The sequence below is a fragment of the Ruegeria sp. AL2 genome (genome assembly GCF_056540845.1).
Map to the genome: position 1 here is coordinate 1 of NZ_JBQFXM010000011.1, position 55,756 is coordinate 55,756.

The 55,756-nt window shown below is 58.4% G+C and carries 57 protein-coding genes (1 of these 57 cut by a window edge); 22 read left to right on the forward strand and 35 right to left on the reverse strand.

Annotation, left to right across the window (positions count from 1 at the left end):
• Position 1: 1 nt before the first annotated feature.
• The 4 genes from pta to ACR0ID_RS13715 all read left to right on the forward strand — a co-directional run bounded on the left by pta (position 2) and on the right by ACR0ID_RS13715 (position 5,650).
• On the forward strand, positions 2–1,009 hold the full coding sequence (pta, locus tag ACR0ID_RS13700) for a phosphate acetyltransferase (protein WP_480606210.1): 1,008 nt from the start codon (positions 2–4) through the stop codon (positions 1,007–1,009).
• Between the two features lie 90 nt (positions 1,010–1,099).
• A complete protein-coding gene (locus tag ACR0ID_RS13705; RefSeq protein ID WP_480606213.1) occupies positions 1,100–3,919 on the forward strand; it encodes a molybdopterin oxidoreductase family protein in 2,820 nt (939 codons plus the stop codon).
• A 109-nt stretch (positions 3,920–4,028) separates the two neighbouring features.
• The gene (locus ACR0ID_RS13710) at positions 4,029–4,778 is read left to right on the forward strand and encodes a 4Fe-4S dicluster domain-containing protein (protein WP_480517792.1); all 750 of its coding nucleotides are present in this window, start codon (positions 4,029–4,031) and stop codon (positions 4,776–4,778) included.
• A complete protein-coding gene (locus tag ACR0ID_RS13715; protein ID WP_480517794.1) occupies positions 4,778–5,650 on the forward strand; it encodes a dimethyl sulfoxide reductase anchor subunit family protein in 873 nt (290 codons plus the stop codon). The genes ACR0ID_RS13710 and ACR0ID_RS13715 overlap by 1 nt, the downstream gene beginning before the upstream one ends.
• Before the next feature lie 133 nt (positions 5,651–5,783).
• Here ACR0ID_RS13715 and dapA read toward each other — a convergent pair whose 3' ends face one another.
• The gene (dapA, locus tag ACR0ID_RS13720; RefSeq protein WP_480474109.1) at positions 5,784–6,656 is read right to left on the reverse strand and encodes a 4-hydroxy-tetrahydrodipicolinate synthase; all 873 of its coding nucleotides are present in this window, start codon (positions 6,654–6,656) and stop codon (positions 5,784–5,786) included.
• Positions 6,657–6,789: 133 nt separating this feature from the next.
• Between dapA and ACR0ID_RS13725 the strand changes: the two genes are divergently transcribed.
• On the forward strand, positions 6,790–8,763 hold the full coding sequence (locus ACR0ID_RS13725) for a lytic transglycosylase domain-containing protein (RefSeq protein WP_480606216.1): 1,974 nt from the start codon (positions 6,790–6,792) through the stop codon (positions 8,761–8,763).
• Here the strand turns inward: ACR0ID_RS13725 and ACR0ID_RS13730 are convergent.
• Together ACR0ID_RS13730 and mnmC2 are read right to left on the reverse strand one after the other, a co-directional pair.
• A complete protein-coding gene (locus ACR0ID_RS13730) occupies positions 8,737–9,606 on the reverse strand; it encodes a DMT family transporter (protein WP_480474111.1) in 870 nt (289 codons plus the stop codon). The genes ACR0ID_RS13725 and ACR0ID_RS13730 overlap by 27 nt on opposite strands.
• Positions 9,603–10,268, reverse strand: a complete 666-nt coding sequence (gene mnmC2 / locus ACR0ID_RS13735; RefSeq protein ID WP_480606221.1) for a tRNA (5-methylaminomethyl-2-thiouridine)(34)-methyltransferase MnmC2 — start codon at positions 10,266–10,268, stop codon at positions 9,603–9,605. Before mnmC2 ends, ACR0ID_RS13730 begins: the two co-directional genes overlap by 4 nt.
• Positions 10,269–10,323: 55 nt before the next feature.
• Here mnmC2 and ACR0ID_RS13740 point away from each other — a divergent pair, with 55 nt between their 5' ends.
• On the forward strand, positions 10,324–11,358 hold the full coding sequence (locus ACR0ID_RS13740; protein WP_480606223.1) for an NAD(P)/FAD-dependent oxidoreductase: 1,035 nt from the start codon (positions 10,324–10,326) through the stop codon (positions 11,356–11,358).
• On the opposite strand, the gene ACR0ID_RS13745 is transcribed toward ACR0ID_RS13740, so the two are convergent.
• The 4 genes from ACR0ID_RS13745 to ACR0ID_RS13760 all read right to left on the reverse strand — a co-directional run bounded on the left by ACR0ID_RS13745 (position 11,350) and on the right by ACR0ID_RS13760 (position 14,311).
• Positions 11,350–12,141 (reverse strand): HTD2 family dehydratase, encoded by a 792-nt coding sequence (locus ACR0ID_RS13745; RefSeq protein WP_480606225.1) that lies wholly within the window; start codon positions 12,139–12,141, stop codon positions 11,350–11,352. The genes ACR0ID_RS13740 and ACR0ID_RS13745 overlap by 9 nt on opposite strands.
• A gap of 15 nt (positions 12,142–12,156) precedes the next feature.
• Positions 12,157–12,699 carry an NADPH-dependent FMN reductase gene (locus ACR0ID_RS13750; protein ID WP_480606228.1) on the reverse strand — a complete coding sequence of 181 codons (543 nt, stop codon included), beginning with the start codon at positions 12,697–12,699 and terminating at the stop codon, positions 12,157–12,159.
• 122 nt (positions 12,700–12,821) lie between these two features.
• Positions 12,822–13,493, reverse strand: coding sequence for a YiaD family glycine zipper/OmpA-like lipoprotein (locus tag ACR0ID_RS13755; RefSeq protein WP_209505259.1), 672 nt, complete (start codon positions 13,491–13,493; stop codon positions 12,822–12,824).
• 125 nt (positions 13,494–13,618) lie between these two features.
• Complete coding sequence (locus ACR0ID_RS13760) at positions 13,619–14,311, reverse strand: helix-turn-helix transcriptional regulator (RefSeq protein ID WP_480606231.1); 693 nt, start codon at positions 14,309–14,311, stop codon at positions 13,619–13,621.
• A gap of 104 nt (positions 14,312–14,415) precedes the next feature.
• Here ACR0ID_RS13760 and ACR0ID_RS13765 point away from each other — a divergent pair, with 104 nt between their 5' ends.
• A complete protein-coding gene (locus ACR0ID_RS13765) occupies positions 14,416–14,607 on the forward strand; it encodes a hypothetical protein (protein ID WP_480484088.1) in 192 nt (63 codons plus the stop codon).
• Between the two features lie 2 nt (positions 14,608–14,609).
• Here the strand turns inward: ACR0ID_RS13765 and ACR0ID_RS13770 are convergent, their stop codons facing one another.
• Positions 14,610–15,257: an RluA family pseudouridine synthase gene (locus ACR0ID_RS13770; protein ID WP_480606234.1), complete on the reverse strand. Its 648-nt coding sequence runs from the start codon at positions 15,255–15,257 to the stop codon at positions 14,610–14,612.
• A 92-nt stretch (positions 15,258–15,349) separates the two neighbouring features.
• Here ACR0ID_RS13770 and ACR0ID_RS13775 point away from each other — a divergent pair, with 92 nt between their 5' ends.
• Positions 15,350–15,760 carry a nuclear transport factor 2 family protein gene (locus tag ACR0ID_RS13775; protein ID WP_480474118.1) on the forward strand — a complete coding sequence of 137 codons (411 nt, stop codon included), beginning with the start codon at positions 15,350–15,352 and terminating at the stop codon, positions 15,758–15,760.
• 4 nt (positions 15,761–15,764) lie between these two features.
• The gene (locus ACR0ID_RS13780) at positions 15,765–16,478 is read left to right on the forward strand and encodes an SGNH/GDSL hydrolase family protein (protein WP_480606237.1); all 714 of its coding nucleotides are present in this window, start codon (positions 15,765–15,767) and stop codon (positions 16,476–16,478) included.
• On the opposite strand, the gene rarD is transcribed toward ACR0ID_RS13780, so the two are convergent.
• The 12 genes from rarD to ACR0ID_RS13840 form a co-directional block, all read right to left on the reverse strand.
• Positions 16,469–17,374, reverse strand: a complete 906-nt coding sequence (gene rarD, locus ACR0ID_RS13785) for an EamA family transporter RarD (protein WP_480606239.1) — start codon at positions 17,372–17,374, stop codon at positions 16,469–16,471. The two genes, ACR0ID_RS13780 and rarD, sit on opposite strands and share 10 nt — an antisense overlap.
• 259 nt (positions 17,375–17,633) lie before the next feature.
• A complete protein-coding gene (locus tag ACR0ID_RS13790; protein ID WP_480606241.1) occupies positions 17,634–20,087 on the reverse strand; it encodes a GcvT family protein in 2,454 nt (817 codons plus the stop codon).
• Between the two features lie 89 nt (positions 20,088–20,176).
• On the reverse strand, positions 20,177–21,151 hold the full coding sequence (locus ACR0ID_RS13795) for a GlxA family transcriptional regulator (protein ID WP_480606243.1): 975 nt from the start codon (positions 21,149–21,151) through the stop codon (positions 20,177–20,179).
• A gap of 10 nt (positions 21,152–21,161) precedes the next feature.
• Positions 21,162–22,055, reverse strand: coding sequence for a homocysteine S-methyltransferase family protein (locus ACR0ID_RS13800; protein ID WP_480606246.1), 894 nt, complete (start codon positions 22,053–22,055; stop codon positions 21,162–21,164).
• 11 nt (positions 22,056–22,066) lie between these two features.
• Entirely contained in the window at positions 22,067–23,101 is a 1,035-nt protein-coding gene (locus ACR0ID_RS13805; RefSeq protein ID WP_480606416.1) for an alcohol dehydrogenase catalytic domain-containing protein, read from the reverse strand.
• A 14-nt stretch (positions 23,102–23,115) separates the two neighbouring features.
• Positions 23,116–25,563, reverse strand: coding sequence for a GcvT family protein (locus ACR0ID_RS13810; RefSeq protein ID WP_480606248.1), 2,448 nt, complete (start codon positions 25,561–25,563; stop codon positions 23,116–23,118).
• Positions 25,564–25,578: 15 nt separating this feature from the next.
• The gene (locus tag ACR0ID_RS13815; protein WP_480474125.1) at positions 25,579–25,959 is read right to left on the reverse strand and encodes a GFA family protein; all 381 of its coding nucleotides are present in this window, start codon (positions 25,957–25,959) and stop codon (positions 25,579–25,581) included.
• A 4-nt stretch (positions 25,960–25,963) separates the two neighbouring features.
• The gene (locus ACR0ID_RS13820; RefSeq protein WP_480474126.1) at positions 25,964–26,587 is read right to left on the reverse strand and encodes a LysE family translocator; all 624 of its coding nucleotides are present in this window, start codon (positions 26,585–26,587) and stop codon (positions 25,964–25,966) included.
• On the reverse strand, positions 26,587–27,156 hold the full coding sequence (locus tag ACR0ID_RS13825; RefSeq protein WP_480474127.1) for a helix-turn-helix domain-containing protein: 570 nt from the start codon (positions 27,154–27,156) through the stop codon (positions 26,587–26,589). The genes ACR0ID_RS13820 and ACR0ID_RS13825 overlap by 1 nt, the downstream gene beginning before the upstream one ends.
• A 125-nt stretch (positions 27,157–27,281) precedes the next feature.
• On the reverse strand, positions 27,282–27,800 hold the full coding sequence (locus ACR0ID_RS13830; protein WP_480555044.1) for a GNAT family N-acetyltransferase: 519 nt from the start codon (positions 27,798–27,800) through the stop codon (positions 27,282–27,284).
• Between the two features lie 100 nt (positions 27,801–27,900).
• The gene (locus ACR0ID_RS13835) at positions 27,901–28,356 is read right to left on the reverse strand and encodes a GAF domain-containing protein (protein WP_480474129.1); all 456 of its coding nucleotides are present in this window, start codon (positions 28,354–28,356) and stop codon (positions 27,901–27,903) included.
• A 75-nt stretch (positions 28,357–28,431) separates the two neighbouring features.
• Positions 28,432–29,604 (reverse strand): thiolase family protein, encoded by a 1,173-nt coding sequence (locus tag ACR0ID_RS13840; RefSeq protein ID WP_480606252.1) that lies wholly within the window; start codon positions 29,602–29,604, stop codon positions 28,432–28,434.
• A gap of 102 nt (positions 29,605–29,706) precedes the next feature.
• Here ACR0ID_RS13840 and ACR0ID_RS13845 point away from each other — a divergent pair, with 102 nt between their 5' ends.
• From ACR0ID_RS13845 to ACR0ID_RS13855, 3 genes are all read left to right on the forward strand, one after another.
• Positions 29,707–30,045, forward strand: coding sequence for an STAS domain-containing protein (locus tag ACR0ID_RS13845; protein WP_480493872.1), 339 nt, complete (start codon positions 29,707–29,709; stop codon positions 30,043–30,045).
• Positions 30,046–30,066: 21 nt separating this feature from the next.
• Positions 30,067–30,516 carry an ATP-binding protein gene (locus tag ACR0ID_RS13850; protein ID WP_480474132.1) on the forward strand — a complete coding sequence of 150 codons (450 nt, stop codon included), beginning with the start codon at positions 30,067–30,069 and terminating at the stop codon, positions 30,514–30,516.
• Between the two features lie 217 nt (positions 30,517–30,733).
• Complete coding sequence (locus tag ACR0ID_RS13855) at positions 30,734–32,311, forward strand: gamma-glutamyltransferase family protein (protein WP_480606257.1); 1,578 nt, start codon at positions 30,734–30,736, stop codon at positions 32,309–32,311.
• A 35-nt stretch (positions 32,312–32,346) separates the two neighbouring features.
• Here ACR0ID_RS13855 and hspQ read toward each other — a convergent pair whose 3' ends face one another.
• Positions 32,347–32,673, reverse strand: a complete 327-nt coding sequence (gene hspQ / locus ACR0ID_RS13860) for a heat shock protein HspQ (RefSeq protein ID WP_209504966.1) — start codon at positions 32,671–32,673, stop codon at positions 32,347–32,349.
• A gap of 80 nt (positions 32,674–32,753) precedes the next feature.
• Here hspQ and ACR0ID_RS13865 point away from each other — a divergent pair, with 80 nt between their 5' ends.
• Together ACR0ID_RS13865 and ACR0ID_RS13870 are read left to right on the forward strand one after the other, a co-directional pair.
• Entirely contained in the window at positions 32,754–33,635 is an 882-nt protein-coding gene (locus ACR0ID_RS13865; protein WP_480493874.1) for an AEC family transporter, read from the forward strand.
• Positions 33,636–33,696: 61 nt separating this feature from the next.
• Positions 33,697–34,278 (forward strand): transglycosylase SLT domain-containing protein, encoded by a 582-nt coding sequence (locus tag ACR0ID_RS13870; protein WP_209504968.1) that lies wholly within the window; start codon positions 33,697–33,699, stop codon positions 34,276–34,278.
• Between the two features lie 15 nt (positions 34,279–34,293).
• On the opposite strand, the gene ACR0ID_RS13875 is transcribed toward ACR0ID_RS13870, so the two are convergent.
• The 4 genes from ACR0ID_RS13875 to ACR0ID_RS13890 all read right to left on the reverse strand — a co-directional run bounded on the left by ACR0ID_RS13875 (position 34,294) and on the right by ACR0ID_RS13890 (position 40,487).
• The gene (locus tag ACR0ID_RS13875; RefSeq protein ID WP_480474135.1) at positions 34,294–34,890 is read right to left on the reverse strand and encodes a LolA family protein; all 597 of its coding nucleotides are present in this window, start codon (positions 34,888–34,890) and stop codon (positions 34,294–34,296) included.
• A 39-nt stretch (positions 34,891–34,929) separates the two neighbouring features.
• On the reverse strand, positions 34,930–37,854 hold the full coding sequence (locus tag ACR0ID_RS13880; RefSeq protein ID WP_480606260.1) for a DNA translocase FtsK: 2,925 nt from the start codon (positions 37,852–37,854) through the stop codon (positions 34,930–34,932).
• A gap of 14 nt (positions 37,855–37,868) precedes the next feature.
• On the reverse strand, positions 37,869–39,050 hold the full coding sequence (locus tag ACR0ID_RS13885; RefSeq protein ID WP_480606263.1) for an aminotransferase class I/II-fold pyridoxal phosphate-dependent enzyme: 1,182 nt from the start codon (positions 39,048–39,050) through the stop codon (positions 37,869–37,871).
• 108 nt (positions 39,051–39,158) lie between these two features.
• Positions 39,159–40,487: an amidase gene (locus ACR0ID_RS13890; RefSeq protein ID WP_480606266.1), complete on the reverse strand. Its 1,329-nt coding sequence runs from the start codon at positions 40,485–40,487 to the stop codon at positions 39,159–39,161.
• A gap of 52 nt (positions 40,488–40,539) precedes the next feature.
• On the opposite strand from ACR0ID_RS13890, the gene ACR0ID_RS13895 reads away from it, so the two are divergent.
• Positions 40,540–41,802, forward strand: a complete 1,263-nt coding sequence (locus ACR0ID_RS13895) for an FAD-dependent monooxygenase (RefSeq protein WP_480606269.1) — start codon at positions 40,540–40,542, stop codon at positions 41,800–41,802.
• Here the strand turns inward: ACR0ID_RS13895 and ACR0ID_RS13900 are convergent.
• From ACR0ID_RS13900 to ACR0ID_RS13925, 6 genes are all read right to left on the reverse strand, one after another.
• The gene (locus ACR0ID_RS13900; protein ID WP_209504973.1) at positions 41,799–41,984 is read right to left on the reverse strand and encodes a Trm112 family protein; all 186 of its coding nucleotides are present in this window, start codon (positions 41,982–41,984) and stop codon (positions 41,799–41,801) included. The two genes, ACR0ID_RS13895 and ACR0ID_RS13900, sit on opposite strands and share 4 nt — an antisense overlap.
• Positions 41,981–42,622, reverse strand: a complete 642-nt coding sequence (locus ACR0ID_RS13905; RefSeq protein ID WP_480484107.1) for an LON peptidase substrate-binding domain-containing protein — start codon at positions 42,620–42,622, stop codon at positions 41,981–41,983. Before ACR0ID_RS13905 ends, ACR0ID_RS13900 begins: the two co-directional genes overlap by 4 nt.
• A gap of 26 nt (positions 42,623–42,648) precedes the next feature.
• Positions 42,649–43,563: a thioredoxin gene (gene trxA / locus ACR0ID_RS13910; RefSeq protein ID WP_480474140.1), complete on the reverse strand. Its 915-nt coding sequence runs from the start codon at positions 43,561–43,563 to the stop codon at positions 42,649–42,651.
• A gap of 75 nt (positions 43,564–43,638) precedes the next feature.
• A complete protein-coding gene (locus ACR0ID_RS13915; protein WP_480506418.1) occupies positions 43,639–44,427 on the reverse strand; it encodes an exodeoxyribonuclease III in 789 nt (262 codons plus the stop codon).
• Between the two features lie 71 nt (positions 44,428–44,498).
• Positions 44,499–44,891 (reverse strand): GFA family protein, encoded by a 393-nt coding sequence (locus ACR0ID_RS13920; protein WP_480517840.1) that lies wholly within the window; start codon positions 44,889–44,891, stop codon positions 44,499–44,501.
• Between the two features lie 238 nt (positions 44,892–45,129).
• Complete coding sequence (locus ACR0ID_RS13925; protein ID WP_171724917.1) at positions 45,130–45,816, reverse strand: response regulator transcription factor; 687 nt, start codon at positions 45,814–45,816, stop codon at positions 45,130–45,132.
• Between the two features lie 162 nt (positions 45,817–45,978).
• Here ACR0ID_RS13925 and ribA point away from each other — a divergent pair, with 162 nt between their 5' ends.
• Entirely contained in the window at positions 45,979–47,070 is a 1,092-nt protein-coding gene (gene ribA / locus ACR0ID_RS13930; RefSeq protein WP_480474143.1) for a GTP cyclohydrolase II, read from the forward strand.
• On the forward strand, positions 47,067–47,567 hold the full coding sequence (locus ACR0ID_RS13935; protein ID WP_480606273.1) for a L,D-transpeptidase family protein: 501 nt from the start codon (positions 47,067–47,069) through the stop codon (positions 47,565–47,567). Before ribA ends, ACR0ID_RS13935 begins: the two co-directional genes overlap by 4 nt.
• On the opposite strand, the gene ACR0ID_RS13940 is transcribed toward ACR0ID_RS13935, so the two are convergent.
• Both ACR0ID_RS13940 and ACR0ID_RS13945 read right to left on the reverse strand, forming a co-directional pair.
• Entirely contained in the window at positions 47,551–48,210 is a 660-nt protein-coding gene (locus tag ACR0ID_RS13940; protein WP_480606276.1) for a YggS family pyridoxal phosphate-dependent enzyme, read from the reverse strand. The two genes, ACR0ID_RS13935 and ACR0ID_RS13940, sit on opposite strands and share 17 nt — an antisense overlap.
• A 99-nt stretch (positions 48,211–48,309) precedes the next feature.
• Positions 48,310–49,329: a porin gene (locus tag ACR0ID_RS13945; protein WP_480606279.1), complete on the reverse strand. Its 1,020-nt coding sequence runs from the start codon at positions 49,327–49,329 to the stop codon at positions 48,310–48,312.
• Positions 49,330–49,610: 281 nt separating this feature from the next.
• Here ACR0ID_RS13945 and ACR0ID_RS13950 point away from each other — a divergent pair, with 281 nt between their 5' ends.
• The 4 genes from ACR0ID_RS13950 (at position 49,611) to holA (ending at position 54,209) form a co-directional block, all read left to right on the forward strand.
• Positions 49,611–50,096: a DUF3576 domain-containing protein gene (locus ACR0ID_RS13950; protein ID WP_480555066.1), complete on the forward strand. Its 486-nt coding sequence runs from the start codon at positions 49,611–49,613 to the stop codon at positions 50,094–50,096.
• A gap of 72 nt (positions 50,097–50,168) precedes the next feature.
• Complete coding sequence (leuS, locus tag ACR0ID_RS13955) at positions 50,169–52,706, forward strand: leucine--tRNA ligase (RefSeq protein WP_480606282.1); 2,538 nt, start codon at positions 50,169–50,171, stop codon at positions 52,704–52,706.
• Positions 52,693–53,184, forward strand: coding sequence for an LPS assembly lipoprotein LptE (gene lptE / locus ACR0ID_RS13960; protein WP_480517852.1), 492 nt, complete (start codon positions 52,693–52,695; stop codon positions 53,182–53,184). Before leuS ends, lptE begins: the two co-directional genes overlap by 14 nt.
• Positions 53,181–54,209 (forward strand): DNA polymerase III subunit delta, encoded by a 1,029-nt coding sequence (gene holA, locus ACR0ID_RS13965; RefSeq protein WP_480555029.1) that lies wholly within the window; start codon positions 53,181–53,183, stop codon positions 54,207–54,209. Before lptE ends, holA begins: the two co-directional genes overlap by 4 nt.
• Position 54,210: 1 nt before the next feature.
• Here holA and ACR0ID_RS13970 read toward each other — a convergent pair whose 3' ends face one another.
• Positions 54,211–55,395, reverse strand: a complete 1,185-nt coding sequence (locus ACR0ID_RS13970; RefSeq protein WP_480606286.1) for a TIGR03862 family flavoprotein — start codon at positions 55,393–55,395, stop codon at positions 54,211–54,213.
• 48 nt (positions 55,396–55,443) lie between these two features.
• On the opposite strand from ACR0ID_RS13970, the gene ACR0ID_RS13975 reads away from it, so the two are divergent.
• Entirely contained in the window at positions 55,444–55,740 is a 297-nt protein-coding gene (locus ACR0ID_RS13975; protein WP_480606289.1) for an HNH endonuclease, read from the forward strand.
• Here ACR0ID_RS13975 and ACR0ID_RS13980 read toward each other — a convergent pair whose 3' ends face one another.
• Positions 55,741–55,756, reverse strand: the end of a protein-coding gene (locus tag ACR0ID_RS13980) for a VOC family protein (RefSeq protein WP_480606292.1). It continues 722 nt past the right edge of the window; only the last 16 of its 738 coding nucleotides appear in the window; the start codon falls outside the window, past its right edge; it ends in the stop codon at positions 55,741–55,743.

The following is a 55,756-nucleotide window of genomic DNA, read 5'->3' on the forward strand; positions in this document are numbered from 1 at the left end:
CATGACCCTGACACCCGTCGAGCTGTTGCGGCAAAACGCTCCGGCCACCCGTCCCATAATCGCCCTCAGCGAAGGCAACGACCCCCGCATCTCCAAAGGAGCCCTCAACGCGCAGAGGGCCAATCTGGCCGATATCATTCTGGTTGGCCCGTACGCCGAGGTCGAAGCAGCCCTGAAAGATCAGGGGGCTGCTGCCTCTCACGGAGTTGAGATCCATGACCCTGTGACTTCGGACCTGACCGAAGAATTTGCCCAGACCTTTTTCGAACTGCGCCAGCATAAAGGCGTCGACCGGGCCAAAGCCCGTGCTGCCGTTGAAACACCCCCCGTCTATGCCGCCATGCTGGTGCGCAGCGGACGCGCCACCGGCACCGTAGGAGGGGCCGTTCACACGACCGGCGAAATCGTCCGTGCAGCCATCCAAGTGATTGGCATGGCCCCCGATGCAGGAATGGTGTCATCCTTTTTCCTGATGTACCCGCCGGAAAAGGCTCAGCCCGGGGCGCGGGCGATGCTCTATTCCGATTGCGGGCTGGTCATCAATCCGACCGCGGGCGAGCTGAGCAAGATTGCCATGGCATCCGCCACATCGGCCCGGACGCTGCTGCAGGTCGATCCAAAGATCGCGATGCTCAGCTTTTCCACGAAGGGCAGCGCCAAGCATCCAGACGTGGAAAAGGTGATCGAGGCTACAGAAATGCTGCGCCAGGCCGCGCCAGACCTGAACGTCGACGGTGAACTGCAATTCGACGCCGCCTTTGTACCTTCGGTTGGTGAGCGTAAATCACCGGGTTCGTCTGTCGCCGGGCAGGCCAACGTGATGATCTTTCCCAATCTTGATGCTGGCAATATCGGCTACAAAATCACCCAAAGACTGGGGGGCTACACCGCCATCGGACCGGTCTTACAGGGGCTGGCCAAACCCGCCAACGACCTGTCCCGCGGATGCAGCGCCGAGGATGTGACCCAGATGATCGCCGTGACCGCATTACAGGCAAATAGACTGTAACACTTAATTTTCGCACCGCTCCCGGAACGATGTTCTAAAATACCGAGGAAACTGACAAAATCCTCCTGACATAACCAACTGGACCCGCAAATGACCCATCAGCAGCCGATCCTTGATACGTCACCGAAAGTCTCGGACGAAATCCGCAGGACCACCTGCTACATGTGCGCCTGCCGATGCGGCATCAACGTTCACATGAAAGACGGCAAGGTTGCTTATATCGAAGGCAATCGCGACCACCCGGTGAACAAGGGCGTCTTGTGTGCCAAGGGGTCCGCCGGGATCATGCAGGTCAACGCCCCTTCGCGCCTGCGCAAGCCACTGAAACGGGTCGGCCCGCGTGGCTCGGGTGAATTTGAGGAGATCAGCTGGGACGAAGCGCTGGAACTGGCTGTCAGCTGGCTGGAGCCAATCCGTAAAGACAACCCGGAAAAGCTGGCCTTTTTCACCGGCCGGGACCAAAGTCAGAGTTTTACCAGCTTCTGGGCGCAAAATTTCGGAACCTGCAACTATGCGGCGCATGGCGGCTTCTGTTCGGTCAATATGGCCGCGGGCGGCATCTATACGATGGGCGGCGCGTTCTGGGAATTCGGCCAGCCTGATTGGGACCATACCAAGCTGTTCATGTTGTTTGGCGTGGCCGAAGACCACGACTCCAACCCGATCAAAATGGGTATTGGCAAGATCAAAGCGCGCGGCGCACGTGTAATCGGCGTCAACCCCATCCGCAGCGGATACAATGCCGTCGCCGATGATTGGGTCGGCATCACACCGGGAACTGACGGGCTGTTCATCCTGTCATTGATCCATGTACTGATGAAAGCCGGAAAGATCGATCTCGACTATCTGAGCCGCTACACCAATGCCCCGGTTTTGGTGGACGCGTCCGAAGGCGCCGGAAACGGCCTGTTCCTGCGCGACGATGACGGAAAGCCCCTGGTCATCGACCGGAATACAGGCAAGCTGACGGCCTTCGACACGCCTGGCGTTCGCCCGGATTTGTCAGCGATCTACGAAAACGACGGTGTCGTTCATCGCCCTGTGTTTCACTTGATGGCGGAAAAATACCTGTCTGAGGAACACGCGCCCGAAGCTGTTGCCGAAAAATGCGGTATTCCCGCCAAGCGCATTCGCGCGATTGCTGCGGAACTGGCGCGCGTCGCCTTTGACGAGGCGTTCGAGCTGGATCACGAATGGACCGATTTCCGGGGCGAGAAACACACCAAGATGATTGGCCGCCCTGTTGCGATGCACTCGATGCGCGGCGTTTCGGCTCATGCCAATGGTTTCCAGACCTGCCGCGCGCTGCATGTGCTGCAGATCATCCTTGGCACGGTCGAGGTTCCCGGCGGCTTCCGCTTCAAGCCCCCCTACCCCAAACCGATCGAGGCGCACCCGACACCGCATTGCAAGGTGACGCCCAACTCGCCCCTGGATGGCCCGCATCTGGGTTTCGTCCGCGGCCCGGAACACCTTGCGCTGAAAAAAGATGGCAGCCCCGCACGGATCGACAAGGCTTTCACCTGGGAAAACCCGATGTCCAGCCACGGGCTGATGCATATGGTGATCTCGAACGCACATGCGGGCGACCCGTACAAGATCGATACGCTGTTCATGTACATGGCAAACATGTCGTGGAACTCGACCATGAACACCAAGGGTGTCATCGAGATGCTGACGGACAAGGGTGAAAACGGCGATTACGTGATCCCGCGCATCATCTATTCGGACGCCTATTCTTCCGAGATGGTGGCCTACGCGGACCTCGTCCTTCCGGATACAACCTACCTCGAACGCCACGACTGTATCTCGCTGCTGGATCGCCCGATTTGCGAGGCGGATGCGGCCGCTGACGCAATCCGCTGGCCTGTGATCGAACCGGACCGTGACGTGCGCGGGTTTCAGTCAGTATTGATCGATCTCGCAAACCGTATGAAACTTCCGGGCTTCACCCATGAAGACGGCAGCGCAAAATGGGTCGATTACGCCGACTATATCGTCAATCACGAACGCAAGCCGGGTATTGGCCCACTGGCTGGATTCCGTGGCGAAAATGCCGACAAGGAAGGGCGCGGAGAAGTCAACCCGGATCAGTTGAACCGCTATATCGAGAACGGCGGCTTCTACGTGGCGCATATCCCGCAAGGCGCGGATTACTACAAACCATGGAATGCGGCCTATCAGGAATGGGCCGTGGGCATGGGGCTCTATGACAGCCCGCAGCCATACCTATTCCAACTCTACTCCGAGCCGATGCGCAAGTTTCAGCTGGCAGCCGAAGGCCATGGCGACCGACAGCCGCCTGATCATCTGCGCCAGCGGATCAAAGACACGATGGACCCACTTCCAATCTGGTACGAAACAGACCAGCAGGGCAACGACGGCTTCACTGTCAACGCGCTGACCCAGCGCCCGATGGCGATGTATCACAGCTGGGGCACGCAAAACGCCTGGCTGCGGCAGTTGCACGGGCGAAACCCGCTCTATGTTCCGACCAAGCTGATGCACAAGCACGGCCTGAGCGACGGAGATTGGGCCAAAATCACATCCCCTCATGGTGAGATTACCGTCCCTGTGATGGAAATGGCCGCCCTGAACGAAAACACCGTCTGGACATGGAACGCCATCGGCAAACGCAAAGGCGCCTGGGCCCTGCAGCATGACGCGCCCGAGGCCACTAAGGGCTTTTTGCTCAACCACCTGATCCACGAATTATTGCCGCCAAAAGGCGACGGGCTACGCTGGGCCAACTCCGACCCCATTACTGGTCAGGCCGCATGGTTTGACCTGAAAGTCAAAATCGAAAAGGCCGACGCGCCCGCCGATGCTCAGAGCCAGCCTCATTTTGACCCGATCAAATCACCGGTAGGAACTGGCCCTGCGAATTTGGCGTGGAAGGTGGGCGAATGACCTGGACCCGCTCTTCATCTGGCCACAAATATCCCGGGGGTGAATTGAGCCGCAGGCTCAAGAGGGGGCTGGCCCCCTCACCCGTCCTCAACAGCACAGGTATCCTGACATGACCCAGCTACCGAACTCCACCGAGCGCAAGATGGGTCTGGTGATCGACCTGGACACCTGCGTTGGGTGCCATGCCTGCGTGATTTCCTGCAAGGGCTGGAACACGGAGAATTATGGCGCGCCGCTGTCCGATCAGGATGCCTATGGCGCCAACCCGTCGGGCACTTTCCTGAACCGCGTGCATTCCTACGAGGTGCAACCGGCGGAAGGGCACGCGCAACTGATCCATTTCCCGAAATCCTGCCTGCACTGCGAAGACGCGCCCTGTGTTACCGTCTGCCCAACCGGGGCCAGTTACAAGCGGGTCGAGGATGGCATCGTGCTGGTCAATGAAAGCGACTGTATCGGGTGCGGCCTGTGTGCCTGGTCCTGCCCCTATGGCGCGCGTGAACTGGATAAGGCCGAGGGGGTGATGAAGAAATGCACCCTCTGCGTCGACCGGATCTACAACGAGAACCTGCCCGAGGTGGACCGGATTCCGTCCTGTGTTCGAACCTGTCCGGCGGGCGCGCGGCACTTTGGCGATCTGGGCAATCCGGACAGCGACGTCAGCAAGCTTGTTGCGGATCGCGGCGGAATGGACCTGATGCCCGAAATGGGCACCAAACCCGTCAATAAATATCTGCCGCCGCGCCCGAAAGACACGGTGGAAGATCAGATCGACATCCTGGCCCCCCTGTTGGCACCTGTCGCTGAAGAGCCCAAGGGCTTCCTCGGCTGGCTCGACAAGACGTTGGAGAAACTCTGATGCATCCTGCACCCTCCGTCATCCTCTTCACCACCCTGTCCGGTCTGGGCTTCGGTTTGCTCATCTTCCTTGGTCTTGGCTTTCCGGCCGTCTCGGGCTGGGTGGCCTTTGTGTTTTTCGCCATTGCTTACGGTCTGGCCGTCGGAGGGCTGATGGCCTCGACCTTCCACCTCGGCCACCCGGAACGGGCCTTGAAGGCTTTTACCCAATGGAAAACCAGCTGGCTCAGCCGTGAAGGCTGGTGTGCCGTGCTCGCCCTGGTCGTCATGGGACTTTATGCGATTGGCGTAGTGTTTCTGGATCGGCATTGGAGCCTGCTGGGTTGGGTCGGAGCCTTGATGTCACTGGCGACCGTGTTCACGACATCGATGATCTACACGCAACTCAAGACCATCCCGCGCTGGAATATGAACCTGACCCCCGCCATGTTCCTGAGCTTCAGTCTGGCGGGTGGTGCGTTGCTGGCGGGCCAGACACGTGTTGCTATTCCGCTTCTGCTGATCGCCGCTTTGGTTCAATTCTTGTATTGGAAGAAAGGCGACAAAGCGCTGGAGGCATCCGGAACGGATCTGGGCACGGCGACAGGTTTGGGTAACCGGGGCACAGTCAGAGCGTTCGAGCCACCGCATACCGGTACCAACTATCTGCTGCGTGAGTTTGTTCATGTGGTCGGGCGCAAACATGCACAGAAATTGCGGGTGATCTCGTTTGTATTGGCCTTTGTCCTGCCGGTTCTGTTGCTGGTCCTGCCATTCAACCATTTCCTGGCCCTGCTGGCGGTGGCATCGCATCTGGCGGGTGTCGCGACCTCGCGCTGGTTGTTCTTTGCGCAGGCTGAACATGTCGTGGGGCTTTATTACGGCAAACGTTGAGGGGGCTCTGCCCCCGCCGCGGCACACCGCGACTCCCCCGGGATATTTTTGGCCAGATGAAGTCTGGATCCTGAAAAAGAAAAAGGCGGCGCTCGGTAGTCGAGGCCGCCTTTTCCGGCTTCTGAAGACCGGGTCAGATGAGGCCCGCGTGTGCCATTGCTGCTTCAATCGCGGCCTTTGTGCTGTCTTCCAGCTCGGTCAGAGGCGAGCGGACTTCAGTGCTGCAGAGACCCAGTTTGCTGAGCGCGTATTTGGCGCCGACCAACCCGGGTTCGATAAAGATCGCTTCGTGCAGCGGCATCAGCTTGTCCTGGTATTCCAGTGCCTTTGCATAATCGCCCGACAATGTGGCCTGCTGGAATTCGGCGCAGAGTCTGGGAGCCACGTTTGCTGTGACTGAAATGCATCCGACACCGCCATGGGCATTGAAACCCAGTGCCGTGGCGTCTTCACCGGACAGTTGGCAGAAGTCCTTGCCACAGATCGCACGCTGCTGGCTGACGCGCGCCAGATCGCCCGTCGCATCCTTGACCCCGACAATACGCGGCAACCGGGCCAATTCGCCCATGGTGGCGGGGGTCATGTCGATGACCGATCGCCCGGGAATGTTGTAGATGATGATCGGAATATCCGCAGCCTCGTGCAGGGCTTGGAAATGCGCGATCAAGCCGCGTTGAGTCGGCTTGTTGTAGTAAGGTGTGACAACCAGCGCCGCATCTGCCCCAACTTTTTCGGCGAACTGAACGAACCGGACGGCTTCGACCGTATTGTTCGACCCGGCACCGGCAATAACCGGAACACGGCCAGCAGCCGTTTTGACCACTTCTTCGATGACCGTTTCGTGTTCGTCATGGCTGAGCGTCGGGCTTTCGCCGGTGGTTCCAACGGGCACCAGCCCGGTCGAGCCTTCGGAGATCTGCCATTCGACCAGATGTTTAAGCGTCTTCAGGTCCAACTCGCCGTTGTTGAACGGAGTGACGAGGGCTGGCATCGAGCCTTTGAACATGACACGCTCCTTAAGGTGCACATTGCGGTTTTTGCGCCTCGGCCTCTCACGTTTCCAGCTTTGTGAGTTGATCCCGCCGGCGCAGGGTTTATCCTCACAGGCTCTATCCTCGGTTGGTTGGGAAATGCAAGGGATGACACGCTTTCTGGCACTGTTGACTGGTGTGATTCTATACGCAGTGACGACACCGCAAGCCGCACGCGCGGATGCGGCCGGTGATTTGCGCGCCGGGCTCTATGAAATGCGCAAGGGCGACTGGAACGCGGCACTGCGCGTATCGGGCCAGCGCGGCTCGGTCTCGCGCGATGTCATTGTCTGGCACTGGCTGCGTGAGGGGTTTGGCAGCTCGGGCGATGTGCTGGTGTTTCTCGAACGCCGCCCGGATTGGCCCGGGCTGGATTGGCTGCGCCGCAAGAGTGAGCCGGTCTTTACCGGGGCCGATCCCGACAGGGTTCTGAAGTTTTACGCTGGCTTGACTCCTCAGACTGCTGAAGGCGCGCTGAACTATGCGGTGGCCCTTAAGGCCAAAGGGCGCATTGGCGAGGCGGAAGCCGACATCGTGACAGCCTGGCGTACCATGCCGATGGGGTCGGGGTTGCAAAAGGACTATCTGGAGAATTTTGCCAAACTGCTGAAGCCACACCATGCCGCGCGGCTGGACCGGATGCTGTGGGATGGCCATTTGGTCAGCGCAGAACAGATGCTGCCCCTGGTCAGCACGGATGAGCGCAAGCTGGCCGAAGCGCGAATCGCGTTGCAGAAACGCCAGCCAGGCGTAGACGGCAAGGTGGCGGCGGTACCGAAGTCGCTGGCAGATGCGCCGGGGCTGGCATTCGACCGTTTTGTCTGGCGGGACAAGAAAGAACTGGATGACAGCGCCGTCGACCTGATGCTGGCACGGTCAACCGGACCGGAGGCTCTGGGCGAGCCTGACAAATGGGCCGAGGGACGCCGCCGTCTGGCCCGGCTCGAGATGCGATCGGGGCGAGCGGCGCGCGCTTATGACGTGGCGGCCAAGCACCATATGACCCCCGAAATGGGATATTCCTATGCGGATCTCGAGTGGCTGGCCGGGTTTCTGGCCCTGCGCAAACTGAATGACCCTGCCACAGCCGTGCGGCACTTCCAGAATTTTTCGAATGCCGTGCAATCGCCGATCTCGAAAGGGCGCGGCGGCTATTGGCTGGGGCGAGCTTACGCCGAGCTTGGGGAAGCAGACAAAGCCTATGAGGCCTATGCGATGGGCGCGGATCATCAGACCTCTTTTTATGGTCTGCTGGCGGCGGAACGGATCGGACGGCCATTTGACAAGGAACTGGCCAATCCGCGTCGCGCGCCGCATTGGCGTCAGGCAGAGTTCGCCGAATCCAGCGTTCTGGAAGCCGGGCTGCTGTTGCTGAAGGCCGGCGAAGACAACTTGTCCGAGAGGTTCCTGACGCATCTTGTCGAAGGTCTTGACCCTGTGCAGGCCAACCAGTTGGGCGACCTTGCAATTGAACTTAAGCAGCCGCATCTGGCCGTGATGATCGCCAAGCGGGCTGCGACCACGGGCACCATTTTGCCTGCGGCCTACTACCCGGTTCATCCGGTGGCCGACATGCGTCTGCCAATGGCCAAGGAAATGACGCTGGCCATCGCACGGCGCGAAAGCGAATTTGATCCGGTTGTCGTCAGCGGTGCGGGTGCGCGCGGCCTGATGCAGGTGATGCCCGCAACGGCCAAGCTGGTGGCCGGAGAGCTGGGGATACTCAGCGGCCATCAGACCGGTCGGTTGACGTCGGACTGGCAATACAACGCCAAGCTTGGCGCCAACTATCTTTCGGGCCTTGCGACCGAGTTCAACGGGAATGTCGTCATGATGGCGGCGGGTTACAATGCTGGTCCAAAGCGCCCGATCTCGTGGATGGAACGCTATGGTGATCCACGCACCGGCGAGGTGGATATCGTAGACTGGATCGAGACCATTCCGTTCGATGAGACGCGCAATTATGTGATGCGCGTGACCGAAAGCTTGCCGGTCTACCGCGCCCGACTGGGGCAGCCCGCCCTGCCGGTTCCGTTTTCGCAGGAACTGATCGGATCATCGCTGGCGGCGTTCGCGCCATAAAGTAAAAAGCCCTGCGGCTACAACAATCGCTGCGCCCGCGACAACTTCGGGGCGCAGTGTTTCACCAAAGATCGAAATCCCCAGAATTGCGCTCCAGACCAGGTGGAAATAGGCAAAGGGTTGGACGGCGCTGGCTTCGGCCATCTCATAACATTTGATCAGCAGCCAGTGCCCCGTTGCCCCGCTGACGCACAGCAACGCCATCCAGAGCCAGTCGCTGCGGGCCATTGGCTCCCAGAACCACATTCCAAACAGAGTCATGGCGACGGCGCCAACGACGCCGGTCCAGAAAAAGCTGGTGGCCGTGCTGTCCTGACGTGCGACATAGCGCGTCAGCAGGCCATAGATCGCAAACAGAAACGCCGAGATCAGCGGAATGACGGCCCAAGGATCAAAGACACCAACGCCCGGCTGCAGAATGATCAGAACACCAATGCAACCAACGCCGATCGCGACCCAGCGCCGCCATCCTACCTTTTCGCCCAGAACCGGACCGCTCAGCGCGGCGACAAGCAGGGGATAGCTTATGAAAACGGCCATACTGTCGATTAGACCGAGCACTGTGAAACCAAATACGGCGACGCAGATCTCGGTGGCCAGCAGCAGGCCCCGCAGGATCTGTAGACCCATCTGGTTCGTCTGCATGGCCGCCTTTAACCCGCCTGAGGATCGCGCCGCCAACGCAATGACAAAGGCCGCGAAGAACCAATAGCGGATCATCACTACCATGTAGGTGTTATAGGTTCCGGCCAAATGGCGTGAGATACCGTCCTGCAAGGCAAAGACAATCGTCGCGCCCACCATCAGGGCGATACCCGCACCTGCATTGTTTTTCTGCGTCATGCCTTGAGCGCCCGCGTCATGTGCCTCTTTCGGCCATAACCGGATGTACGGGTGACGGTGAAACCGGCATCCTGAAGCCCGCGTCGAACAAACCCGGCGGCCGTATATGTGGCCGCTGTACCATCGGTGGCTGTATGCGCCGCCACTTGCTGCATCAGATCTGCCCCCCACAATTCTGGGTTCTTGGCAGGAGAGAACCCGTCGAGGAACCAGGCGTTGGCCAGGCCAGTCCATTGCGGCAGGCTGTTGCGCGCATCGCCGATGATCACTTCGCATTGAAGGGTTTCAAGACTGCACGCGCGACCTGTCCAATGGGCCAGAAACCGGCTGCTCCACGGGTGCAACTCGGGGAAGGCCTCAAGCGCGTGACGCATATCATCCGTGGCCATGGGAAAGGCTTCGAAACTGGTGAACCGAAGCGGCCCTGTTTGGCCGGATTTCTCCCATTCAGACCAAACCGTCAGCAGGTTCAGACCGGTGCCAAAGCCCAGCTCGGCAATATGAAACCCCGGCGCAAAACGTTCTGGCAGATCATTACCTGCTATAAACACATGGCGCGTCTCTTCCAGCCCGTTCTGCAACGAGTAATAGGGATCGTCGAAACGGTCCGAGACCGGTATCTGATCCTCGGTCCACGTCAATTCGGCATGCTGGTCTGCCATCGGGGAATCCTGTAGCTAAGCGGCGCGACACTGAACAAGGAAAAGGGAATTGGCAATGATCGATGTGACGGTTCGCGGGGCAGGAATTTTCGGCCTGTCCATCGCCTGGACCTGCGCCCGTCGGGGCGCGAAGGTGCAGGTCGTCGATCCTTTTGGGCCGGGCTCCGGGTCCAGCGGCGGTCTGGTGGGGGCCTTGGCCCCGCACGTGCCTGAAAACTGGAATGCTAAGAAAGCTTTCCAATTCGACAGCCTGATCATGGCCGAACCCTTTTGGCATCAGGTCGAGGGTACCGGCGGCGTTTCTCCCGGCTACGGGCGGCTGGGCCGTCTTCAACCCATTCCTGACGCCCGCAGTCTGGATCTGGCCCGGCAACGCGAAGGTTCAGCCGATCAGCTTTGGCAGGGGCAGGCAGAATGGCGGGTGATCAGCACATCGCAGGCCGGATCGTGGTGCCCGCTCAGCCCCACCGGCTTTGTCATCCGCGATACACTGACGGCGCGCATGCATCCCCGGCGGGCCTGCGCCGCTCTGGTTGCAGCCCTTGAGGTCATGGGTGTTTACGTTGTCAGTAGCGCTGATGATAAAGGGCAGGTTGTCCACGCCACGGGCCTAGCCGGATTACTGGAACTGAACGACGCCTACGGAAAGACCGTCGGAAACGGTGTCAAAGGTCAGGCCGCCCTGTTGCGCTTTGATGCGGGAGAGGTGCCACAGCTTTTCGCGGATGCGGTCCATATCGTGCCACATGCGGACGGAACGCTTGCAATCGGATCAACGTCTGAACGGGACTATGACGACCCAACCAGCACAGACAGTGCATTGGACAATGTCATAGACCGGGCCACGAGCGCACTGCCGCTTTTACACGGGGCCGAGGTGATCGAACGTTGGGCCGGGGTGCGTCCCCGCAGCAAAAGCCGCGCCCCGATGTTGGGCCTGCATCCGTTGCATCAGGGTCAGTTCATCGCCAATGGCGGTTTCAAGATCGGCTTTGGCATGGCTCCGAAAGTGGCCGATGTTATGGCCGATCTGATGCTGGAGGACAGGGATTCGATCCCCGATGACTTCCGCCCCGGAGCCTCACTGTGATAGGGCCACAGCTTTCATGCATTGCCGCCCATCCGGGCCGCGCACCCACATGTCCTGACCGTTCCGGCACAGCTGGGCAGTCTCGAAATGCATCAACGGCGAGGTCGCACGGAAAGAAAACGACTTGAGTGGTCCGCCAAGATCAACTGCAAACAGCATCAGAAGCTGCGCCAGAAGTGGCCCGTGCACAACCAGCCCTGCATATCCTTCCACATCGCGCGCATAGTCCAGATCGTAGTGAATTCGATGGCCGTTGAAGGTCAGCGCTGAGTAGCGAAACAGCAGGGTGGTATCGAACGCAACCGCGCGGATATCCGTTTCATCCGTGCGTGAACGAGGCGGTGTCGGAGTTATTGCGTCCGGCGTGGGGTCTTCACGATAAACAAGGTCCTGCCATTCTGTCAGACAAAGTTGGCCACCTTGCCGTATCTCATGCCGCAACGTGACAAAACCCAACGGTCCGGAGCGCCCTGTTTTTGTGCTTTGGTTTTCAAGAACCGATGTCCTGTCGGCAGTGACTCCTGCGATCAGCGGTGCATGAAATTCCAATTGCCCACCGGCCCACATTCTGCGGGGCAACCCCATATCCGGGATCAGGCCACCCACCCTGGGATGCCCATCCCGGCCCAGCGCAGCAGGCGGTTGCGGCGCCCAAAAATAGAGCTGATGGAAGAATGGCGGCAGAGCTGAACCTTTGGCAATTGTTGGCTCAGAGCCCAACGCAACCTGAAACGACGCAGCGCGGGCCGGGTCAAGGATATCGCTTTGACGATGTTCCAACATTTGGGCAGTCCAAGCTTAGAAACCGGCCTCGGCCCTGAGTTTCTGCATCAGCATGTGCAGCGAATTTTCGTATCGCCCGGACAACAACCTTCCCTGTTCGTCGAACTCATTCGAACTGTCAGCGAGGTGGATTTCCGGACCCTGCAAAATGCGGGGCTGAAAGGGCACCATGCAGGCGCGCAGGATCATCTGCGCCCTTTCCCCACCAGCGCGGCCACCCGCCGCCGACATCACGGCAACCGGCTTGCCCGCCCATGGATTGCCCTTTGTCCGGCTGACCCAGTCCAGTGCGTTTTTCAGAACTCCCGAAGGCCCTTTGTTGTACTCGGGCGTCGAGATGATCACCGCATCCGCCTGCCCGATCTGGTCGGCCAGCATCTGAACAGATGCCGGTATCCCTACGGCATCCTCCAGATCGCCATCATAAAGCGGCAGGTTCAGGTCTGCTTCGGCATAGCTGACAGGGTCGAACAACCGGGCCGCTTCGCGCAGCAGCTTGCGGTTCGTCGCGTCCTTGCGCAGGGAGCCGGACAGGCCAAGCAGGGTCGGTTGAGACATCAGGGACAACTCCGTTTCAGTGTTTCCCAATAGTTAGACCGAGATTGACCCCGACCAAACCCCCATTGACGCACAGTCATTGCGCAACAGCGGCCGGGCCAGACCGGTCCTGCGTTTCAGGATCACGCGTTTCCGCTGGGGACCACAACAATCTCAACCCGCCGGTTTTGCGCTTTTCCTTGCGGCGTTAGGTTGGACGCGACCGGGTTGTTTTCACCCTGACCGTAGGTTCTGATACGGCTGTAGCTGACACCATTGGCTTGCAGGATATCCGCGACCGCGTTTGCGCGACGCTCGGACAATCCTTGATTATAAGACGCGTCGCCGTCGCTGTCGGTATGACCAATGATCTGCACGTTCGAGTTGGGATAGTTGACAAGGTTCTGGCCCACTTTCACCAGATCCGCCCGCAGCGCCGGGCGCACGGTCGAGCTGTCCGTGTCAAACGTAATGTCATTCGGGACGGTCACGATCAGCCGGTCACCCGCATTGACGATTGTAATCCCGTCATTTGCCAGTTGCTGACGCAATTCCGCAGCCTGCTTGTCCAACTGGTTGCCGATCAGACCGCCACCCGTGGCACCAATGGCGGCACCGGCCAGCGCCCCAAGACCCGGGTTCGAGTTATTGGCAATCGCGCCGACACCCGCGCCGATAAGGCCACCCAGAACCGCACCCTGCTTCGTATTTTTGTTGGGGTCGTTCTGAACGGTCAGGGTGCCCGGATCGGTACAGGCCGTCACCGCCATGATTGAACACAGGCCTGTCGCCAGAAAAAACTTTGAAATCGTCATGATATCACCTTCTGCTCCGGTACCCGTTCTTCGGGCTTGATCCATTTAACCCAGTATATCACTGCGCTTGCTCACAGGCTCAAGCAACAATGCGGTGAAATAGGCGAATACCCGCCAAAGGCCATTCATACCGGTTCCGCAAAGGTGCCCGTATGCTGTTGCTCCTGCCAGAGATCGCGCAAAGATTTACCCTGTCCCAGAAATCCTTCGTCAGTGTATTCACTGGACCAGATGCGATCGGTTCTGAAATGGCGAAAGCCGTTTCGCATTTCGCACCACCCTGCCAGCAACGTGCATTCGACATGATAGATCAGCGCCAGCGGGCGCACCACGCGGATGGTTTGTTCGCCTTCACCATCTACGTAAGTGATGCGGATTTTCCGTTCTGCCCGAATAGCTTCGCGATAATGCGAAACAGAAACACATCCCTTCTCGGGATCATCCGCCGGAGCCCCCCAGGGTGAAACCTGCAACCAATCGGTCGGGCTATGCAGTGCATCGATCTTCCGACAGATTCGACTTGCAGCGCGCTGCAAGTGGCTGTCGCCGGTGCGCGCCAGAAGAGACAGGCCAACCCACAGAGCCTCAACCTCTTCGGCGTCGAAATTCAGCGGCGGCAAATCGTAACCACGCCGCATCATGTAGCCGACACCGGCCTCATCTTCGATGGGTGTTCGCTGGGCCTGCAATTCGGCAATGTCACGATAGACGGTGCGCATGGACACCTCCAGCCGGGCAGCCAGCGCTTCTGCCGTGACCGGCGCACCTGCGGCCCGCAGAATCTGGATGATTTCAAACAAACGGGTCGAACGGCGCATCGCATTCTCCTGACACTCTGCTGACACCCTAGCACACCCCACTGACAACATGCTGTCAGCAGTGACGCGCGATAATGGGTGGATATCACACAAGGAGCCAAGAAATGCCGCACCTCGACAACCACGTCATGATGACACTGAAGCTTGGTCAATGGTCACAGGATCACACACTGCGTGCCTTCGAGATTGAACGTGAGCTCGCGCAGGAGCGCCATTGCCGCCAGCCGGTTTCGACGAAACGAACAAGACGCATTTCGCTGGGCAACCTGAAGATGCTGTGGGCCGGAATTGTCTAAAATCAGAAATCGGGCTGGGCGCGAAACTTCATCGAATGCCCGCCCTCGGGATGCTTCAGGCGCAGTTCTTCGGAATGCAGCATCAATCTGGGAAACTCCCTCGCCGCACCTGTTGTATAGAACGGATCGCCAAGGATCGGGTGACCCAATGCCTGCATATGAACGCGCAACTGATGAGACCGCCCGGTTTTGGGAAACAAACGCACGCGAGAGGTCTCGCCCTCATGTTTTACGACGCGCCAATCGGTAACCGCAGGTTTGCCCGTATCATGACACACCATTTGTCTGGGCCGATTGGGCCAGTCCACGATCAACGGCAGGTCAACGGTGCCGGTCTTTGGCTCCATACGCCCCCAGACACGGGCAATATAGGTTTTCCGGGTCTGCCGCTTCTCGAACTGCATACTCAGATGCCGTTGCGCATGGGGTGTTTGGGCAAAAACCATGACACCTGATGTGTCCCGGTCCAGTCGATGCACAAGCAGCGCCTGAGGGAATGCCGCCTGCACGCGTGTCAGAAGACAATCAGCCAGATGCTCGCCCCGCCCCGGCACAGAAAGCAGACCTGACGGTTTGTTCACCACAATCAGCTGCGCATCTTCGTGCAGCACGTCCAGCGCGGTTTGCGGGGGGGCATAGGTTTCGGTCATGCGGGCCTGCCTATCTCAGCACGCACCTTCCCGCAACGTCGTCCTTGCGCGCACGGTCATGATCAGTGAACTTCTGCGCAGGAGGACAGGACATGCACCCCACAATTGAACGACTGCAAGAGGTTGTCGCCAAGGGCGATGAGGCGCTGATCCACGATCTGCTGGCCGAAGATGTGCAGTTCCTGCCACCAACCTATTACAGCACCTGGACCGGGCGCTCACCTGTGGCTGCCGTTCTTGGTCATGTCGGGCAGGTCTTTTCCGACTTCCGGTATCGCAGGATCATGGGCGCTGGCAACGATTGGGCACTGGAGTTTCAATGCAAGATTGGAGATCTGGACGGCATTGGCGTTGACCTCATTACGCTGAACGAGGATGGTTTGATCCAAATCTTCGAAGTGGCCATGCGCCCCTACAAAACAGTCGGCGCATTACGCGAGGCGATGATGGCGCGCGTGATGACTGACGCTCGTTTTCTGGAATTCAAAAACGCCCTGACGTGACTTGATGATGCGCACTCTGATAGCACCCGACCAGGTTTTACGTGTGCCCTTGTTGCCCATTCTGGCCGCACAAGCCCTTTTGGTGCGCCGCAATGCCCGACTTTTGCCGGAGCCGACTGGCCCGCGAGCGGGCCGAACAGGGCGTGGCCCCCGCCTGCGTCTGCTGATCACCGGCGACAGCTCGGCGGCCGGAGTGGGCGCGGGAACTCAGGCGCAGGCCTTGTCGGGGCAGCTTGTGGACCGGCTGACCAGACATCATTCGGTTGAATGGCAACTTGAGGCCACCACAGGGCACACGACGCTGGATACGATTGACCGCCTGAGCCGCATAAAGGGCGAATTCGATGCGGTGGTCACTGCTTTGGGGGTGAACGATGTCACCCGCGCCGTCTCTTGCCGCACATTTGCGGATCGTCAGGCGCAGCTTATCAACATCCTGACAAAAGACCTGGGGGCGCGGCGCATAATCATCACCGGCGTTCCGCAAATGAACAGGTTTCCCGCCCTGCCACACCCATTGGCCTGGGTGCTTGGCCGTCAGGCTGCGCGGCTGGATAATGCGTTGCAACAGGTTGTTTCCGTCCATTCACACGTGCAACATCTAAGGCTTGATCTGCCCGACGACCCGGTCCTGGCGGCACCGGACGGCTATCACCCAAGCCCCCGAGCCTATGCGCTGTGGGCAGATGCTGTAGCACGCCTGTTGCTTCAGGCCTGAGCCCGCGCCTGCCGGATCATCGGGATCGAGTAAATGACCAATGCCACCCAGATCAGGGGGAATGCGATCATGCGTCCGGTGTCGATTTTCTCACCAAATAGAGTGATGGCTGTAATGAAAATCATAGTCGGCGCAATGTACTGCAGGATGCCCATGGTCGACAGGCGCACCAGCTTGGCCCCGTTCGCATAGACCAGCAATGGAACCGCCGTGACGATACCGGCGCAGGACAACAGTAGGGTATCAGACATCGCGACCCCAAAATGGCCTGTGCCTTGCACGCCCAGCCAGGTGACATAAGCCAAGGCCGGGATCAAAAGGATCAGGACCTCAAGCAGAAAGCCCTGGTTGGGACCAATTGGAAGGGATCTCTTGAAGAACGCATAGAAACCCCAGCTGACCATCAAACTCAGCGCCGCCCAGGGAAGCCGCCCTGCCTCGAGAACAAGCACAAGAACGCCCAGCGCGGCAAGCCCCACCGCAAACAATTGGGTCCGCGTCAAGGGCTCACGCAGCAGAATTGCGCCCAACGCAATACTGAAAAGCGGGTTGATGTAATACCCAAGCGCCGCTTCCAGCGCGTGCCCCGTCGAGATCGCCCAAACATAAATCGCCCAGTTCACGGAAATCAGCGCCGCCGTCAAAGCCGCCATGGCCAGCATCCGGGGATTGCCCAGTGCAGCTTTCAAGTCCCGGGTACGCCCCAGCGCGACCAGAAGCAAACCTGCAACCGGAACAGACCAGATAACCCGATGCGCCACCACCTCAACCGGTCCAATGTGATCCATCGCCTTCATATAAAGCGGCAGAAATCCCCACAGGACATACGCCGTGACAGCCAAAGCCAGACCTTTGGGCGTGTCCGCATTCTGAGGTGGTAAAGGCGTGTCTGTCACGAAGGTTCTCCGGTTGATACCGGTTTCGTTTACGGCAGAACTGAACGGATTGAAAACTCTGAAAACAGTGAAGTGTCACATAACGATTTGTGATAAGTTAGCTGACCGCAGCTGTTGCCGCCAAAATGCGAGGCTCTGCCTCGCGCTCCAGGATATTTAGAGCCAGGTGAAGCAAGGGATCCGCACTTCATCTGGCCCAAAATATCCCGGGGGAGTCGCCCGGCACGGGCGGCGGGGGCAGAGCCCCCAGCCCTGTCTGTCAGACCTTCACCCGTTCGGATTTCGGGTCATACATCGGTTTAAGCGATGCTTCGGCTTTGACCTTCACGCCGCAAACATCGATCTCATAGGTTGAACCCAGAACGTCTGCGGCCTTTTCACCTTCGCACGGTACATAGCCCATTCCGATGGCACCGCCGAGGCTGTGACCGTAGTTGCCGGAACTCAGGTAGCCGACATATTCGCCATCACGCACGATCGGCTCGTTGTGGAACAACAGCGGTTCAGGGTCGGTCAGACGGAACTGTACCAGACGGCTTTTAGGGCCGCTTTCTTTTCGTGCAATCACCGCCTCACGCCCGATAAAATCACAACCTTTGTCCACCTTGACGGCAAAGCCAAGACCAGCATCAACCACGTGATCCTCACAGGTGATATCATGGCCGAAATGGCGGAAACCCTTTTCGATCCGGCAGCTGTCCATCATGTGCATACCACACAGCTTCAGCCCCATGTCCTGACCGGCCTCATGCAGCGTCTCGAAGACGTGGCCCGCCATGTCCGAAGAAACATAGATTTCCCACCCAAGCTCACCCACATAGGTCACGCGATGCGCACGGGCCAGGCCCATGCCGATCTCAATTTCCTGCGCGGTGCCAAAGGGGTTGTTCGCGTTTGTGAAATCATTGGGCGAAACTTTTTCCAGCAGAGCCCGAGCGTTTGGCCCCATGACAGCGAGAACGCCTTCACCCGCTGTGACATCTGTAATGACCACGTTGAAATCCCCGACATGGCGCATCATCCATGTCTGATCCGCCAAGCGTGTGGCTGCGGGGGTCACGACCAGATAGGCGGTTTCGGTCAAGCGTGTCACGGTAACGTCCGCTTCGATCCCGCCCGTGCGGTTCAAAAACTGCGTATAGACGATCTTGCCGACAGGGACCGAGTAGTCACCCCCGCCAATATAGTTCATGAACTTTTCGGCATCAGGGCCTTCCACACGAATCTTGCCGAAGGAAGACATGTCATACATACCCACATTCTCGCGCACGGCTCGGTGCTCGGCAGCGGAATTCTCGAACCAGTTCTGGCGCTTCCAGCTGTACCGGTATTCACGCTCCTGCCCTTCATTCGCGTACCAATTGGCCCGTTCCCAACCTGCGATTTCTCCAAAAACGGCGCCCTGTTCTTTCAGGTAATGGTGGAACGGGGTTCGGCGCACACCGCGCGCGGTGACTTTCTGACGATAGGGATAGTGATCGGCGTAGAGCAGTCCCAACGTTTCCTTTGAGCGTTCAAAAAGGTACTTCTTATTGCCCTGAAACGGCTGCATCCGACCGATATCAACATCGCCCAGATCAAAGGGCTTTTCACCAGTATCCATCCACTCGGCCAGCGACATGCCCGCGCCACCGGCGGACTGGATACCAATCGAGTTGAACCCGGCCGCGACCCAAAAATTGTCCATCTCGGGCGCCAGACCCAGGTGATAGGCGTCGTCGGGAGTAAAGGATTCGGGGCCGTTGAAGAAGGTGTGAATACCCGCCTCGGACAGCATTGGCATCCGGTTGCACGCCGCTTCGAGGATCGGTTCGAAGTGGTCGAAATCCTCGGGCAGTTGGTCGAACTCGAAGCTGTCAGGAATACCGTTCATGGCCCAGGGTTTGGCATTGGGCTCGAATGCGCCCAACATCATTTTGCCCGCGTCTTCCTTGTAGTAGGCGCATTCATCCGGCACCCGCAGAACCGGCATTTGGCTCAACCCTTCAATGGGTTCAGAGACGATGTAGAAATGTTCGCAGGCGTGCAGCGGCACATTCACGCCGGCCATCTTGCCTACCTCGCGCCCCCACATTCCCGCGCAATTGACAACCATATCACAGGCGATATGCCCTTGGGTTTGCCCGTCATCACTGACCCAGTCGACACCGGTTGCACGCCGTCCGTGCCGGGAAATCCCGGTCACCTTCACCCGTTCCTTGATCACCCCACCGCGTTGACGCGCACCCTTGGCCAACGCCAAGGCAATATTAGCAGGATCCGCCTGGCCATCGGTTGGCAACCAAACGCCACCTGCCACGCCGTCGAGGTTGATGTGCTCATATCGCTCTTTGACTTCGGTCGGTGACAGCTCTTCGACCGGCACGCCAAAGGCACGGGCCATTGCCGCATTTCGGTGAAGCTCTTCCAACCGCTCACTGGTCAGGGCGACCGAAACGGACCCGACCTGACGCAGGCCGGTGGCGACACCGGTCTCTTCCTCAAGGCCCAGATAAAGCTCGGCGGAATAGCGCGCCAGTTTGGTCATGTTGGAAGAGGCGCGCAGTTGCCCGATCAGGCCCGCCGCGTGCCAGGTGGTGCCGCTTGTCAGTTGCTTGCGCTCTAGAAGAACAACATCAGTCCAGCCCTTCTTGGTCAGATGATACGCGACCGAACATCCGATGACGCCGCCACCGATGATGACCACTCGGGCCTTGCTGGGAAGATCAACCATCCTGAAATCTCCGCTGTGTCAGGTTTGGCGTAAACTGCCACGGAAGATCGACAACAAATGCACCAAAAACGTCACAAGATCAGCAGTTTTCACCGATGTGTCGCGGCCCGCTTTTCACGTCGAACGACAAAAGGCGTGACTCCGAAGAAGCTTTTGTAAACAGAGGAAAACCCGTTCGGAAAACCGCAGGCCAATCCGATTTCGCGAACGCTCATAGTGGTGTTCAGAAGCAGGTTATTGGCCTTGGCCAGCCGCATTTCACGATAGAATCCGTTGGGCGTGGTGCCAAAGAAGGTTTTGAACTTACGCTCAAGCGAGCGGTTCGACAGTTGCAGCGAATCGACGATCTGATTGATCGGCAGAGGGTCTTCGATATTGGCCTGCATGAGCTTGATGCACTGATCCAGCTTCACATCTCCGGTCGCCGTCAACTTTACCCCAGAGAATGGCTGCATCGAGGCGAAATCCCGGATGTTTTCATGCAACATGATGTCCGCCACGGTCATTTTTGCGGGCCCCGAGATATGACGGCCGATCACTGCCAGCGCGATATCTGTTGTCGCCTCCATTCCGGCACAGGTCACAACGGCGCCCTGTTCGGTTGCAATCGACAGTTTGGCTTCAAACCGGGCCCCGCGTTCCCGCAGGAACGAGGCATTCTCCCAGTGGGTTGCCAAATCGTCTGTACCCTGTTCGTCGATATACCGGCTGGCGGCTTCCGCCAGCAGAAACACCTTGGCATCCCGGAAGGTGTAATCCGACACCACCCGCCCCAAAGACAAGTCCGGGTGATCCGGGTCAGAATTGCCGATCACAAAAAGATAATTCGCCTTGGGCTGCGTCTGCACGCGTTCCGTTTGCACCACCGCGTCGCTGCTGCTGGAGATCGGGCCACCTTTGAGCGACCGATAGGCAAAGGTGAACGGCGGCTTCGGACACACACGATTTGCCAACCTGAGAACCTCGACCAATGAGGCCAGTTCAAGCAGCACAAATCCGGGTGCGACCAAAATATCGAAATGTTGCTGTATCGCCTGCGGTGATTCAGAAGCAACTTTCCTCATCGCTGTCACCTTAGACGATCTCATGCCCGGCAGTACGCAACCGCTTGGCCAGCGCTTCGATGTGGTCCGGGCCGATCTCGCAGCATCCACCGACAATCGTGGCCCCCTGATCGACCCAACGCATGACGTGATCCGCATAGGCATCGGGACCAAGATCATGGCGTTGATCCAACGCATCCACTGTCGGCGCGTCCTTTAGAAACTCATCCGAAATATGTGTAAAGCCGTTGGCATAGGCACCATAAGGCTTGTTCATGCCGGACAGGATGTCCAGAGCAGCTGGGATCGCTTCGGGGCGCGAACAATTAATCAGCAGCGCATCAGGTGAAAACTCTGCAACCAAGGGCGCGACATCCCTGAGCGGTTCGCCGGACCTGAGGCGGCTGCCATCTTCGTCATTGACCGTGAATGACAGCCAGACTGGTTTGCCACATCCGGTCGTTCCACGCAGCGCACCCTCGGCCTCCTGCACCGAAGATACTGTCTCGATCAGAAACAGATCGACGCGCGCAGCCATCAAAGCCACAAGTTCAGCAAACTTTCCCGCCGCATCTGCCGGGTCGGGATTCAGGTCGGGTCGGTAAGATGCAAGAAGCGGCCCCAGAGACCCCGCAATCCGCCCCCCGGTCGAAGTACGAGCACGTTCGGCCTGTGTCAGGGCAGTGTCGATAAGGGCGGGCATCTGGTCCTCCATCCCCACTCGCACCAGGCGTGAACGGTGGACGGCATAGGTATTGGTGGTGGCAACCGTGGCACCACGACGGAAGTAGTCGCCATGCACCGCGCCGACCAGATCAGGGTGGTCGATCATCACACGTGTGGACCATAGTGGCGTCGCCCGGTCTCCGCTGCGTTTGACCAATTCCTGTCCGATTGAACCGTCCAACAGAGTGATCTTTGTCATGTCGTTGCTCCTTAAGGCAGCAGCACGAGTTTACCCGGAAGGGTCTTTGCCTGAAAATCAGCCTGTGCGCGGACGATATCCTTCAACGGGTAGGTTCGGGAAACCAGTGGCTTGATCCGTCCGGTATTCATCAACTCCACTAGGCGGCCAAAGACTTCGGGTGCCTGATGCGTGCAGCCGTGAATGGTGATGTCGCGCAAATAGATGTCCCGCAGATCAGCCTCGACAATCGGGCCGGCGATTGCCCCAGAAACGGCGTAGTGCCCGCCGGGCTTCAGGGCAAGGATCAGCGATGCCCATGCGGGCCCGCCAACAACATCTATAACCGCGTCGAACATATCCTGCGGCGGCAGCTCATCCCGGGCAAATGTGCCCAACGCCCCTTGGGATCTGACGACCTCTGCCTTCTCTGCAGCCGTCACACCCCAAACCGATGCTCCGCGCAGCGCCGCAAGCTGCACCGCCGCCAGACCGACGCCGCCTGACGCGCCAGTGATCAGAACTTTTTGCCCAGACGTCACGCCCGCGCGCGTCAGCAGGTTTTCGGCAGTACCAAAGGCGCAGGGAATGGCCGCAATTTCAACATCAGACAGGGGCGATGCACTTACGTCGTAAAGATCATTTGCTTCAACCAGACAGTATTGGGCAAAGGCCCCATCAATCTCTGACCCGAGCGCAATAAAGCCCTGAGGGTTGCCGGGGCGCGGACGTGGAAGGTTGATCGGGCACGTCACACGCTGGCCCTTTTTGAACCCCGTGTTTGGCCCGACTTCTTCAACGATCCCGCACAGATCGCCGCCCTGAATGCGGGGAAAGTTCAGTGCGCCGCCCCACCCTCCGGCTTCAATATCCTGATCGACGGCATCCGTCCCGCCGGTGACATCCGATGAATACCAGCCGACCCTTGTGTTGATATCCGTGTTATTGACCCCTGCCGCGGCGACCCGAACAAGCACCTGCCCCGGCCCAGGGGCCGGGACAGGGATATCGTCGCGCCATTCCAGCGCCTCTGTTCCGCCATGGCCGGTCAGATAGACGCCGGACATGGTCGCCAAACGCGTCACGCCCGCAACCGCTCGTTCTCGGGGTCCCAGAGCGGTTGATCCAGCTCTACCACGGCGCGGCATTTCTGACCGTAGATTTCGACCTCAAGCTCAGTTCCGGGATTGGCAAACTCGGCCCGGATCATGCCCAGCGCGATGGATTTGCCAACGCGGTAGCCCCATGCGCCGGATGTGGTTTCGCCGATGATCTCATCGCCTTGCCAGATACAGGACATATACGGCGCGTCGCAATCGCCTGCATCAACGGTCAGGGTGACGAAGGACTTTTTCACGCCTCGCTGCTTTTCGTCCAGGATTGCCGCCTTGCCCGGGAAGTCCTGTGGTTTGTCGAGCTTGACGAACCGTTCCAGCCCGCCTTCAAGCAGGGAATAGTCGGTCGACAGATCGCCCTTCCAGGCGCGGTACCCTTTTTCGATCCGCAGCGAGTCCAGCGCATACATTCCAAACGGCTTGGCACCGGCATCGATGATCGCGTCGTAGATTGCAGGCATGTGTTCGTTCAGTGCATGCACCTCCCATCCCAGTTCACCGGCAAAGGAAACGCGGATCAGATAGGCGGGTTGGCCGGCGACGGTGGCGGACTGGTGGGTCAGCCATCCCGAAGTCAGATCGGCGTCGGTCATTGACGACAGGATCTCACGCGATTTCGGGCCAGTCACAATCAGCGTGTCGCGCGTGGTGGTGACATCTTCGATTGAGACCCCGGCAGGCATTGCCTTCATCAGGATATCACGATCATGCCATTGCGCAGTCGCCGCCGTGATCATGATGAACTCTTCTTCACCCAGCCGGATGCAGGACATTTCGGTCAGGATGCGGCCACGGTCGTCCGAGACATAGATGAGGTTCATCCGACCGACCTTTGGCAGCCCGCCGGTTGCAAGGCCGCGCAGAGCTTCGGCAGCGCCGTTACCCTTGACCATGAAGCGCGAGAAGCCCGGCAGGTCCAACACGCCACAATGATCGCGCACAGCTTCGCATTCTTCCTTGATCCGCTGTTCCCACGGACCGGACCGACCCCAGGTGTGGGTCGCCTCGAGCGAGGTGTCATCGCCGGGCTGGGCAAACCAGTTGGCGCGTTCCCAGCCGTTATAGGCGCCCATTACGCCACCCAGCGCCTTGACCCTGTCATGCACGGGTGACAGTTTCTTGTCGCGCGCGGCGGGCCATTCATGGTGCGGGAAGTGCATGGCATATTCGTTGCCATAGACTTCCATGCCTTTCTGGTTGCAATAATCCTGATCGGTGTAATCGGTATAGCGGCGCGGATCGACGGCCCACATATCCCATTCGGTCGCGCCATCAACGACCCATTCGGCCAGAACCTTGCCTGCGCCACCGCCCTGCGCGATGCCGAAGGTGAAAGTATGTGCCTCGAACGCGTTTTTCACACCGGGCATCGGGCCGATCAGCGGCAGCCCGTCAGGCGCATAGGGGATCGGCCCGTTGATAACGCGCCCAACACCCGAGGTTGCCATCAGCGGCACCCGTTCCATCGCATCGGTGACGATATCTTCGATGCGGTCCAGATCGTCATTCCACAGCTGAAAGCTGAAATCGTCAGGCATCGGATCGTCTTCGGTCATCCAGTGGCCCTTGCAGTTGGGCTCGTAAGGACCAAGGTTGAAGCCGTTCTTTTCCTGCCGCAGGTAGTAAGAGACATCCACATCACGCAGCAGCGGCAGCTTGGCACCGCTTTGCTTGGTCCATGCTTCGATCTCGGGGATTTCATCGGTCAGCAGGTACTGGTGGCTCATGACCATTGCCGGAACGGTGCGGCCACCGAAGGGCTTGAACCATTCGCCCACACGCTGCGCATAATACCCGGCTGCGTTCACAACATAGTCACAGGCTATATCGCCTTTGTCCGTGTGCACGGTCCAGGTGCCGTCGTCATGCTGTGTCACGCCAGTCGCCGGGCAGAAACGGATGATCTTCTGCCCCATATCGCGCGCGCCCTTGGCCAGCGCCTGCGTCAGCTGCGCCGGATCGATATCACCATCCGTCGGGTCGTAGAGAACACCTTCAAGATCGTGCGTTTCCAGGAAGGGATAGCGCGCTTTCGCTTCTTCCGGAGTCCACATCTCCATGGGGATCCCCTGATACCGGCCCATCGCCATGGCGCGCTCGAACTCCTGCACACGTTCTTTCGAATGCGCCAGTCGGATCGAACCGGTCTGGTGGTAGTTCATCGGATAATCGACTTCTTCACCCAGACGCGCATACAGCTCGGTCGAATAGCGCTGCATGTTCATGATCGCCCATGAGGTCGAAAAGGTCGGAACGTTCCCTGCCGCATGCCAGGTCGACCCGGCAGTCAGCTCGTTCTTTTCCAGCAGAACACAATCGGTCCAGCCCTTCTTGGCCAGATGATATAGCGAGGAAGCCCCCACCACGCCACCGCCGATAATGACCACGCGGGCTTTTGTTGGAAAATCACTCATGCGTTTAGATCCCTGTTACTGTGCCTCTTGAGGCAGATCGTCCGTGATGTCGTAATAGTCGCCCTTGTCAGCCACAAAGATGTGCTTTGAGAGCTTTAAACCCGTGGGAGCATCGAGTGCGCCCATGGAGATCGAAATCGTGTCCTCCTGGTTGTGTTGCCAGAAGAGAAACGAGCCACATTTGCTGCAGAACCCCCGTCGGGCGATGTCAGACGCGCGATACCAGCTTAGCGTGTCGCTGGCCGAGAAACTCAGGTTGTCCTGATGGGTTGAGGTCGAAGCCCAGAAATGGCCCGACTGTCTGCGGCACTGTCCGCAATGGCAGACCGAAGGCAGCGACAGGTCTCCGTCAATCGTGAACGCGACCGAGCCGCAAAGGCAGGATCCCTTGTGCATCTGACTACCCCTTTGTTGCGGGTGTGGTGCTGGTTCCCAACAACACACCGTAGATGACAAAACAGGCCGCCATGATCCGGCGCACCCAGATATTGAACACGGCGCTCAGCGCTGCCCTGCCCATCAAGGCGCCCAGCGCCGTAAAGCCGGTGTAGCTGAGTGTGGTGATGATCAGCGCGGTAGGCATGATAACCCCCATCTGCTGCCAGACCGGGACCTCGGGCTGAACGAACTGCGAAAACGCGGCCAGGTACCCGGCGACGCTTTTGGGATTGATCGTGGCCACTGCCAGCGCGTGCAGATAGACATGTCGCGCCGGACGCTCGGAGGCTGGTGCGGGTTTTGTTGCATTCATCCATCCGCGAATGCCCAACCAGATCAAAAACCCCGCACCAATCAGCTTGGCGACAAAGAACCCGGTCGGCGATGCGGCGATCAGGGCCGTCACACCCAGCGCAGACAGGATCAGAAAGGCGCTGGCTTGCGTGAGAATTGCCAATACGCCCAGCATTGCCTTTGGGAACGGAAGGCTCATCCCGTTCGAGATGCAATTGACCGCATTTGGGCCCGGCGTGGTTACGAAAACCACCCAGAAAAACGCAAATATGGTCCAGGCTTCGAACGACATCAGTAGACCGGCGGGGCGATGACCCAGATGGCCGCAGCGGGCTCGTCGTAAGGGTTGGCCCATTGATAAGGTTCGTGTCGGATCCGAAAACTGTCACCTGGCCCAACCGTGAACGCGCGCGCCCCGATTGTCAGGTCCAACTTGCCCGAGATCATGTATCCGACTTCCTGTGTCGGACGATTGGCCGGTGTCTGCATCTGCGAGTTGGGTTTGAAGGTAGAATGTACCATTTCGAAATCATCGGTCAGATCCGGCGAGAGCAGTTCTTCGATCAACCCTTCCTCGCCCGACCCCATGGGCCGGCGCGAGCCGGCACGCACGACATATCCCTGCTCGTCCGCAGGTGCCGCCGAATGCGCAAACAACATCGACATGGGTACGCCAAGGCATTCGGCGATCTGCCTCAGGTCCGAGATCGACGGCTCAGACATGTCACGCTCAACCTGGCTGAGCCAGCCCACAGACCTGTCCAGCCGGGTTGCGATAGCACTCAGCGTCAATCCACGCGCCTTGCGCAGCGCGCGGATATCTGCACCAAGTGTTGCACTTTGCGGGGCCTGGCTGTTCAATGGGGCTCCAACTCTCGTGAAAATTTGATCTCGTTTTTCACGATGCCTCGATTCCGTGAAATTTCCAAGCATTTTTTCACGCAAGCCCGTATTCCGGATTGGCTATGCCCTGACGGTTCGGTCACTCAGCTGATATGGCAAACATATGTATCGGTGGTGGCAGAGGCGCGCTCGTGCCAAAGCGTGAAGCCTGTTTTTTGCAGAACGCGGGCTGAACCCGGATTGTCACGCCCGACCCCGGCAATGAGACGCACGGCAGGCCCAGGCGTCAATGCGTCCTGCAAGCCTTGCAACATCTCGGAGGCGTAGCCATTCCCCCAAGCGGATTCTGCAATCAGATAGCCAACGTGAAGGTTTGGAATTGAATCGGCCTCTGTACTCATGGCCAACACGAATAGGCCAATAAGGTGGTTACCGCGGTTATAGCGCGCAAGCAGAATATCGCTTTCAGCACGTCTGTCATCAATCCAGTTCGAAATATCCCGGCCCTGCAACTGCATCGACGGTGGCAGGTGTTTCAGGACCGCAGGGGTCAGAAGCGCGACAAGATCATCTTCAAGCCGAGCTCGCAATCGCGGATCGGTGAGTTCAACCTTCCAGTTGCGAACCGAAAGGCGCGGAGTTCGGAAATGGCCTGGAACCATTGTTAATCCAATACGTATCGGGCTTTCCGGTTTTATCAGGCCCCGAGCGAAATCGAAAAGAGGAAACCGGTAGACGCACCTTGTACGGACCGAGAATCAATCAGGCTTGTGCGAAGGTCTTTGACAGGATCGCGGACAGGTTATCCGCGTCTTCAGTTGAGAACGCATCGGGTTGGTTGCTGTCGATGTCGAAAACTGCAATCAACTCGCCCGCTGCGTTCCGCACCGGCAGAACAAGTTCGGACCGGGTTGAACTGGCGCAAGCGATGTGACCCGGAAACGCGTCGACATCCGGCACCAGCTGCACTTCGCCAGTGCGCGCTGCCGCCCCGCAGACGCCGCGCGCGAACGGGATGACCAGACAGCCATGCCCACCCTGGTAGGGGCCGATTTTCAGCAAGCCCGGTTCTGTCACCCGGTAAAACCCGGTCCAGTCGAAACGGTCGTCAGAATAGTGGACCTCGCAAGCAACGGTGGCCATCAGGGCAACCTGATCGGTTTCGCCTTCGGTCAATGCTGCAATTGTACTGGCCAGCGTACTGTAATCGACGGTCATAGGTCCCGAACCCCTTGGAAAACCCCCGGGGGCTCTGCCCCCGAACCCCCGGAGTATTTCGAAAAAGATGAAGGGTCAAATGCGTTCGATCGCGATAGCTGTTCCTTCACCGCCGCCGATGCAGATTGCAGCGACTCCCCGCTTGAGATTTCGTTTCTCGAGCGCGTTCAACAAGGTGACCATTATACGGGCGCCAGATGCTCCTATAGGATGGCCCAAGGCACAGGCACCGCCATTTACGTTTACCTTGTCGCGCGGCAATCCCATCTCGTGCATGAAAGCCATCGGCACAACTGCGAAGGCTTCATTGACCTCCCACAGGTCGACATCATCCTTGTTCCAACCGATGCGGGACAGGAGCTTTTGCGCCGCCGGAACCGGCGCAGTCGTGAAAAGTCCGGGCGCTTGAGCATGGCTGGCATGTCCCAGAATACGGGCCCGAACTGTCAGCCCTCGCGCATCTGCCGTCTCAGCCGATGCCAGAACAAGCGCCGCCGCGCCGTCGGATATTGACGAGGAATTGGCGGCGGTCACTGTCCCATCCTTGCGGAAAGCGGGATTCAGCGTCGGAATTTTCTCGGGACGGGCAGATTTGGGTTGCTCGTCAGCCACCTGTACAATCTCACCCTTTCGCGTGCGCACTGTGACGGGGACGATCTCGCCCTCGAAAGCACCGCTTTCTTGCGCGGAAAGTGCGTTGGACAAGGATTTCAAGGCATATTCATCCTGCGCTTCGCGGGTGAACTGATACGCCTCAGCGCAGTCTTCGGCAAAGGTTCCCATCAGGCGGCCCTTGTCATAGGCGTCTTCCAGCCCGTCAAGGAACATGTGGTCGATCACCTGACCATGACCGATGCGCGCACCGCCCCGCATTTTCGGCAGCAGGTAGGGCGCGTTGGTCATGCTCTCCATACCTCCGGCGACCATTGTATCCGCATAACCCAATGCGATCTGGTCGAAGGCCATCATCGCCGCCTTCATCCCGGAACCACACATCTTGTTCAGCGTGGTGGCGGGAACCTCCTCGCCCAAGCCCGCCGCGAAACCCGCCTGGCGCGCCGGAGCCTGCCCCTGACCTGCGGGCAGGACACATCCCATCAACACCTCGTCAACCGTCTGTGCCCCTGCCTGCTTTAACGCGGCACGAATCGCTGCGCCGCCAAGCTCGGATGCTGCGACACCGTCGAACATGCCCTGAAAACCACCCATTGGCGTTCTGGCAGCACCTGCAATAACAACATCTCTCATCCGGATAATCCTCCTGTCGTCCGGTCCTTGAATACCGAATGGTAAGAATTCGCGTCTAGCGTATTTCTACGACTCATTTTCAGATTGGAGGGCAGCCGGACCATGGGGCTGACCAGCACATCAGACGGTACGACACAGATTATCACCGTTCACTCTGACCGGATCGACGCTGCGATGGCCATTCAGTTCAAAGAAGACATGCGCGCAGAGACCGAGGCCTGCGCCGATCGGGTTGTCCTTGACCTTTCAGGTGTCGAGTTCATCGATTCAAGCGGGCTGGGCGCAATCGTGGCCTCCATGAAACAACTGGGGCTGAACCGAAGGCTTGATCTGGCAGGCCCGCAGCCCGTGGTGGAAAAGGTCTTTCGCCTGACGCGCATGGATACTGTGTTCAGGTTGTTTGCGACACTGGATGACGCCCTGTCGAAACCGGACAGGTGACAAGAGCAGGAGTGCGACAACATGGAGCCCATTTGTAACGCGACCTGCCTGGAAGTGAGCTTTCCCGCAACGGAAACAGAAGCCAGCGCGGGGATTGCGAAACTCAGTGCCGGACTGGCGAAACGAGGGTTGCCGCCGCACAAGGCGGACGACGTCAAGATCGCACTGGCAGAAGCAATCAACAACGTTGTGGAACATGCTTATATGGACGTGGCCCCGGCCGGGGTTCAGGTCACATGCCGGTTGGACAGAAACCGCCTGGACATTCTGATCTCGGACACGGGCCATCCATTGCCCGGCTACGAACCACCAGACGGAACACCAGCACCACTGGGAACCCGCATTCAGGATCTGCCCGAAGGCGGGTTCGGCTGGTTCCTGATTCATCAACTTACCAGCGATATCTGTTATGAGCGTCGCGACGGGTGCAATCGGCTATCCTTGCGATTTAACTTTGACAAGAACGGGTAATCAGCCGCAATTGGCCACAATAACGCCATTTTCGAAACATTGTCGCGCCGCAAATCGCCGCCATACAGTGACTCGTAGCTCAGATAGCTTCCCTCGGCGCCAATTATCACAGCCCCCACCCAGTGAACGGCGCCGAGGATCTCCCCCCAACTTGAATTGACTGGACAACCGGCAATCAGAGAATAGCTTTCCCCTGTTTTAAGGAGAAAGAACCACCATGCGTGATCTGCACAAACCTGGCCGGTCGGAAGTTTTTGCAACGCGGGGGATGTGCGCAACGTCGCACCCGCTGGCCGCCAAGGTGGCAATCGATATTCTTGAGCGCGGCGGCAACGCCATGGACGCAGCGATTGCAGGTGCAGTTCTCCTTGGGATTTGCGAACCGCAGATGACCGGGTTGGGGGGCGATTGTTTCGTTTTGTTCAGCCGTGCGGGCGAAAACCGGATACGCGCATTGAACGGATCGGGTCGCGCGCCGGCCGCCGCGCGGGCGCAGCCCTTGCGAGACAAGGGTCTGTCATCTGTACTGTTGAACGGCCCGGACGCGGTGACTGTTCCCGGTGCCGTGGACGCCTTCTGTCACCTTGCAGAAACCGAAGGACGTTTGGGGCTGGGCGCGATTCTGGAACCCGCAATCCACTATGCCGATGCTGGCGTTCCGGTGGCCCCTCGGGTTGCATTTGACTGGAAAACAGGGGCGACCACATTACAGGGCGCTGCGCGTGATCATTATCTGGTCAATGGGCAAATACCCGCAATCGGGCAGATCTTTCGCGCCCCCGGTCAGGCTGAGGTCTTGCGCAGGATCGCCAGCCAGGGACGAGACGCTTTTTATTCAGGAGACATTGCCGAGGATATGATCCGGGCTCTGTCCGCACTCGGAGGTGTCCACACCGCCGAGGACTTCCACCGCACCAAGTGCACTGAAACGCAGCCCATGCGCGGGGCCTACAAGGGTGTTGATCTGGTCGAACACCCGCCGAACGGCCAAGGTGCAACCGCGATCCTGCTGCTGAACATTCTAAAACAGTTCGATCTGGCCAGTATGGATCCATTTGGAGCAGAACGGGTTCATATCGAGGCTGAAGCCACCAAGCTGGCTTATGACGCGCGCAACCGGTTTATTGCTGATCCCGATCATGTCGCGCGGGCCGAGCGGTTTCTTGATATGGATGTAGCAGTCAGGCTGGCGGCATTGATTGACCCAAAACGCGCAATGCCCGCAGCAGCACCTTTGACGGAAGCCGTACACAAAGACACGGTCTATATCACAGTGGTCGACCGCGACCTTATGGCTGTGTCGCTGATTTACTCGATCTTTCATGGCTTTGGGTCAGGGATCGCGTCCGAGAAATACGGCATTCTGCTTCAGAACAGGGGCGCGGGGTTCACGCTTCAGCCGGGTCACCCCAATGAACTGGCTGGCGGCAAGCGCCCGATGCACACGATCATACCGGGGATGTTGACCGAGAATGACCGTGTCACGATGCCATTCGGCGTCATGGGCGGTGCTTATCAACCGACCGGGCACGCGCGTTTCGTTTCGAACCTTAGGGACTTTGGGCTGGAGCTACAGGAAAGCATCAACGCGCCGCGTGCCTTTTTTGATGGAAATGTCCTGAAACTGGAGCGGGGCTATTCTGAAGAAGTGGCGAAACAATTGTCTGAAATCGGCCACAATATTGAAGTTCCGGAAACTCCGCTTGGTGGAGCGCAAGCGATCCGAATCCGAAAAGACGGTGTTTTGGAAGGTGCCAGCGACCCGCGCAAGGATGGGTGTGCCCTTGGATACTGATCAGCGGCAGTACAATGCCGACCGGTTCGCCAGACCTAGTTCAGGTGGAAATGCAGAGGGTAGGCACCGTCTTCGAATGGGCCGAACATGTTGGAGATATCCGGGTGTTCAACCGGCTCGCCGGAATAGTCTGCAACCAGATTTTGTTCTGAAACATAAGCAACATAGAAGGATTGGTCGTTCTCTGCCAACAGGTGGTAGAACGGCTGTTCTTTCCTTGGACGGCTGTCTTCCGGAATGGCCTGATACCATTCTTCTGTGTTCGAAAACTCTGGGTCCACGTCAAAAATCACCCCTCGAAAAGGGTGTTTCTTGTGACGGACCACCTGGCCCAATCCGTATTTCGCGCGTGTCTTTAACATTGTTTCAGCCCCCACCGCATTTACTAACGGTTTTTGGCCCGAAATGCCAATCATTGATGTGAAATTCAGGGAAACAGTCTGTGAACCTAATACTGACAGTGTTCGAAATCGTGGCCCCGGTTTTTCTCTTGGCAGCCATTGGCTTTACCTGGGTCAAACTGGGGTTCGAATATCGGCTGCAATTTGTGACACGCTTTGCAACGACGCTGGCAATGCCCAGTCTGATCTTTGTTGCGCTCATGCAAACCGACATCCCGGGCGGAGATTTGTCGCGTTTCACATCCGCGACCCTGGTCGCAAATCTTCTGCTGGCAGGGGTGTTCTGGTTGCTGGTTCGCGTATTGAAACTGGATCAGCGCACGTACCTGTCACCGCTGATTTTCGGCAATACCGGCAATCTTGGCTTGCCGCTATGTATCTTTGCGTTCGGACAGATTGGCTTGGGTTACGCAGTCATCTTTCTGTCTGTAACTGCGCTGTTTTCTTTCACTTATGGAATATACCTAGTCGCCGGAAAAGGCGCATGGGGACAAGTCTTGCGCCAGCCGATGGCGTGGGCGACCATTCTGGGTGCAGTGTTTTTGTGGCAAGGGTGGCAAACTCCGACATTTCTAACCAACACGTTGGAGCTTTTGGGGCAAATGGCTGTTCCGCTGATGTTGGTCACGGTCGGTGTGGCAATCGCCCGCCTGACCTCGCGCAGTCTGGGGCAAGCACTCTGGTTGTCAGTCCTGAAACTTATCGTCTGCTTTGCGTTGGGCTGGGGGATTGGAGTGTTGTTTGATCTGGACACTGTCGCCTTTGGCGTTCTGGTCCTGCAAATTTGTACGCCGGTCGCTGTGACCTCATATTTGCTGGCAGAACGATTTGAAGCCGATTCCGATGCCGTTGCCGGCATGGTCATGGTGTCCACTGTGCTTTCCGTGGCGGCGTTACCCGTAATTCTTGCCATTGTTTTGTAGCGATTGTGATTTCCTCAGAGCTCAATCTACGCTAGAATAAACAAAAAAAGGCATGAGGCACATGAGCAGAATTCTTATCGTACTCTTCGGGGTGCTGCTTTTGGCATCCTGTGGCGGCGGGTCAAAACAACCGCCCAGCAAACTGAACGACGCGTGCAGTATTGCGCACGAGCGACCGGATTTTATCAAGGCTTTCAAAAGCACCGAGCAGAAATGGGGTGTTCCGGTTCACGTTCAGATGGCCACGATTTATCAGGAAAGCCGATATCGCCACGATGCACGTACCCCGCACCGTTACGTGCTGGGCGTGATCCCGATGGGGCGGCAAAGCAGCGCCTATGGGTTCAGCCAAGCACTGGACGGCACCTGGGATCAATATCAGCGCGAAACCGGCAAGCGTCGGGCCAAGCGGGATCGCATCCGCGACGCGTCGGACTTCATCGGCTGGTATATGAACAAAAGCTATGAGCGCAACGGCATCCACCCCGGCGACACACGCAATCAATACCTGGCCTATCACGAAGGCCACACGGGGTACGCACGCGGCACCCACAACAGCAAATCATGGTTGTTGAGCGTGGCCAATGACGTGGACGCACGCGCGCAACTGTATCAGGCGCAATTAGCGAACTGCCGGTACTGAGTCATACTCAACGGGTCAGCGATTGACTGACCCGCGTCTTTCCTTGTTCGAAAAAAGGCCCTGATCCAGGTCATCGCTTTCGGTCAGCGCGCCCAGAAGAACTGTGGTCTGACTGCCCGCGTTGTCATGGATCACCCATTTGCGAAGTTCGACCGGGTTATCGGTGAACATCAATTCAATCCGGCCTGCTTCAGGGTTCTTGGGGTCTTGTGCAGTGACCACTGTGGCCGTGCCGTCAAAGCTGTGGCCGACAACCATATTAGCCTGATCAAGATTCACATTGCGCGCCAGCACAATGGATAGCGGCGTGCGCTTCAGCGGGTACTGCTCGGGCGGCTGGTTCGATTTGGGATCAAAGATCTGTACACTGCCCGAGCGCGCCAGCACCACAGCGCTGTTGGGCGGGTCATATTCGAACCGCATCTTGCCCGGGCGCTGCATCCACAGCTGCCCGGTGCTCAACGAGCCATCATCATTCACCTGCGTGAACGTTGTCTGAACCGTTTTCAATCCGTTCAGGTAACTTGAGATTTGCGAAAGCGGCAGTTTTTCCGCCGCCCAGGCGGCTGGTGCAGCCAGTGTCAAAGCAAGGGCAAAAGCAATCTGTTTCATGCCGTACAGATAGGCTGTCTGCCCTTGTTATTAAATATCCTATTGCTCGGGGACGAGGATTTCGCGTTTCCCGACATGATTTGCTGACGAAACAACACCTTCCTCTTCCATCTGCTCAACAAGCCGCGCCGCCTTGTTGTACCCGATGGCGAGTTTCCGCTGAATGTAAGAGGTCGAGCATTTGCGATCCTTGATCACAATTGCCACCGCCTGATCGTACAGCGCGTCTTCTCCGTTCGTGTTGCCACCTGTATTCAGCCCCAGAACGGCGTCAATGTTGTCGACCTTGTCCTCGGCCGGTCCATCCAGAACGCTGCCCACGTAATCGGGCGGGCCGAATTGTTTGAGGTGGTTGACGATTTCCTCGACCTCTTCATCCGACACAAACGGCCCGTGGCATCGGGTGATCTTGGCGCCACCGGCCATGTAAAGCATGTCGCCCTGCCCCAGCAGCTGCTCGGCGCCCATCTCGCCCAAAATGGTACGGCTGTCGATTTTTGAGGTCACCTGGAACGAAATCCGCGTCGGGAAGTTGGCTTTGATCGTGCCGGTGATCACGTCAACAGACGGGCGCTGTGTTGCCATGATCAGGTGAATGCCCGAGGCCCGCGCCATTTGCGCCAGACGCTGGATACACGCTTCGATCTCCTTGCCCGCGACCATCATCAGATCGGCCATCTCATCAACAATGACGACGATATAGGGCATCGCTTCGGGCGCGAATTGTTCCGTCTCGAATGTTGGTTCACCGGTTTCATCGTCAAACCCGGTCTGCACCGTGCGGCTGAACAACTCGCCCTTGGCCAGCGCATCCTTCACACGGCCATTGTAGCCAGCGATGTTGCGCACGCCCATCTTGGACATCTTGCGATAGCGGTCTTCCATTTCGCCCACGACCCATTTCAGGGCCACGACCGCTTTTTTCGGATCGGTCACAACGGGCGACAGCAGATGCGGGATGCCATCGTAAACCGACAGTTCCAGCATCTTGGGGTCGATCATGATAAGGCGGCATTCATCCGGCGTCAGCTTGTAAAGCAGCGACAGGATCATCGTGTTGATCGCCACCGACTTGCCCGAACCCGTGGTCCCGGCGATTAGCAGGTGAGGCATCTTGGCCAGGTTCGCCACCACGGACGCGCCGCCGATATCCTTGCCCAGCGCCAACGGCAGCGCCTGATTGCCATCGCCGAAATCGCGGCTGGCGAGGATTTCGCGTAGAACCACCATTTCCCGGTTTTCATTGGGCAACTCGATCCCGATCACCGAACGGCCGGGCAGTGTCGAAACACGTGCCGAAAGGGCCGACATCGAGCGCGCAATATCGTCTGCCAAACCGATCACACGGCTCGCCTTAAGGCCCGGAGCGGGCTCCAGCTCGTACATGGTCACGACCGGGCCGGGGCGTACGCTGACGATCTCACCCTTGACGCCGTAATCGTCCAGAACGTTTTCCAGCATCCGCGCGTTTTCTTCCAAGGCCTCATCGCTCAGGTGATGGCGCTGGATATTTGCGGGGTTGGACAATAAGCCCAGAGGCGGCAGTTCAAAATCAGAGTGTCGTTCCTCGAAGGACAATGCCGGTTGCGCTTCGGCCTGCGCACGACGGGACGGCAACGGTGTCCGGCGCACGGGCTGCGCCACCACAGGCTTCCGCGGTTCAGCCACTGGGATCTTCATCGCCTGACGCGGTTGCGGCATGGCATCGGCGACATCCTCGAAAACCGATTCATCATCGATATCCAACTCGGACGCGTAGTCGTATTGTTCCGTCCCGGCCTCATAACCCATCAAAGCAAGCTCTGGTGCCTCTGGCGTGTCACCAGTGGACACCTGCGGCTCGGGGCGCAGACCATACGCCGTCACCGGCGGTTCCGGGGGCAATTCGGACAAGGTATGCTGGTTCAGGATCAGCGGATCGGGACGGCGTCCACGACCTTTGGTCAACGGCAGGCTGGGATCTGGCTCGGGTGTCATTTCGCCCACAGCAACCTTGCGATTTCGCACGGCGGCCGAGATTTTGGAGCGGATGCGATCTTCGCCGGGCATGTCGTCAAAGCCCGCGATCGGTTCCGGGTCCACCAGCTCGGGTTCGGGCATTGGATCGGGGCGACGGATAAGCGACGGCATTCGCGCCAACAGGCCCGATTTGACCGGAGGTTCAGGGCGTCCCAATTCAGGTTCTTCAAAAACAGGGTCGGCATAGACCAGTTCGTCGTCAAACATCGCCTCAGCCGCTTCAGCCCGAGCAAGCTTGCGTTCTTCCCACTGCGCCCGGCGATCCCGCGCGGCTTGCGCGGCCGAGGCTGCACCGCGCCCCATCAGCGTCATCAGCATGTCATAAGACATTACAAGGCCCAGGATGAAGGCCCGGAAGCCACGTTTCACGTCGGCCTTGGTGAAGCCCAGCACAAAAACACCCAGCGCGGTCATACCGACGGCCATGGCCAGCGACATCAGTTTGACCAGAAAATGCGAGGAGATCGGCAACAGCGTCAGCAACGCGCCCATGACCGTGTCGCCAAACAAACCGCCCAAACCGTAGCTATGCGTTGCACGCCACTCGGCACCGGGAACAAGGGTTGCGGCATAGACCGAGGCTACAGCGATCCAGATCGGGGCAAAGATCAGGCGGGCAATGGCCCGGTCTTCACCGAAATGGCCCGCAAAACGCAGACCCCATCCAACCAGAACAAGCGCGATGCCCCAGCTTCCCCAGCCCACGATCATGAATAAGGGGGCTGCAATAGACGCTCCGACCCGTCCCATCCAGTTCTGCACGGGTGCATCGGTCGAAACCATCCAGTTGGGATCATCGGGCGTATAGGACCAGATCATCGCAGCCGCGGCCAAGCCCAACAGGATCAGCGCGATACCGATCAGTTCTTTACTGCGTCGCTCAAGGGCTGCCTGTGTTGTGCTGTCCAACAATGGGTCGCGGTTTCGCGCATTATATGATGCCATTTTGCCCTCGTACCTCACGTATAGATGCAGTCGCGGAGTGTGATCAGACCACGCTGCAACTCTGTTTTTGGGGCTACCAATGCAACCCGGATAAAGCCTTCGCCCGGGTTGTTCCCCGGATCGCCTTGTGAAAGATATGCGCCAGGAAGAACCCGAACCCCGGTATCCTTCCAAACCTTCAATGCCGCGTCCTCGCCATTCTCGACCGGCAACCACAGAAAGAACCCGGCCTCTGGCGACATGTAACCTTGCACGCCCGCAAACACCTCATCAGCAATGGCGTATTTCTCCTGATAGAGCGCACGGTTTTGCTCGACATGTATCTCATCCGCCCAGACGCGCGCGGCGGCGGCTTGCAAAGGCAAAGGCAGTGGGGACCCGGCATAGGTGCGCAGCTTTTTCACCTGGCTGATGGACTTAGGTCCACCTGCAATCAGGCCCGAGCGCAAACCGGCCAGGTTCGAGCGTTTGGACAGGGAATTAAACAGCGTGATCCGTTCGGGATCAGCCCCCAGTTCCTGCGCGACAGTCAGAACCCCCGTCGGGGCTTGGTCACGGTAAATCTCAGAATAGCACTCGTCGGCAAAGATCCGGAAATCATAAGCCTCGGCCAGACGGATCAGGTCAGCCCAATAGTCGCGCGACGCAACTGCACCCTGCGGGTTGGCCGGGGAACAGATATAAGCCACCGCAGTTCGGTTCAGCACATCTTCGGACAGGCTGGAATAATCGGGCAGATGACCTGTCGCGGCGGTTGCAGGGACAAAATAAGGTTGCGCACCCACCGAAATCGACGCGACCATGTAGACCTGATAAAATGGGTTCGGGCACAGGATGACCGGTTGTTTGCCATTCTTCTGTTCCGGGCACAGCGCCATGGCCGCATTATACAGCCCCTCACGTGTGCCGTTCAGCGCCATGACGTTGGTGTCAGGGTCCATTTCGACCCCATAGCGCCGCTTGATCCAGCCCGTGATTGCACCGCGCAGGTCTTCCGAGCCTTCGTTCGGCGGATAGCCCTGAAACCCGGCCGCGTTTTCCATGATGACATCCGTCACCCAGGCAGGAAAGTCGTGCGTGGGCGCGCCAATCGTCATATGAACGACGTCACCGCCCGGTTGATGGTGATCCAAAAGGGCGCGCAAACGCGGGAATGCATATTCCGGTAGGTTCGAAAACCGCTCGGGGAAATCCATATTACTGCCTCAATATCGGGGTCATTTGCGCCCCGTTTTTTTGGCAGATTACAGCCCGCATACCTCTTCGTCCAGACAAAGAGGTTCCGAATCAGTGGATTGTGGCATTCAGGCCAATGCCGATTCTGCCGCTGACCCCAACCGCAACAGGGCCTCTTCCGAGTTCGGATACCCCATCATCATCAGCCCGCAACCGGGCGTTCCGGTGGGCAGGGTCAGCGCCGCAAGCCCCATCAGGTTGCCGATCCGCGTGTTGCGAAGGGCCAGCAGGTTTTCAGTCACGTAATAGTCGTGATCGGTCATCAACCGGTCCAGATTGGGTGGCAGATTGGGAACGGTTGGCGCAAGAACGGCATCGAACCCGGCGGTGGCGGTATCCCATGCCGCGCGACAGGCTTCCAGCTTCGACCACGCAGCGACGTAGTCCGGACCAGATACGTCTTTTCCAGCCCGGAACCGTTCCAGTATCGGAGGATACATTACATCAGGATTCGCTTCGATCACATCTCGCCACAGTCCGTACGATTCGGTGGGATCGACAACACTAGACAGGGACATTGCGTTGTGAAGTTCGGGAACCTCAAGAGGTATAACCTTTGCGCCTGCGTCTCGAAGTCGTTCCAAACCAACCTCATAAGCGACTCGCGGTACATCGCGCAAATCGTCTTTAACCACGTTTTGCAAATCTGCAAAACGGCAGCCTTTCAAGTTTGCACCTCGCAGATCGGCAGGCGTTCCGCCCTCAAGCAAAGCCAGCAAATGTGCTGCGTCTTCAACTGAGCGCGCCAAAGGGCCCACCGTGTCAAACCGAAGGCGCAGAGGTACAACCCCTTCCAAACTTATCCGCCCGGCGGTGGTTTTTAGTCCAACCAAATTGTTCCAAGCCGATGGGATGCGTACTGACCCAGCAGTATCGGACCCGATACCCCCAGCTGCCAAACCCCACGCAACCGAAGCCGCCGCGCCTGAAGATGAACCGCCAGGCACGGCGTCCTCATCGTCAATGCAAGGCGGCGTACCAGTGATCGGGTTCAATCCAAGGCCGGAAAAGGCCAGCTCGCTCATATGCGTCTTACCCAGACAGACCGTTCCCATCTGGGTTGCGTTGCGTACCACAAGTGCATCCGTGTCCGGCACCCGGTCTTTCAAAAGCGCCGACCCGGCCTCGGTCGCAGTACCAGCGGTGTCGAACAGGTCTTTCCAGCTAATGGGAACCCCATCCAGCAACGACCGCCGCAATCCCATCTTCGCGCGTTGCTGCGCGGCTTCGGCCTCGGCGCGGGCGCGGTCATGGGTGACGCGGGCATAGATGCGGTCGCGGTGCGGATGGGCGTCTATTGCGGACAGGTAGGTTTCCGTCAATTCAACCGGATCGATCTGGCCCATCCCAATTCCACGGCCCAAATCACACGCCGTCATGGTCAACCAATCCTGCATCCCGCCCCCTCCTGCTTTTTGGCTTGAAAGAACGGTAGCGACAGGACTGCACATGGACAATCCCGAAAGGGCGCGCATATTGCAGGGCATGACACAGGCATCTGACATTCTGATCGTGGGCAGCGGGCTGAACGGCCCGGCTTTGGCATTGGCTCTGGCACAAACCGGACATTCGGTCACAGTGATTGATGCGCTGGAAGAGAAGGTCCGCAAGAATGCGGCATTCGACGGGCGAGCCTATGCGCTGGCCTTGGCGTCACAGCGCTTGCTGGCTGCCATCGGTGTCTGGGACCGCGTTGCGGAACACGCCCAACCGATGCTGGAGATCAAGGTCACAGACGGCCACGCCGGTACAGGCCCGTCACCGTTTTTCATGCATTTCGACCACGCCGAAATAGAAGAAGGCCCGATGGGGTATATGGTCGAAGACCGTCACCTGCGCCGCGCCTTTCTGGACGCTATGGCTGATGAGCCCCGCATCACTCAGCTGAGTGGCAAGACTGTTGTGTCGCAACAAGCCGACACCACTGGAGTGACCGTGACGCTGGACGATGGTTCGACTGTGAACAGCAGCCTGCTGGTTGGGTGTGACGGCCGCCACAGCGGCACCGCGCGCCGCGCAGGTATCAAGCGCACAGGTTGGGAGTATGGCCAGACTGCACTTGTCTGCGCAATTGAACACGAGCTGCCGCATAACGGCATTGCCCATCAGTTCTTCATGCCGCCAGGCCCCTTGGCGATTCTGCCGCTGACCGGCAATCGCAGTTCCATTGTATGGAGCGAACGCACCAAGGCCGCGCAACAGATCAACGCCCTGCCCGAGGGCGACTATCTGCAAGTCCTACGCCCACGGTTCGGCGATTTCCTAGGTGAAATCCGCCTGGCAGGAGATCGTTTCACCTATCCTTTGAACCTGACCATCGCCAATTCCTTTGTCGCTGATCGTCTGGCACTGGTCGGGGATGCCGCCCACGGGATGCACCCGATTGCCGGTCAGGGCCTTAACGCCGGTCTGCGTGATGTCGGCGCGCTGGCAGAGGTTCTGACCTTGGCAGGGCGGCGCGGCGAAGACATCGGGTCGCTTATGGTGCTGGAACGCTATCAGGAATGGCGCAGGTTCGACACCGCTGCTCTTGCGATGGCAACGGATGTTTTCAACAAACTGTTCTCGAACGACAACCCGTTGCTGCGCATTGGGCGAGACGTTGGTATGGGAATTGTCGGCGCACTGCCGGGGTTGCGGCGCGGTTTCGTCCGCGAAGCCGCCGGTTTGACCGGAGATTTGCCCAAGCTGCTGCAAGGGCAGCCAATTTAGTCCAGCTGCCGTGCCTCGTCGACCAGCATGACCGGAATGCCGTTGCGGATGGGAAATGCCAGACCTGCGGCCTGTGACACAAGTTCCTGCCTTTCGGCGTCATAGCGCAGGGTCGTTTGCGTCTGCGGGCAGACAAGAGCTTCGAGCATGCGGCGATCAAAGGCGTGTTCAGGGTCAGTCATTGCAGTTTTTCCTCATTCGATCCGCCTCGCATTGCGAATTCTATCAATGTCATCAGCGTCTCGCGCCGTGTGCGCAGGCAAGGGGCCTCTAACAGGGCCTGTTTATCTTCCGGATCGAAGTCCAACAACATGGACAGCGAGTTCACCAGCAATTCATCCTCGGCATCTTTCAGCGAATCCCAATCGGTGGACAATTGCCGGGACGAAAAGAAGCGTTCCAGCAAAGCCAGGAACTTGGTGCGGTTGAATCTGTCGTCGTTTTCGGCCTTGCCCAGATCCCTGTCAAAGCCGTCCCACGAGACTTCGCATCGCCGGTATGGCGTGAAAGCGTCCAACTCTGACACCACGCGGAACCGGGACACACCGGTCAGCGTGATCAGATAACGACCATCTTCCGTTTCGGAAAACTGGGTCACACGTCCGACGCATCCGATGCGGTGCAGTTTGTTCTCATCATGGGCCGAAGGATTTGGCTGGACCATCGCAATCAGCCGTTCCTTGGTCTTGAGCGCATCGTCCAGCATCTGCAAATAGCGCGGCTCGAAGATGTGAAGCGGCAAGCGCGAGCGGGGCAACAACAGCGCCCCGGGCAAGGGGAAAACGGATACGGTGTCCGGCAGATCGGCGGGATGCATCATGTCCCAATTCTAGCTCTGATCAGAAATTAGGCAAATATCATCGAGCTGAGTTTGCGGCGACCGTTCAGAACGATCGGGTCATTGGGCTTGAGCGCATCAAAGATCGTGAAAAGCTGGGTCTTGGCGGCCCCGTCATCCCACTCACGATCCCGGCGGAACAATTCCAGCAATTGCGCCACGGCTTCTTCCACTTCGCCGTTCGCATGCAATGCCTGTGCCAGGTCAAACCGGGCCTGAAGATTTTCGGGGTCTGCTTCAACGGCCGCTGTCAGATCAGCCACCGGACCCGCATCAGCCGCTTGCTTGGCCAGTTGCAATTGCGCATGCGCAGCCTCGACCTCGGCCGAGTTGGATATTTCAGCCGGTGCACCGTTCAGGATGGCCTCGGCATGCTCCAGATCGCCAGTGGCGATATGTGCCCGCACCAGCCCGCCATATGCTGCCGCGTGGTTCGGGTCTTCGCCAAGAACGGCGGCAAAAGTCTGCGCGGCATCTGCCGCTGCGCCTTCGCTCAGCATTTCTTCGGCGGCAACTACCGCGTCATCCAATTGACCACCGGGGCTTTCCCCACCTGACGCCTCGATCACGCGGTCTACGAAAGCCTTGATCTCGGACCCCGGCAGCGCGCCCTGAAAACCGTCCACGGGTTGCCCTTTAAAAAACGCGTAGACCGTTGGAATCGACTGGATGCGCATTTGCGAGGCGATCATCTGTGCCTCGTCCACGTTGATCTTGACCATCTTCACCGCGCCTTTGGCGGCGGTAACAGCGTCTTCCAGCATCGGGCCCAGCGTCTTGCACGGGCCGCACCAAGGTGCCCAGAAGTCAACGATAACAGGCGTTTCCTGCGAAGCTTCGACCACATCGACCATGAAAGTGGCCTCGGTCCCGTCCTTGATCAGATCGGTGGCTGGGGCGGCTGCGCCGTTCAGGATGTCCATGGCAATCACTCTTTCGTTCGAACTTGCGCTCTATATGCAATCGCTTGTCGCAGAAACCAAGGGCAGAGTTTCAGTTCAGATGTCGAAAGTCGCAAAGACCGGCGCATGATCGCTGGGCTTCTCCCACCCACGCGCATCCCGCAGAATGCGACTGGAATGACCCGCATTCGAAATATCGGGCGTGGCCCAGACATGATCCAGCCGCCGCCCCTTGTCTGCCGCATCCCAGTCGCGGGCCCGGTAGGACCACCAGCTGAAAAGCTGCCCTTCGGGAATATCCTGCCGGGTGATATCGACCCAACCACCCGCGTCCTGGGTCTCGGCCAGATGTTCCACTTCAATCGGAGTGTGCGAGACGATCTTGAGCAATTGTTTGTGCGACCAGACGTCATCTTCTCGCGGAGCAATGTTCAGATCGCCGACGAGGATGGATTTTTCCGGCTTTTCTGCGTGGAACCAATCGCGCATGCCCGTGAGATAGTCGAGCTTTTGGCCAAATTTCTCATTCACTTCACGATCTGGCACATCACCGCCAGCGGGAACATAGAAGTTGTGGATCGTGACACCATTCTCCATCCGTCCGGCTATGTGGCGTGCGTGGCCGAGATCTGCGAAATCCATGTCGCCCACCTCCTCTATCGGCAGGCGGGACAGGATGGCGACGCCATTATATCCTTTCTGGCCACGGGCAATCATGTGGGTATAGCCCAGCTCCGCGAACCCTTCGGTCGGAATCTTTTCAACCGGAGACTTGCATTCCTGCAAACACAGAACATCCGGTGCCTCTTCTTCCAACAGTTTCAGCACGATAGGTTCGCGCAGTCGGACCGAGTTGATGTTCCAGGTGGCAAGTGTGAAGGGCATGGCGAGGATTCCTCTGTCGCGATTTGGCGAAGGTTAACGCGGTGGGAGGTGGGGTGCCATCAGAAAAAAAGCTAGGACGGGTGGCTTTCATTTTGGGGGGCATCGTCGCAAATCTCGTACCAGTCCGGCTTTTCCGAAACAAATTCGTGAAACTGAACTTTCTGCTTTAACCCAGTATCCAATGCGTTTGCAGCGATTGGAAAACTGTCTGCTTCTGAAGTGATTTCGCCCAAAGATGTCCCGCATTTCGTGCAGAAACACCTGCCGTATTTGTAAGGCGGATCAGGCTGGTGCAGCGTTACGTTTTCCCTTCCCCGAACCCACACCAAGTCTTCTTTGTTGACAAATACGACTGTGCTGGCCCCGGCTTTTCTGCATCTTGAGCAATGGCAGGTTCCCATCACGGATGGTTGAGACTTCAGGTTAAACTTCACCGCCCCGCACAAACAGCTTCCTTCGATCATCACGCGCTCCTCCAACCTTTCGCAAGAATTAGAACATTACAGGAACAAAATGGATTTCGCAACGCCTGTGACGGTATAGGCGGCGCATGATCTCGCCCTTCAGAAAAGAAAAAAGCCGGGCCATTCGGCCCGGCAGTCCAACAGGGAGGTGCATGTCATAACCCGGACATGCGCGGGTTGGGAGTAACCTAATTATGAGTACAGGGTATCACTTTGATCCAAGTCAATCCACACCCAGTTAAGACACCAGCCTATATCCACCGGATTCTGTGACCAAAAGGCGCGCATTTGACGGATCGGGCTCAATCTTCTGACGCAGGCGGTAGATGTGGGTTTCCAGCGTATGCGTTGTAACACCAGCATTATACCCCCAAACTTCGTGAAGCAGCACATCCCGTGCCACCACGCCGTCGGTCGAGCGGTACAGAAATTTGAGGATGTTGGTTTCCTTCTCGGTCAGGCGGATTTTTCTGTCCTCTTCCGTGATCAGCATCTTCATCGCCGGTTTGAACGTATAGGGGCCAAGTACAAATACTGCGTCCTCGGATTGTTCGTGCTGGCGAAGCTGCGCACGGATGCGTGCCAGAAGCACCGGGAATTTGAATGGTTTCGAAACATAGTCATTCGCGCCGGCATCCAGGCCCAGGATCGTATCGGCATCGCTGTCATGACCGGTCAGCATCAGGATCGGGCTTTTGACACCCTGTTTGCGCATGAGGCGGCACAGTTCGCGCCCGTCGGTATCCGGCAGACCCACATCAAGAATGACCAGATCATAGATCGCTTCGCGCGCGCGCTCCATGGCAGAGTGACCGTCCGACGCCTCGAACACGTCAAAGTCTTCGGTCATGACAAGTTGCTCGCTGAGCGCCTCGCGCAGATCCTCATCATCGTCCACTAGCAGGATTTTCTTGAGTTGAGCCATTTCCCGGTCCTCCAAACGCTTTTCCATCACTTGCGCGTGGAATATGCAATCAACAAGATTTGCTGCAACCGTTTCACGCCTTCGTGTCAGAGTTCGCGGAAATGTTTCACATTCCCTTTCGAAAGAGCTAGGAGAAAGATTGAGCGTTATAGGGTAACATTGATGAGTCTCATCCCCGACATCACGGAACTTCTCGCCCGGGCCCGGGCCGATCTGCGCATGGGCGTTCCCGTTGCACTGACTGATGACAGCGGCTTCAGCGTGCTTGCGGTTTCTGCCGAAACGCTCAGCCCGCAGCGTCTGGCCGACCTGAAAAAACTAGGGAGTCCGGTGGTGGCCATAACTGGGCGACGTGCTGAAACCCTGAAAGCGCGGGCGTACGACGGGGATCTGGCACGTGTATCGATCCCGGCGGATGCGGATATCGCATGGGTACAGGCGGTTGCCGATCCTTCCGACGATCTGAACGCACCCATGAAGGGCCCGTTGATGACCGAGCGGCACGGTAATGCCAATCTCCACCGTATCGCAATTGCATTGGCCAAATCCGCGCGCATCCTTCCCGCTGTGGTCGTGGTACCTGTCGAGGACGGCAGGGCATTTGCCGCGTCGCACGGTCTGACATGCATTGATCACACGCGCGCCACACCTCATCTGGCGGATCGCAGCACTTTGCACGAAGTCGTCGCGGCCCGCCTTCCGATGGAGGTGTCCGAAGCAGGCCGGTTGCACGTCTTCCGACCTGAAGACGGTGGTGAAGAGCACTACGCCGTCGAGATCGGACGCCCAGACCGCGACAAGCCTGTGCTGGCCCGATTGCATTCTGCCTGTTTCACCGGCGATCTGATGGGAAGCCTGAAATGTGATTGCGGCCCGCAACTGCGCGGTGCCTTGGAACAGATGGGGGCAGAAGGTGCAGGCGTTCTTTTGTACCTGAATCAGGAAGGGCGCGGTATCGGTCTGGCCAACAAAATGCGCGCCTATTTCCTTCAGGATCAGGGTTTTGACACTGTTGAGGCGAACCACAGGCTGGGTTTTGAGGACGATGAACGCGATTTTCGGCTTGGGTCGGACATATTGAAGTCGCTGGGCTTCAATTCTGTCCGCTTGCTGACCAACAACCCGGCCAAGATCGCCATGATGGAGCGAACAGGTATCGCAGTAACCGAGCGTGTCCCTCTGAGGGTTGGCGAAACCTCTCACAACCGGGGATACCTGGCAACCAAGGCCAAGAAATCAGGGCATCTGCTTTGACCCCAGGCGATCTTGTTCTGACCCCGCGCGGCATCCGGTTTCTTGGCAGGGAGTTCCCTTGCTCCGTGGGCAAAGGCGGGTTGAGCAACGCAAAACGCGAAGGCGATGGCGCGACCCCAACCGGACATCATCGAATCGTCGGTATGCTGTACCGGGCCGACCGAATGGCCGCCCCCAGCAAATGGGCCCGTGCCATTGGCCCACGGGACTTGTGGTCTGACGACGTGTCTGAAAGCAGATACAACCACATGGTCAGCGCACCCTATGCATTCAGCCACGAAAAGCTGCGCCGCGCCGACCCGTTATATGATCTGATTCTGTTGACCGACTGGAACTGGCCAAACGCCGTTCCGGGCAGAGGGTCAGCGATTTTTCTGCACCAATGGCGCAGACCCGGTTATCCAACCGAAGGCTGCATTGCCTTTCGCCGGGACCATCTGCACTGGATCGCAGGGCACATTGCCCCCGGATCACGGCTGATCATTCCTGAGGTTTAACCCGTTCGCCAAAGATGGCCGAGCCAACGCGCACATGTGTCGCGCCAAGGGCGATGGCCTGTTCGAAATCTTGACTCATTCCCATAGACAATCCATCAAGCCCGTTGCGTGCGGCGATTTTGGCCAATAGCGCAAAGTGCAAAGCCGGCTCTTCATCGACCGGGGGAATGCACATCAATCCACACACAGGCAGATCCAATGACCTGCACTCGGCAATGAAACCATCCGCGTCCGCAGGAAGGATACCGGCCTTTTGGTCTTCCTCACCGGTGTTGACCTGAATGAACAGGTCCGGACAGGTTCCCATTTCCTGTGCCAAACGCGCCAGTGTCTTGGCCAGTTTGGGTCGATCTACCGAATGGATCGCATCGCACAGTTCCATCGCGTGACGGGCCTTGTTGGTCTGCAACGGGCCAATGAGGTGCAGATCAATACCCTCGAACCGTTCTTTGAACGCGGGCCACTTTCTTGCTGCTTCCTGCACGCGATTCTCGCCAAAACATCTGTGCCCCTGCTCAAGAACGGCCTGCACCCTTTCATTCGGCTGCACTTTGGAAACGGCAATCAGTTTGACAGAACCAGCCGGTCTGTCCGACCTGGCTTCGGCTTTGGCGATACGTGCGGTGATGTCTTGCAGCGACATGGGACCCTCATCCTGTTTTGCGCAGAAAAACACCAAGTCGGCGCAAAAGAAAAGGGCGAGTCCGAAGACCCGCCCTTAAACCTTGCGGTTCAGATCAGCTTAGAAGTTGAACTGAGCACCGAAGTCAGCAACCATGGTCGAGTCTGTGCAGATGTCACAGTCGTTGACACCGATACCACCGCGCAGCGATGCACCGCCGCCCAGGTCGTAGATCGCGCCAACAGCAACCTGCTGAGTATCAGCAGACGCGTTACCGTCACCGTAGGTGAACAGCAGGGTGGTTGCAGCACCCAGGTTGTAGGCAGCCGACAGACCCCATGCGGTACCGTCAGTTGCAGTAACTTGAGTTGCGTCGTCTGCAACAAACAGAGTACCCGAGAAGTCACCCCATTCGCCACCCAGGGTCAGAACGGTCAGGCTCGGATCGCTTACACCAGCAACACCAGCGTCGGTCTGGCCGTAGGCCAAAGCAGCTGTGATGTTGTTGAAGGTGTAGGTTGCGCTGATGTCCCAACGGTCTGCACTAATAGGTGCACCGTTCAGAGCTACAGTCGCTTGGTCGTACGATGCGCCAAACGAGAAGTCGCCAACCGAGTACTGGAAGAACACGGCGTTCGAACCCGAACCGGTCGACGAGTAACCCAGGAAGCTGTAGTCAACACCCGAGTACTGACCTGCGAACAGCTCAAGACCAACTTCGTTGCCGTAGTAGTTTGCCAGGTTGTCGAAGGCACCTGCAACGTTACCGGCGTCAACACGCAGGCCACCGTAGATGACCGAGAAGCGTGCACCGTTCAGACCGGCGGAGTTTGCTTCACCGTTGCCGCTGTTTTCGTCAGCTTGCAGACGAACGCGGCCTTCGAAACGAACACCACCATCGGTTTCTGCAATACCGTCGATGTTCAGACGGAAGCGCGAGACCAGGATCGCGTCGTCAGTTTGAACAACCGCAGTGTTAGTACCTGTTGGGGTACCGGTTGTCTGGAAGTTTACAACGGTACCGCTACGATCTTCAACGTAGCCAATACCAAAGCGGCCATAACCGCTGAAGTTAACTTCAGCTGCTGCAACGCCTGCGGTCGCGATCAGCGCCGTCGATGCGAAGAGAACTTTTTTCATCTTGTTTCCCTCGGTTTCAAAAGAGTTATCTACTCGACATATGCCTCGGCACATGTCTCAGCACGGACACCGTTTCGCTCTTTTTGCCCCCTTTGCGCAAGCTTGGCATAAAGACGCCGGCGTCATTGAGGTCAAATTGGTGCAAGGATGCCACAGTCAGTTTTCGCCCTGATGCAGCTGATACACTTACATTTCAGAAGAATGGACTTGTTGCAGCGGGGGTCCTTGGCTAGGAGTATCCCCTGAATACTGTAGAACAAGTGAAACAGGACCTGTTTACAATGCGCCTGCCGACGATTTTGGGAATGATCCTGCTGACCGCCGCTCTTTCGGCATGTGGGCAGAATCGAAACACTTCGACAACGTACTCCCCTAACCTCGCTGGCGGCAATTCGGACGAACAGGAGCTGAATGACCCCGAGCGGGCAACTATCTGGGACATCTTTGACCGCAGCACCGCCGAACAGACAACAAACGTGAACCGGTATCTTTGGGCGGCTTCGCTGGATGTGCTGAGCTTCCTGCCTGTGCAGGAGGTTGATCCGTTTACCGGTGTAATCGTAACGGGTTATGGCACGCCTCCGGGCGGCGGCCGATCCTACCGGGCAACTGTTCATATCAGCGATCCGGCGCTTGCCGCGCGCTCTTTGTCGGTTGCGCTGCAATCAAGCGGGGGGGCTCCGGTGAGTGCGGCAACATCCCGCGCAGTCGAGGATGCGATTCTGTCGCGCGCCCGGCAACTACGCATAGCAGACAACAAGTTCTAGCAACCCGCCGAAAATCACAATATTACCACGCCGGGTTCCTACCCGGCGTTTTCATTCACGAAGGACCGCACAATGTCGCGCTACTCGGCCACTGAAATCGAAGCAAAATGGCAGGAGGCCTGGGACAAGGCCGGGATCTTCACCGCTAACCACAAGGCGGACAAGCCGAAATACTATGTGCTTGAGATGTTTCCCTACCCGTCTGGCCGAATCCATATGGGGCATGTGCGCAACTATACGATGGGTGACGTGATCGCCCGGCACAAGCTGGCGACGGGCCATAACGTGCTGCACCCGATGGGCTGGGACGCATTCGGGATGCCTGCGGAAAACGCCGCGATGGCCATCGGGGGTCATCCGAAGGACTGGACCTACAGCAACATCGCCGACATGCGCGACCAGATGAAACCACTTGGCCTGTCCATCGACTGGTCTCGTGAGTTCGCGACCTGCGACCCCGAGTATTACGGCCAGCAACAGGCGCTGTTCCTCGATATGCTCGATGCCGGGCTGGTCTATCGCAAAAACGCTGTGGTGAACTGGGACCCGGTCGACATGACCGTTCTGGCCAACGAGCAGGTTGAAAATGGTCGTGGCTGGCGTTCGGGTGCATTGGTAGAGCGACGCGAGCTGACCCAGTGGTTCTTCAAGATCTCGGACTATTCCGAAGAATTGCTGGATGCGCTGGACACTCTGGACAACTGGCCCGCCAAAGTGCGCCTGATGCAGGAGAACTGGATCGGCAAATCCCGTGGTCTGCAATTCGGCTTTGAACGCACAGACGGCGGCGATCCGATCACCGTCTATACAACCCGCCCCGACACGCTGCTGGGCGCATCTTTCGTTGGCATCTCGCCCGATCACCCGATCGCAAAACAGCTTGAAGCCGAAAATCCAGAAGTGGCTGAATTCGTGGCCGAATGTCGTAAAGGCGGCACCACTGAGGAAGCCATAGAAACCGCAGAAAAGCTGGGCTTTGACACAGGCATCAAGGTCAAGCACCCGCTGGACCCGAGCTGGGAACTGCCGGTCTGGATCGCCAATTTCATCCTGATGGATTACGGCACGGGCGCAATCTTTGCCTGCCCTGCGCATGATCAGCGTGACCTCGACTTTTGCCGCAAATACGGCCTTCCTGTGGTCGACACATTCTTTGCACTGGATGACGACGCGCCTGTCGACAAAATTGCATTCGTCCCGCCGAAAACCGAGAAAGTCCGCTGGGTGAACCACTTCGCCGGTTTGACCGAGGCGACAGGCGAAGAAGCCATCAACGCCACCGTCGATTTTGCTGAACAAGCCGGTTGGGGCGAGGGTGTCACCAAATACCGTCTGCGGGACTGGGGCCTCAGCCGTCAGCGCTATTGGGGGTGTCCGATTCCCGTCGTGCATTGCGAAAGCTGCGGCGTGGTGCCCGAGAAAAAGGAAAACCTGCCGGTCCGCCTGCCTGACGATGTCACATTCGACAAACCCGGCAACCCGCTGGACCGCCACCCGACCTGGCGCGATTGTTCCTGCCCGTCTTGTGGCGCACCGGCCAAGCGCGAAACCGACACGATGGATACCTTCGTCGATTCGTCGTGGTATTTCGCGCGCTTTACCGCTCCGCGTGCGGAAACACCCACCGATCTGGCCGAGGCCGAATATTGGATGAATGTCGACCAGTATATCGGCGGCATTGAGCACGCGATTCTGCACCTGCTTTATTCCCGGTTCTTTGCGCGGGCGATGCACCTCACCGGGCACTTGCCGACGAAGGCCATCGAGCCGTTCGACGCGCTGTTCACGCAAGGCATGGTGACGCATGAGATTTACCAGACGCGCGACGCCAACGGCCGCCCGGTCTATCACCTGCCCGAGGATGTAACCAACGGCAAACTGGCCGATGGCACAGAGGTCGAAATCATCCCCTCAGCCAAGATGTCGAAATCCAAGAAAAACGTGGTCGACCCGGTCAGCATCATTTCGGCCTTTGGGGCCGACACGGCCCGCTGGTTCGTGCTGTCCGACTCGCCACCCGAACGGGACGTGGAATGGACGGCGGCAGGGGCCGAAGCCGCCTATAAGCATTTGAATCGCGTTTGGAATCTGTGTGACAGGATCGGCGCCATGGACGCCGATGCAGCGGGCGAAGGCGATGAGGATCTGTTGCGCGAGATGCACAAAACCATCCGCGACGTGACATTGGGTGTCGAAAGCTTTGGCTTCAACGCAGCCATCGCCAAACTGTACGCATTCACCAATACACTGGCAAAATCCAAGGCCGGTGCGGCGGCTCAGAAACAGGCAATCAAAACACTGGCCCAGTTGATGTCGCCGATGACGCCACATCTGGCGGAAGATATCTGGGCGCATCAGGGCGGTGAGGGCCTTGTGGCTGTCGCCCCGTGGCCCGTCGCAGATGAAGCGATGCTGGTTGATGACACCGTCACCCTGCCGATCCAGATCAACGGCAAGCGTCGCGCGGAAATCAGCGTTCCAAAAGATATGGACAAAGCCGAGGTTGAAAATATCGCGCTCAGCACCGAAGCTGTCCAAAAGGCGCTGGATGGCAACGCGCCGAAGAAAGTTATCGTTGTTCCGGGCCGGATCGTGAATGTCGTTGTTTGATCGCAGAACATTGCTTGTGATGCCGCTGGCGCTGGCTGCCTGCGGCTTTCAACCGGTTTATGCTCCGAGTGGGTCGGGCTCTGCCTTGTTCGGTCGGGTGGCGGTATCTGCGCCAAATACCGTTGAAAGCTATCTTCTGGTTCAGAACCTTGAACAACAACTGGGCCGCAGCGCGGGCTCTATCAGCGATTACGCTCTGGATGTTCAGGTCTCGACCGAAACCCGCGGCGCGGCCATCACCACGACGAACGAGACAACGCGGTACACGATTGATGGACGGGCCCAATACGCGTTGAAATCTAATGAAACTGGACAAGTCGCAGCGTCCGGCACCGTAACCGATTTTGTGGGCTATTCTGCTTCGGGCTCTACCGTGTCGACGCTGGCTGACGAACGCGATGCGAAAGAACGCCTGATGGTGATCCTGTCCGGGCATATAGTGAACCGCCTGTATTCAACACCGGGCTTGTCCAAATGAAGTTGAGCCCGCGCGAGGCTGACGGGTATTTCGCCAAGCCGGATGCGGACAAGACCGGGCTGCTGATCTATGGTGCGGATGCCATGCGGGTGGCGCTTAAGCGGCAGCAGGTTCTGGCCGCCCTGCTTGGTCCTGGTGCGGAAGAGGAAATGCGCCTGACCCGCCTGCCGGGTGGCGACTTGCGCGGCGATCCGGCGTCTCTGCTGGACGCGGTCAAGGCGGTTGGGTTTTTCCCCGGCCCGCGCGCGGTGTTTGTGGAAGACGCCACCGAAACCGCCTCGCCTGCGATTCTGGCCGCACTTGAAGATTGGACCCCCGGCGACGCTCAGATCATCGTGACGGCTGGTCAGCTGAAACCAAACTCAAAAATCCGCAAAGCGTTCGAGGGGCATCCTGCGGCCTATGCGATAGGCATTTATGACGACCCGCCATCGCGTGCAGAGGTCGAGCGGGTTCTGACTGAGGCGCAACTGAATAACATCCCCCGCGATGTCATGTCTGCCATCAGCGAACTGGCCAACAGTCTTAGCCCCGGTGACTTCACCCAAACCATTGAGAAACTGTCGCTTTACAAGCGTGGTGACAACTCTGAGTTGACCATGGAAGACATCGAAGCCTGTACCCCGCGTTCGACCGAGGCGGCGCTTGACGACGTGCTGAACGTGGTTGCAGAAGGCCGCGCCGGTGAGATCGGACCGCTGATCCGGCGGTTGCAGGCACAGGGTACCAACGGGGTAACTCTGTGTATTGGGGCAACCCGGCATTTCCGCACCCTTTATGCCTGCGCCTCGGATCCCGGTGGTGCGGCGCAGGGTATCGGCAAGTTGCGCCCGCCGGTTTACGGCAAACGGCGTGACCGTATTCTGCGTCAGGCACAGGGCTGGGGCGCGCCCAAGCTGCAAACTGCTCTGACCGTTCTTACGGATACCGACCTCTCCCTGCGCTCCGCCGGACAGACCGCCCCCTCAATGGCACTGGTCGAGCGCGCAATGATTCGTCTGGCGATGCTTGCGCGGTCGCGCTGAGTTACTTGCCCTGATCCAGCCAATCGGCAGCGGCCCGACCGGCCCAGCGGCCAGTGGCAAGACAGGCTGTCAAAAGATACCCCCCGGTCGGCGCTTCCCAATCCAGCATCTCACCGGCGCAGAACACGCCCGGCATGGTCTTCAGCATCAGCCCATCACCCAACGCGGATCGTTTCACGCCACCTGCCGTCGAAATGGCCTCATCCATCGGTCGCAGCCCTGCGTGCAGGATTGGCAGTTTCTTGAGGACCGCCACTTCGCCGGGCAGCGGCAAGTGACTGCGTTTTGCCATCTCGTGAAACACGGCGATCTTCTGCGGTGACAGGTTCAACGACTTTCTCAACCATTGCGAAAGTGTGGTTTTCGACTTTCTGGAAGACCAACGCGCCTGCAAGGACTGCTGTTCCAGGTCGGGCACCAGATCGACAAAAAGTAGCTGCCCTTTGCGCAAAGCAGGGGTGAGAGTGTAAAGCCCCCCTCCCTCCAGCCCGGTTGCCGAGATCGCAGCCTCGCCGCGGCTATCCAGGTCACCGGCCATCCACCGAACCGATTTCAGCGCCGCCCCGAAGTGTGGCTGCATATGAGTGCTCCAATCCACCGACAGGGCTGAGTTCGCAGGTTCAAACGGTGCCAGTTCGACGCCCCTGTCAGACAGGATTTGCGCCCAATGACCATCCGACCCAAGGCGGGCCCAGCTGGCCCCGCCCAGCGCAAGCACGGTTACAGCAGCAGTCAGGTTTTGCGGCCCGTCCGGTGTGTCGAATACCAGCGCATCAGCTTCCCAACCTTTCCATCGCCAACGGGTTTTGATCTCAACCCCGGCTGCGCCCAGTCGCGCAAGCCATGCGCGCAGCAAAGGCGACGCCTTCATGGCCTCGGGAAAAACCCGCCCGGTAGAACCTGTGAATAATATCTGTCCCAGTCCACGCGCCCAGTGCTGCACGGCTTGCGCGTCAAAGGCGGTGATCATCGGGCGCAACCAGTCCGCCGCATCGGCATAAGACCGCATCAGTGTCTCAGGCGGTTCGTCCTTTGTCAGGTTCAGCCCCGATTTACCAGCCATCAGAAATTTGCGCGCAACCGAGGGCTTGGCTTCGGCAACCAGCACGGAATGCCCGGCCTCGGCCAGTTGCTCGGCCGCCATCAACCCTGCGGGGCCTGCTCCGATCACGACTGCCTGCGCCATTCGCACCCTCTTGCCTTCGCCATCCATCGGCGCAAGTTTCAAACCAACATGGCGAACAACGATCCGATCTGCCCGCTCTGCGACCGCTCGATCCCCAGCGGGGGTGGCAGCCTGCATCATCTGATCCCAAAACTCAAAGGAGGCAAGGGCGGACCCACCGTTCTTCTGCACCAGATTTGCCACAAAGAATTCCATGCCACCCTGACCGAGGCCGAACTGGCGCGCTGTTACAACACGATCGCAGCCTTGCGCGCGCATCCCAGGCTTGAGAAATTCCTGATATGGGTGCGTAAACGCCCACCCGGATTTCGGTCGAAAGTTCCGGGCAAGCGACGCAACAGGTGATCAGCCCGGCAAGACC

Excerpts from the sequence above, each read along its gene's own strand:
- ACR0ID_RS13775 (WP_480474118.1), top strand. The coding sequence starts at position 15,350 with ATGCACCCCACAATTGAACGACTGCAAGAGGTTGTCGCCAAGGGCGAT.
- ACR0ID_RS13770 (WP_480606234.1), bottom strand. The coding sequence starts at position 15,257 with ATGACCGAAACCTATGCCCCCCCGCAAACCGCGCTGGACGTGCTGCAC.
- ACR0ID_RS13740 (WP_480606223.1), top strand. The coding sequence starts at position 10,324 with ATGATCGATGTGACGGTTCGCGGGGCAGGAATTTTCGGCCTGTCCATC.
- ACR0ID_RS13830 (WP_480555044.1), bottom strand. The coding sequence starts at position 27,800 with ATGGTTCCAGGCCATTTCCGAACTCCGCGCCTTTCGGTTCGCAACTGG.
- ACR0ID_RS13870 (WP_209504968.1), top strand. The coding sequence starts at position 33,697 with ATGAGCAGAATTCTTATCGTACTCTTCGGGGTGCTGCTTTTGGCATCC.
- ACR0ID_RS13970 (WP_480606286.1), bottom strand. The coding sequence starts at position 55,395 with ATGGCGCAGGCAGTCGTGATCGGAGCAGGCCCCGCAGGGTTGATGGCG.
- ACR0ID_RS13905 (WP_480484107.1), bottom strand. The coding sequence starts at position 42,622 with ATGATGCATCCCGCCGATCTGCCGGACACCGTATCCGTTTTCCCCTTG.
- pta (WP_480606210.1), top strand. The coding sequence starts at position 2 with ATGACCCTGACACCCGTCGAGCTGTTGCGGCAAAACGCTCCGGCCACC.
- ACR0ID_RS13750 (WP_480606228.1), bottom strand. The coding sequence starts at position 12,699 with ATGTCTCAACCGACCCTGCTTGGCCTGTCCGGCTCCCTGCGCAAGGAC.
- ACR0ID_RS13845 (WP_480493872.1), top strand. The coding sequence starts at position 29,707 with ATGGGGCTGACCAGCACATCAGACGGTACGACACAGATTATCACCGTT.
- trxA (WP_480474140.1), bottom strand. The coding sequence starts at position 43,563 with ATGGACATCCTGAACGGCGCAGCCGCCCCAGCCACCGATCTGATCAAG.
- ACR0ID_RS13855 (WP_480606257.1), top strand. The coding sequence starts at position 30,734 with ATGCGTGATCTGCACAAACCTGGCCGGTCGGAAGTTTTTGCAACGCGG.
- ACR0ID_RS13725 (WP_480606216.1), top strand. The coding sequence starts at position 6,790 with ATGACACGCTTTCTGGCACTGTTGACTGGTGTGATTCTATACGCAGTG.
- ACR0ID_RS13835 (WP_480474129.1), bottom strand. The coding sequence starts at position 28,356 with ATGACCGTCGATTACAGTACGCTGGCCAGTACAATTGCAGCATTGACC.
- ACR0ID_RS13815 (WP_480474125.1), bottom strand. The coding sequence starts at position 25,959 with ATGCACAAGGGATCCTGCCTTTGCGGCTCGGTCGCGTTCACGATTGAC.
- ACR0ID_RS13890 (WP_480606266.1), bottom strand. The coding sequence starts at position 40,487 with ATGCAGGATTGGTTGACCATGACGGCGTGTGATTTGGGCCGTGGAATT.
- ACR0ID_RS13730 (WP_480474111.1), bottom strand. The coding sequence starts at position 9,606 with ATGACGCAGAAAAACAATGCAGGTGCGGGTATCGCCCTGATGGTGGGC.
- ACR0ID_RS13945 (WP_480606279.1), bottom strand. The coding sequence starts at position 49,329 with ATGAAAAAAGTTCTCTTCGCATCGACGGCGCTGATCGCGACCGCAGGC.
- hspQ (WP_209504966.1), bottom strand. The coding sequence starts at position 32,673 with ATGTTAAAGACACGCGCGAAATACGGATTGGGCCAGGTGGTCCGTCAC.
- ACR0ID_RS13765 (WP_480484088.1), top strand. The coding sequence starts at position 14,416 with ATGCCGCACCTCGACAACCACGTCATGATGACACTGAAGCTTGGTCAA.
- ACR0ID_RS13915 (WP_480506418.1), bottom strand. The coding sequence starts at position 44,427 with ATGCCCTTCACACTTGCCACCTGGAACATCAACTCGGTCCGACTGCGC.
- ACR0ID_RS13760 (WP_480606231.1), bottom strand. The coding sequence starts at position 14,311 with ATGCGCCGTTCGACCCGTTTGTTTGAAATCATCCAGATTCTGCGGGCC.
- ACR0ID_RS13780 (WP_480606237.1), top strand. The coding sequence starts at position 15,765 with ATGATGCGCACTCTGATAGCACCCGACCAGGTTTTACGTGTGCCCTTG.
- ACR0ID_RS13880 (WP_480606260.1), bottom strand. The coding sequence starts at position 37,854 with ATGGCATCATATAATGCGCGAAACCGCGACCCATTGTTGGACAGCACA.
- dapA (WP_480474109.1), bottom strand. The coding sequence starts at position 6,656 with ATGTTCAAAGGCTCGATGCCAGCCCTCGTCACTCCGTTCAACAACGGC.
- ACR0ID_RS13820 (WP_480474126.1), bottom strand. The coding sequence starts at position 26,587 with ATGTCGTTCGAAGCCTGGACCATATTTGCGTTTTTCTGGGTGGTTTTC.
- ACR0ID_RS13705 (WP_480606213.1), top strand. The coding sequence starts at position 1,100 with ATGACCCATCAGCAGCCGATCCTTGATACGTCACCGAAAGTCTCGGAC.
- ACR0ID_RS13755 (WP_209505259.1), bottom strand. The coding sequence starts at position 13,493 with ATGACGATTTCAAAGTTTTTTCTGGCGACAGGCCTGTGTTCAATCATG.
- ribA (WP_480474143.1), top strand. The coding sequence starts at position 45,979 with ATGAGTCTCATCCCCGACATCACGGAACTTCTCGCCCGGGCCCGGGCC.
- ACR0ID_RS13745 (WP_480606225.1), bottom strand. The coding sequence starts at position 12,141 with ATGTTGGAACATCGTCAAAGCGATATCCTTGACCCGGCCCGCGCTGCG.
- lptE (WP_480517852.1), top strand. The coding sequence starts at position 52,693 with ATGTCGTTGTTTGATCGCAGAACATTGCTTGTGATGCCGCTGGCGCTG.
- ACR0ID_RS13840 (WP_480606252.1), bottom strand. The coding sequence starts at position 29,604 with ATGAGAGATGTTGTTATTGCAGGTGCTGCCAGAACGCCAATGGGTGGT.
- ACR0ID_RS13810 (WP_480606248.1), bottom strand. The coding sequence starts at position 25,563 with ATGAGTGATTTTCCAACAAAAGCCCGCGTGGTCATTATCGGCGGTGGC.
- ACR0ID_RS13875 (WP_480474135.1), bottom strand. The coding sequence starts at position 34,890 with ATGAAACAGATTGCTTTTGCCCTTGCTTTGACACTGGCTGCACCAGCC.
- holA (WP_480555029.1), top strand. The coding sequence starts at position 53,181 with ATGAAGTTGAGCCCGCGCGAGGCTGACGGGTATTTCGCCAAGCCGGAT.
- ACR0ID_RS13925 (WP_171724917.1), bottom strand. The coding sequence starts at position 45,816 with ATGGCTCAACTCAAGAAAATCCTGCTAGTGGACGATGATGAGGATCTG.
- ACR0ID_RS13895 (WP_480606269.1), top strand. The coding sequence starts at position 40,540 with ATGGACAATCCCGAAAGGGCGCGCATATTGCAGGGCATGACACAGGCA.
- ACR0ID_RS13950 (WP_480555066.1), top strand. The coding sequence starts at position 49,611 with ATGCGCCTGCCGACGATTTTGGGAATGATCCTGCTGACCGCCGCTCTT.
- ACR0ID_RS13800 (WP_480606246.1), bottom strand. The coding sequence starts at position 22,055 with ATGACAAAGATCACTCTGTTGGACGGTTCAATCGGACAGGAATTGGTC.
- ACR0ID_RS13715 (WP_480517794.1), top strand. The coding sequence starts at position 4,778 with ATGCATCCTGCACCCTCCGTCATCCTCTTCACCACCCTGTCCGGTCTG.
- ACR0ID_RS13790 (WP_480606241.1), bottom strand. The coding sequence starts at position 20,087 with ATGGTTGATCTTCCCAGCAAGGCCCGAGTGGTCATCATCGGTGGCGGC.
- ACR0ID_RS13920 (WP_480517840.1), bottom strand. The coding sequence starts at position 44,891 with ATGATCGAAGGAAGCTGTTTGTGCGGGGCGGTGAAGTTTAACCTGAAG.
- ACR0ID_RS13850 (WP_480474132.1), top strand. The coding sequence starts at position 30,067 with ATGGAGCCCATTTGTAACGCGACCTGCCTGGAAGTGAGCTTTCCCGCA.
- ACR0ID_RS13885 (WP_480606263.1), bottom strand. The coding sequence starts at position 39,050 with ATGGATTTCCCCGAGCGGTTTTCGAACCTACCGGAATATGCATTCCCG.
- leuS (WP_480606282.1), top strand. The coding sequence starts at position 50,169 with ATGTCGCGCTACTCGGCCACTGAAATCGAAGCAAAATGGCAGGAGGCC.
- ACR0ID_RS13900 (WP_209504973.1), bottom strand. The coding sequence starts at position 41,984 with ATGACTGACCCTGAACACGCCTTTGATCGCCGCATGCTCGAAGCTCTT.
- ACR0ID_RS13710 (WP_480517792.1), top strand. The coding sequence starts at position 4,029 with ATGACCCAGCTACCGAACTCCACCGAGCGCAAGATGGGTCTGGTGATC.
- ACR0ID_RS13940 (WP_480606276.1), bottom strand. The coding sequence starts at position 48,210 with ATGTCGCTGCAAGACATCACCGCACGTATCGCCAAAGCCGAAGCCAGG.
- ACR0ID_RS13795 (WP_480606243.1), bottom strand. The coding sequence starts at position 21,151 with ATGAGGAAAGTTGCTTCTGAATCACCGCAGGCGATACAGCAACATTTC.
- ACR0ID_RS13805 (WP_480606416.1), bottom strand. The coding sequence starts at position 23,101 with ATGTCCGGCGTCTATCTGACCGGCCATGGCGGAACAGAGGCGCTGGAA.
- ACR0ID_RS13975 (WP_480606289.1), top strand. The coding sequence starts at position 55,444 with ATGGCGAACAACGATCCGATCTGCCCGCTCTGCGACCGCTCGATCCCC.
- mnmC2 (WP_480606221.1), bottom strand. The coding sequence starts at position 10,268 with ATGGCAGACCAGCATGCCGAATTGACGTGGACCGAGGATCAGATACCG.